A 57671-nucleotide genomic window follows, 5' to 3' on the forward strand; every position below is an offset into this window, starting at 1 on the left:
TGCGTTGAACTTTCTCCAACACCTGTCCGGAATCGCCACCTTGACGCAACGGTTCTGCCGGGCCGTGCGAGGTTACCCAGCCTGTATCCTGGATACCAGAAAAACGATTCCCGGCTGGCGCGCGCTTCAGAAGTGGGCCGTGTCGCTTGGCGGAGGGATCAACCACCGCCGATCACTGAGTGACGGCATTCTGATCAAAGATAACCATCTGGTCCTCCTCCAACGCAATCGACGACCGGTCGAACGGGCCTGCCGATTGGCACATGCTCGTCGCTCACGTCCGCTCCCCATTATCATCGAGGCGGAATCCCTCGCTGAGGTCCGGCAGGCGATCGCGGGAAAGCCTGATATTATCCTGCTCGACAATATGGCTCCGGACCTGGTCCGACGTGCCGTGGCATTGATCAAGAAGCAGGCGTTGGTGGAAGTGTCGGGCGGCATCACTCTGAAGAACGTTCGAGCCATGGCCATGGCCGGCGCCGATCGCATCTCCATTGGAGCGCTCACCCATTCCGCCCCGGCAGCGTCAGTCAGCCTGGTCATGACGCTGGCTCCGCCTTCACGACGCCGGCGCTCGTAGTCAATGTCGTCCTCCGCCCCACTCAGCCTCGATCGTATTCGCAGCACCCTTGCGACCGAGTCACTTGGGCATGTCTTGTATCTCCATCAGGATCTCCCCTCGACGAACGCCGAAGCGGGGTCTCTGGTTCGAACGGGCGCGCGGCACGGCACCGTCGTGCTTGCCGAAAGCCAGTCAAGCGGTTACGGTCGACATGGGCGTGCGTGGTTCTCTCCGCCGGGGCTGAACATTTATTGCTCCGTCATCATACGTGGGATGGGTGACAACCTATCGCTTTCACAATGGCTATCCTGGGTGCCGCTTGTCAGCGCGCTTGCCGTCAGCGAGGCCGTTCAACAGACTGCGGCCGTGTCCCTTTCGCTGAAGTGGCCGAACGACCTGCTTTTCCAGGAACGGAAAGTCGGCGGGATTCTCTGCGAGAGCAGTCTCACCCCCACGAATGATCCGGCCGTGGTGATTGGAATCGGGCTCAACGTGAATGTCCCCTCGCTGTCTTTTCCGGAAGAATTACGGCCGATTGCGGCTTCCTTGTTGGATGCTTCGCGACGACCGATCGACCGCAATCGGCTCATTGCGCAACTGCTCCTGGAGCTTGAACAATGTCTTGGCGAGCTTCGATCTTCCGGACCGGTCCGGCTGCGGCAGGCCTATACGGCTCGCTGTGCCACATTGGGACGCCATATTCGCGTCCTGTTCACGAATGATCCCCCGATCATCGGCATCGCAGAGGCGCTTTCTGCCGACGGCGCGCTGCAAGTGAGAACCGCGCCGACTCATCTTCGTTCACAGCCGATGCCCCTTGTCGATGTCCGTGCCGCCGATGTCATTCATCTGAGAGAGTAGCGAAAATACAGGTGGCCGGGTAGAATGGGTTCGATGCTTTTAGCGGTCGACATTGGGAACACCAACGTGGTCGCGGGAATCTTCGAGGGGTCGGTTCTGCTGACCCATTGGCGGTTGGCGACCGACCCTAAGACCACGGCGGATGAGTATGGTGTCCTGTGCCTCAGCCTCATGGCCCGAGACGGGCGACTCCCGGAACACATCACCGGCGCGATCATCTCCAGCGTCGTCCCCGCCCTCACGGAGACGTTTGAGTCGATGATTGAAACGTCCTTTGGCTCCACCCCGATCACCGTTTCTTCCGACATGGACACAGGCCTCACCCTGAAATACTCGAATCCGAAAGAGATCGGAAGCGACCGCATTGTGAATGCGGCGGCGGCTTATGAGAAGTTTCACCGTGATCTCATCATCGTCGATTTCGGCACCGCGACGACGTTTTGTGCCGTCAACCGAGATGGAGAGTATCTCGGAGGGGTGATTGCGCCGGGTCTGACCATTTCCGCTGAGGCCTTGTTTTCGCGGGCTGCGAAGTTGAGCAAGGTTGAACTCGCCCGGCCCAAGACCGTCATTGGAACCGATACCGCCGGGAGTATTCAATCGGGGCTCATCTTCGGCTATGCCGGTCTCGTCGACACTCTCGTTCAGCGGATGGAAAGGGAACTGGGACGCACGTCGTATGTGGTTGCCACGGGAGGATTAGCCTCGGTCATCGCGCCGGAGGCGCGGTCGATTCAACATCTGGAGCCGTTGTTGACTCTTCATGGGCTTGAACTCCTTTATCGCCGCGCCCGCGGCGCGAGTCTGACGCAGTGGGTCTAGTCCTCTTCGCCCCCACGTCATTTTATTTTTTCCGTACCCGTTGACTTCTTGGCTCCTATGGATATCTCCAGGCTTGTACAGGTATCAGGATGAGTGACGACCAAGAACAGAAAAAACCAAACGCCAGTACAATCGATAACTTAGAGGCGGCTTCTCCGGTCATGGAGGCGGCAGACTCCTCCGTGCAGGATGAACTGGCCGGTAAGACCGAAGAATGCAATGCGCTCAATGATAGGTATCTCCGGCTGGCTGCGGAATTTGAAAACTACAAGCGCCTGATACAACGCGACCAGCGTGAGCAGATTCGATTCGGGAATGAACAAATTCTCAAAGAGCTGTTGCCCGTCGTCGATAACATGGAACGGGCGATCAAATCGGCTCGAACAAGTGGCGGCGATTCGGCGCTCGTGCAGGGTGTGGAACTGACGCTCAAGCAACTCTCCGGGACCCTGATCAAGTTCGGCGTGCAGGCGATCGAAACAGCCGGCCGGGAGTTCGATCCAAGCGCCCATCAAGCCGTCTCGTACGGACCATCGAACGACGTGCCGGCCAACAGCGTATTGGAGGAGTTTCAAAAAGGGTATCGGTTGCACGACCGGATTTTACGAGCGGCCATGGTCAGTGTGTCGTCAGGGCCGGCCGATCCAAGCGAACATGACTCAACGACGCATTGACCTGATTCAGTCGTCGTTGTCGAGAAGGAAGGAGTCCACCAATGGGTAAAGTCATCGGCATCGATCTCGGGACCACCAATTCTTGCGTGGCGATTATGAGCGGCGGAGACCCCGTCGTGATCGCCAACGCCGAAGGGAGCCGGACCACTCCTTCCGTCGTCGCCATTACCGATAAAACCGAACGGCTGGTCGGACAGATTGCGAAACGGCAAGCGATCACCAACCCCGAGAACACCATTTATTCCGTGAAGCGCCTGATGGGCCGCAAGTTCAAAAGCCGCGAGGTTCAAGAAGCCATGAAGCGGCTTCCGTACAAGGTGGTTGAGGCCGATAACGGTGATGCGCATGTCGAGTTGCGCGGCAAACGCTATAGCCCACCGGAAGTCTCCGCCATGATTCTGCAGAAGATGCGGCAGACGGCCGAAGACTATCTGGGTGAAAAAGTCACCGAGGCCGTGGTGACCGTCCCCGCGTATTTTGACGACAGCCAGCGCCAGGCGACCAAAGATGCCGGCCAGATTGCCGGGCTGAACGTCCTGCGCATCATCAATGAGCCGACGGCAGCCTCCCTCGCCTACGGTCTGGACAAGAAGAAAGACGAGCGGATCGTCGTGTATGACTTGGGCGGCGGCACCTTCGACGTCTCTGTTCTTGAAATCGGCGAAGGCGTGTTCGAGGTGAAATCCACCAACGGCGATACGTATCTCGGCGGTGATGACTTCGATCTCCGCGTGATGGATTGGCTGGTCGACGAGTTCAAGAAAGACCAGGGCATCGATCTGCGGAAAGACCGGATGGCGCTCCAACGCCTGAAGGAATCGGCGGAACGGGCCAAGATCGAGCTCTCTTCGTCTCAAGAAACGGAGATCAATCTGCCGTTCATCACCGCCGATGCCAGCGGCCCCAAGCATATGGTCACGAAACTCACACGGGCCAAACTGGAACAGTTGGTCGACGATCTCATTCAACGCACGATTGAACCTTGCCGCAAGGCCTTGTCCGATGCGGGCGTCACCGCCAAGGATATCCAAGAAATCGTGTTGGTCGGCGGCATGACCCGCATGCCCAAAGTGATTCAGGTGGTGAAGGACTTCTTTGGAAAAGAACCACACCGCGGCGTGAATCCCGACGAAGTCGTCGCTATCGGAGCCGGCATTCAAGGCGGAGTCCTCAAGGGCGAAGTCAAAGATGTGCTGCTCCTCGATGTCACTCCATTATCGTTGGGCATTGAGACGCTGGGCGGCGTGTTCACTAAGCTCATCGAACGCAACACGACCGTTCCGACCAAAAAGAGCCAAGTGTTCTCGACGGCTGCCGACAACCAAACGGCCGTCACCATCCGCGTGTTTCAAGGTGAACGGGAAATGGCCAATGACAACAAACTGCTCGGGCAGTTCGACCTGGTCGGTATTCCTCCGGCTCCGCGCGGCATGCCGCAGATTGAAGTGACTTTCGATATCGATGCCAACGGCATCGTGCACGTATCGGCAAAAGATCTCGCCACACAGAAAGAACAATCCATCAAGATCACGGCGTCCAGTGGTCTGAGCAAGGATGAAGTCGAGAAATTCGTTCGAGACGCGCAGTCGCATACGGAAGACGATAAGAAACGCCGCAAGCTGGCGGAAGCCAAAAACCAGGCGGACAATCTCGTCTATCAAACCGAAAAGAACATCACGGAGTACGGCGACAAAGTTTCCGTCGAGGAAAAGACGAAAATCCAGGATGCCGTCGCAGCCGTCAAAAAGGCGCTCGAGGGCACCGATGCCGAGGCCATTGAATCGGCGACGCAGACACTCATGACGGCATCGCACAAGTTGGCCGAAGAGATGTACAAGAAAGCCGCCGCATCCCCGGGTCCGCAACCGGGCGCCTCGTCCTCCGACGGCGCCGGTGAGACCAAGACCGACGAGAAAGTCGTGGATGCAGAATTTGAAGAAGTGGACAAAGACAAAAAATAGCCTAGAATAACGCCTCAGACAATCCGAGTTCCCGACACCGTCGGGAACTCGGCTATTTCATAGCTCAATTCGCAATGGCACCTGTGTCAAAACGCGACTACTACGAAACTCTCGGCGTCGATAGAAACGTATCCGACGACGATCTGAAAAAAGCCTATCGCAAGCTCGCGCGCCAGCACCATCCGGACCTCCATACCGGCGATCAACAGAAAAAAACAGCCGAAGAAAAATTCAAAGAGATCAACGAAGCCTACGAAACGCTGAGCGATCAAGAAAAGCGGAAACGCTACGACATGTTCGGCCACGCCGGGGCGCAACAAGGTGGGCCGGGCTTTGACGGGTTCGATTTCAACCGCGGCGGATTCGGAGACGTCTTCAACGATATCTTCGAGGATTTTTTCGGCCAAGCGCGAGGCGGAGGGCCGACTCGGGCCGAACGGGGCAACGATCTCCAATACAACCTCGAGATTGAGTTCGAAGAGGCCGTGTACGGAAAAGAGGCCAAGCTCAAAATTCCGCGTTGGGAAATCTGCGTCGATTGCAAAGGAACGGGGGCCAAATCAGCGGCCTCCATCAAGACATGCGCCAGCTGCAAAGGCGCCGGTCAAATTCGATTCCAGCAAGGGTTCTTCAGCGTCAGCCGTCCATGCGGCCAATGTGAAGGCACCGGTCACTTCGTCACGGACCCCTGCTCGACCTGCCAAGGACGGCAACGTGTTTACAAAGAACGCACCATTGCCGTCCATATTCCAGCCGGTATTGAGACCGGCATGCGACTTCGTCTCTCCAATGAAGGAGAGCATGGCCCCAATGGTGGCCACCCCGGGGACCTCTATGTAGCCGTGACCGTCAGACCCCATCAAATCTTTCATCGCAAAGGACTCGACATCGTCTGTGATGTGCCGGTCAATCTCGTCACGGCCGTGCTCGGCGGGAAAGTGGAAGTCCCGACTCTCACGGGGGCGACCGTCATCAAGGTGCCGCCCGGCACGCAACATGACAAGGTTCTTCGGATTAAAGGGTTAGGGGTTCCCAGCCTGAAGGGGGGATCGACCGGCGATCAGGTCTATACGATCAAGGTTCAAATTCCCACCAAATTGACGGCCAAACAAAAAGAACTGCTGATGGAGTACGCGAAAGAATGCGGCATGACCATGGAAACCAACGGCGACGGTTTCTTCGATAAGATGAAGACCTTCTTCGAGTAGTCTTCCTACCCCACATCCGGATCAATTCCGTAGAGCCTCTCATGCCCGTGTTTGTTGTCTCCCCTGAGTGCATCGATCAACGGACAATATCGGTCACCGGCGACGTGTTGGTGCATATCAGAGACAGTTTGCGCATCACAGTCGGTGAGACTCTGTGGCTCGGCAACGGACAGGACGCCAGGTACCGCGTCGAAATCACCGAGGTGTCCAAACGAGCGGTCACCGCGCGCATTCTCGAAACGATCCAAGAACCACCCCGCCGGACACCTCGTCTGATCCTCGGTCAATCGCTGCTCAAGGGGGAGAAGATGGACTGGGTCATTCAAAAGGCAACGGAACTCGGCGTGAGCGAGATCGTGCCGATCGAAAGTCGGCACAGTGTCGTACAACTGAAAGCCGACCGCGTGGATCATCAGCTCGCCCGATGGCAACGGATCGCCTTAGAAGCCGCTCAGCAATCCGAACAGTGGCGCATCCCAACCATCGCGATGCCCCACTCCCTCTCAGCACTTCTGAGCAGCCGGGCGACAGACGCGCTCACACTCATGCTGGCCGAGCGACAAGAAGGGATAAGTTTGCAGAGTGTGGAATTACCCCACGATATGAATGGATCCTTGCGGATCTTGATCGGACCTGAGGGAGGCTGGAGCCAAGAAGAAGTGCAGATCACCGAGCAGGCAGGAGTCGTCTCTATTACCCTTGGTCAGCAGATCCTCCGATCTGAAACAGCCGCCATCGCCACCATCAGCATTCTTCAATCACGTCTCGGCGCACTGAGCTAAACGAGATCGAGGGCTTGGCCCATCGTCACATCTAATCCTCCTTTCCTTAGTTCTCATTCGACCTTGCACAAACAGCGTGGATTTAAAACTAAGAAGCCGCCTCTGTGATCGAGGCGTAGAAAGTTCTGTGTCTCCCGTCCGCTATAGGGCGGTTGATTTCGGAGCGAGTAGTCGGTGATTATGAGCCGAGAGCGTGCACGCTGTCGGCTGAGCGGACAGCCGTGAGGATGTGCCATCAGCGAGTAGACAAGCCTAGAGGAGCGGTATTCGATCACAGGGATCCGGTTGATTGCCGGAGAAGTGGATTTTCGCATGTTCGATTGGATGACTCAGTCAGAGATGTGGATTGCGCTGGGCACGCTGACGGCCCTTGAAATCGTGCTCGGGGTCGACAATATCATCTTCATTTCCGTCCTTGTGAGCCGGCTTCCACAGCATCAGCGAAACCTCGCGCGCCGTCTTGGGCTAGGTCTTGCCATGATCGCGCGACTGGGATTGCTATTCTCTATTTCGCTCGTGATGGAGCTGACGGCTCCCCTGTTCACGATGCTGAATCAAGCGATTTCAGGGCGAGATTTGATTCTCATCATCGGTGGACTGTTCCTCCTCGCCAAAGCCACCCACGAAATTCACGAAAGTTTAGAGGGCGCGGATGATCAAGCAGCCGCATCGGTTCCGACCGGTTTCGGGATGATGTTGTTTCAGATCACCGTGCTGGATCTGATTTTCTCCTTGGATTCCGTCATCACGGCCGTCGGTCTCGTGGATGAAGTCTCCGTCATGGCGATGGCGATCATCGGAGCTGTGCTCGTCATGCTGTTCGCCGCCCGTCCGATCGGGGAATTCGTCGATGCCCATCCGACGATCAAGATTCTCGCCCTGTCCTTCCTGATCCTTGTCGGCGTGACTCTGATGGTCGAGGGATTCGAGGTTCATGTCCCAAAGGGGTATATCTATTTTGCGATGGCATTTTCGGTTGCCGTGGAGATGATCAACCTACGAATCCGCGCGCGCGCCACCCCACCCCGTAAGCTCCACAGCCGATACTCGCCCAATAAAAGGGAAGCTTCGGTCCAAGAGCACTGACGTTACTATCGCGGCTGCCACCCGAACCACCGGACCGGTGCTCAGAACCGGCAGCCGGGAGTTGATCAAGCAGACCGGGCTGGATCGTCGGGAGCCTGTCGCGCTGACAAGGGTGTCGCCAATTGTTCGAGCGACTGGCCTTCGGCATTGATTCCCAACCAGAGTTCAATCGCCGCGCCGAGCAGCATCATGCCTCCGCCCAACAGATATCCGTAGAAGACGCTGGTCATCGACGTTTCGATGAGCTTTCCATAGAGCCACGGCGCCGCCACGCCGGCTCCTTGCGCCACGATGAAGAAAAAGGCGATCGCCATGGCGCGGATCTCCATTGGAAAGATTTCGCTCACCGTCAAATACGCGGCACTGGCCCCGGCCGATGCACAAAAGAAGATCAGCGACCACAACACCATATGCTGAGTGAGAGTCAAGGAACCTATCCAAAACAGATAACCCGCACACCCCAAGAGAAGGCCCGCCACACCGTAGGTAAGGCTGATCATGGGTTTGCGGCCGATCGTGTCGAAGAATCGTCCCAGCAACAGTGGGCCTAAGAAATTGCCGAGCGCAAACGGAAGGATGTACAGCCCGATGGCGGCGCTGGGTACGGCATAGTATTTTGTCAGCAGCAGCGGATACGTGAACGATACCGCGTTATACATGAACGATTGCGTGACCATGAGGCCGATGCCCAACACCGTCCGCCGTGGATACGAATGAAAAAGTTCTCGGGCCACCGTCGCGATTGTCGCGTGGGGGCGGGCATGTACCGTGATCGTGCCGTGGGGGTTCGCCAGCGATAGGCCTCGATCCTGCTCCACCTGTCGTTCGATCTGCGACACGATGGCTTCCGCATCTGAAACCCGACCGTGCGTCATGAGCCAGCGGGGGCTTTCCGGAATGACGCGGCGAACCATGATGATGGCGACTCCCAGCACGGCGCCGAAGACGAAACAGAGGCGCCAGCCGACTGATTCAGGGAATATCGCCGGATTCAGCAACAACAGCGTGAGTAACGCCCCCACTGCCGCCCCGAGCCACCAGGTTCCGTTGATCGCCAGATCGGTATGTCCACGATTCCGAGCGGGAATCAATTCATCGATGGCTGAATTGATGGCGGCGTACTCACCTCCGATGCCGGCGCCGGTCAGAAAACGGAAAAACATGAAACTCATGAGGTCCCATGAACACGCCGTCAGCACCGTCGCCGCGAGATAGAGCGCCAAGGTGATCATGAACCATTTCTTTCGCCCCTGCCGATCGGTGAGATATGAAAAGAGGAGCGCGCCGATGACGGAACCGGCCAAGTAGGCGGACGCCGTGAGCCCCACTTCCGATTGGGTGAGATGCAAGGTGTCCGGGTGAGTGAGCATCGGGCCGAGCGAGGCCACGACGGATACTTCAAGCCCGTCGAGCAGCCAGGTGATCCCCAACGCGCCGACAACCAGCCAATGCCAGCGTGCCCAGGGCAACCGATCCATGCGTTGTGGAATATCGGTGGTGATCGAACTGTCGGGCTCGGCAGGCATTCATCCTCGTGGCGTGACGACGCAGCGGAATACTCGCTGGAAAGGCCTACCAGCCCAACTGCCAGCTCAACCCGTTCCGTTCCACGAGCGCGTCGGCTTCTTGTGGCCCCCACGATCCAGCCGTGTAGACATGCACCTGTCGTGGACTGAGCAAGAGCGGGTCGTAGAGTCGCCAGGCCGTTTCTGTAAAGTCCGAGGTCACGAACAATGTTTGATCCCCGATCATGACGTCACGCAACAGAGTTTCATAGGCTTCCGGCAATTCCCCGCCGAAGGCATGGCCATAGTCGAACCTCAATGCGCGATCGGTGAATTTAAAAGGCCGCCCGGGTGTTTTCACGGAGAAGCAGAGAGAAAATCCTTCGCTTGGCTGCAACGTGATCAGCAACTTGTTGGGATTGAGACTGTCTGGCTCCAATGATCGAAAGACTTGGATGGGGGCCGAGCGGAAGGTGACCGCCACCTGGGTGATCTTGCGCGGAAGCCGTTTTCCGGTTCTCAGGTAAAAGGGCACGCCTTTCCAGCGCCAGTTGTGAATCGCCAACTTCAACGCCACGTAGGTTTCAGTCGTCGAGTCCGGCGGCACGCCTCGTTCTTCCAGATAGCCGGGAATCCGCTGGCCGGCGACATCCCATGCCGTATATTGGCCGAAGACGACGTTCTGAGAGTGAATGGGTGAAATAGAGCGCAAGACCTTCAGCTTTTCAGCTCGAATCTCGGCCGCTTCGAAGGAAGTCGGCACTTCCATGCCGACGACGGTCAGGAGTTGCGTCAAATGGTTCTGGACCATATCGCGTAACGCGCCGGCCCCCTGGTAATAGGCCCCGCGGTGTTCGACCCCGAGATCTTCGGCGACCGTGATTTCCACGCTTTCGACCGTATCGCGATTCCATAGTGATTCAAAAATGGGGTTTGCAAAGCGAAAGGCCAATAAATTTTGCACGGTCTCTTTGCCGAGATAATGATCGATGCGATAGATCTGGGATTCTTCGAGATACCGATGTAAGAGGGTATTGAGCGAGCGTGCCGAGTGGAAATCATGACCGAACGGCTTTTCAAAGACCACCCGCACCCATCCATGGCTCTTCAGCAATCCGGTTTGATCGAGGAGTTCCAGGGTCGCAGGCACAATCGTCGGCGGAAGCGCCAGGTAAAAGATTCGGTTTTGAGGCAGATTCCTCGCCACTTCGAATTGAGCGATGTACTTGGCTAGGGCTTCGTAGTCCGCCAATTTGCCTTCGCCCAAGGTGTGATAATACACATGATCGTCACACCATTGGCGCAGGTCGGTCGCATTCCGCGACCCGGAACTGCTCAAGCCCTCATACGCCCATAACCGGAAGGCTTCCGGACTGAGCTCCGGCAACGCAGCCCCGACAATGAGGGTGTTCTGTTTTTCCAGTTCGCCGTAGGTGCGCAAGTGAAAGAGCGCGGGCAGCAGTTTTCGCCGGGTCAGATCACCGGTTGCTCCGAGAATGATGAAGAGATGCGGCTCGACGGTTCGTTCTGTCATGTTCTCGTGTGAGACCTGGTCGCGTTACTCGTCCGGTTCCTCGATCGGGCCGGCCCATTCACCTTTGGCCAGAGGGACTTCCTGAAACCCTCCGTCCGGCCATTGGAACTGTCCGGCCTCATCGACCAGCACGATAAAGGGATCGGCCTCATGCGCTTGTCCGCGGAACCAATACCAGCCCGGCCGAGTGGGCGCATTCGTACTCCAACGATAGGTCGGCATCAGGTCCTCCGGAGCGCCCTGTGATCTCGGCATTCCTTCTTCCTGTCACTATTTGATACAGTCGCCTCCATCACGTTCACGAACCTATCATGTCATGTCTTTACTTCCAATAGAAGATGTCCTGCCGGCAATCCGCAGAGCGTTGAACGCCGGTCCCAACGCGCTGCTGACAGCCCCTCCCGGCGCCGGGAAGACCACCCAGGTTCCACTGGCGCTTCTCGAGTCACCGTGGGTAGCCGGCCGGAAACTCCTGTTGCTGGAGCCACGGCGGCTCGCGGCACGAGCCGCCGCTCACCGGATGGCCGACCAGCTGCGCGAGCCGGTCGGAGAAACCATCGGCTATCGGATGCGATTCGACACGAAGATCGGGCCGAGGACGAGGCTCGAGATCGTCACCGAGGGAGTGCTGACACGGCTGCTCCAAGAGGATCCGTCGTTGGCTGCCTACGGCATGGTGTTGTTCGACGAATTTCATGAACGAAGTCTGCAAGCCGACCTGGGACTTGCCCTCTGTCTGGAAGCTCAACGTCTCTTTCGCCCCGACCTTCGCCTCTTGGTGATGTCGGCGACTCTCGACTGCGGGCCGGTCAGCGAACTGATGGGGCATGCGCCGCTCATTACCTGCGAAGGTCGGCTGTTTCCCGTGGAAACCCGATACCTCGATCACCCTGTTTCCGGACGACTCGATCATGCCGTGGTCCAGCACATTCGACGATCATTGGCGAACGATAACGGCAGCGTGCTGGTCTTTCTTCCCGGAATGGCTGATATCCGCCGGGTCGAACGGACGTTGCTCGAGTCCGACCTCGGACCATCGGTACGGATCGCGCCGCTGCACGGTGAGCTTCCGCAAGACATGCAAGCGGCGGCGATTCGACCGGCCGCTCCCGGATCGCGAAAAATCGTGCTTGCCACGTCGATCGCCGAAACCAGCTTGACCATCGAAGGCGTGCGCGTGGTGATCGACGGAGGCTGGCTCCGCATTCCCCGGTTCGATCCTCGCTCCGGTCTGACTCGATTGGAGACCGTTCGCGTCACGAAAGATTCCGCTGAGCAACGCCGTGGCAGAGCCGGGCGTCTTGAACCAGGCATCTGTTACCGGCTGTGGACCGAAAAAGAGCAGGCCTCGCTCGCAGTTCATCGTCCGCCTGAAATTCTCGAGGCGGATTTAGCCCCACTGATGCTGGATCTCGCCCAGTGGGGCGCGCAGAGTCCGGACGACTTCTCCTGGCTTACCCCGCCGCCGTCCGGCGCGATCGCCCAAGCCAAAGACTTGCTCATCCGGCTCGGCGCCTTCTCAACTGGCGGGCGTCTTACGGACCATGGACGACAAATGGCCGAGCTTTCGCTGCATCCCCGCCTGGCCCATATGCTGATCCGCGCCGTCCCGTTGAAGCTCGCCGATCAGGCGTGCGAGGTGGCGGCCCTGTTGAGTGAACGTGACGTCCTGCACGGACCGTTGCCAGATCAGAATGCGGATGTGCGTGTCAGACTGGATGTTCTTCAAGGTGAGCTTGATTCAGGCAGCCAGGCGATCAATCGAGCTGCGGTCGAACGCGTGAGGCGAACGGCTCGACTCTGGCGACGGCAACTCAAGGGGCTGTCCGGGACGATCGCCGGCGACGAACGCCACCACCCGCATACGGCGGGCCTCTTGCTCGCGCTGGCCTATCCCGATCGGATCGCGCAGCGGCAATCGGGTGAGACCGCCGGCTACCGACTGGTGAATGGGCGAGGCGCTCGGTTCAGAAGACCCGATCCCATCGCCACGGAACCATTCCTTGTCATCGCGGACTTGGATGGAGGCGCCCAGTGGGCCGATATCAACCTGGCAGCTCCGATCACGCGCGAAGCCATTGAATCCCTGTACCATGACCAGGTGCTCAGCGAAGAGTTGGTCTACTGGGATGAACGGAGCAGTGCTGTTCGGGCCGTACGCCGTCAACGACTTGGAGCGATGATTCTTTTGGAGGAGGCGGTCTCCTCGCCGGATGCACATGCAATCACATCCATGCTTTTGCAAGGCATTCATACAGCGGGACTTGAGGTGCTGTCATTCAGTCATCCGCTCAGACGGTGGCGCGCTCGCGTGATGTGGGTGCGACGCATTGATGATCCTTCGACGGAATGGCCGGATCTTTCCGATGGGGCGTTGCTTCGGACATTGGACCAGTGGCTTGGTCCGTACGTGGCCAATATCACGACCCTCGAGCGGGTAAAACGGTTGGATCTCACCACGCCACTCCATGCCCTATTGACGTACGAACAACAGCGCCGCCTTGACCGTCTGGCCCCGACTCACATCACTGTTCCGAGTGGTTCCCGTCTCCCTATCGATTACGAGCAATCGGAATCTCCGGTGTTGGAGGTGCGTTTGCAAGAGCTGTTCGGGTGCAAGGACACGCCGCGTATAGCGGACGGAAAAATTCCGTTGATGTTGCATCTCCTGTCTCCTGCCAAACGGCCGGTGCAGGTGACGCAAGATCTCGCCGGCTTTTGGAAGAGGGCGTACCACGACGTCCGCAAAGAATTGCGTGGCCGATATCCGAAACACCCTTGGCCTGAGGATCCGCTGAGCGCCGCCCCCACCGCCAAGGCAAAACCAAGAAACCGGAGTTGATGGCATTCACCCATTGAGACCATCCGGATTTTGGAACGTGAAACCGCCAGGCCTTTTCCTAGTCCACGATCGCTTGATTGTTTGAGAGGATCATCCTGTGCTTGTCGGTACTCGCAACTAATAAGCAACTAATAAGAAGGAGGCGGCCATGAAAGGAATTCTGCTACTCATGATAATGGTAATCGGAGGACTATTGGGCTCAGGCATTTCAGCCCAGTCGGCCGATCCGACAATCCCAAGGGCCCAAAAAGAGACGGCGCCCGCAGGGCGTCTGAGCGATGGCACGATTAAGGGCACATTACTAAGAACCGAGGGTGAATATTACTTCATAAAGGACCCTGACGGTATCGAGCAAAAGATCCATGTCGACAAGACCACCAAATTAGACAAAGTGAAGCCCGGCGATATGGTCAGGGCCTACGTGACCGATGAGGCCCATACGACGGCTTTGACGGTTTTAAAGGGTGGAAACTAATCGGTTGGCTGCTGCCTTTGACCAAAAACGAACAGATGGGAGGAACGTATGGCACGATATGGAAAACGTGCTCGTAAAACAGTCGAAGGGGTGATGCGCAAGAAAAAGAAAGGATCGCTCAAAAGCGGAAAATCCGGGAAACCAGTGAAGAGCCGCAAACAAGCCATCGCTATCGGCCTGTCGGAAGCAAGGCGCAAAGGAGCCAAGGTTCCTAAAAAGAAGGCCGCCTAATTATCGCGCTATCATCGCGGAGATGGTCATCGAGATTGCGTCGTGTTATGACGTCCCCATTGGTTGGTTATTCCCCGGTAGGAATGTGTCGACTGTCGCCCTCGGTATGGCAAAGCAGGTCCAGGCAAAGGGATCGCAGAGCTGATCAGCTGCGGGATGGCCGCCAGTCGGTGGGTCCATGCGACTGGTGGTGGGGATTCGGATCGTGTAAGGCGTCACATTTTGACGCGATGTTGTTCCCAGACTCGAAACGTTGCAAGATCCTGTGCAATGCTGTGGAGTAAGAGCGCCAGCACTGCTGCATCGTCAATCAATCCAATTCCTGGAATAAAGTCCGGAATCATATCCACAGGGCTCAAGACATAGAGCAGGGCTATCGCCAGTGACGCAAGCGTGCGCACCGAGAGGCCTCGATAGCTCCCCTCTTTCCAGGCCCTGAGGAGGCGAACCAAAAGTGGAAGGTCGGACCACAGACGACCGATCATGCGCAGTGCCTCAAAGAATCTCATCGATGCTTTCATCTTTGCCTCCTTGATGACTGTTCTTGTCCCACGAACCAGCGGTCTCATCCAGCATACCAAGCGGCATCGAGTTTAGGAAGCCGTGCTCGGCGTGGCCAGCGGACAACGAGTTGCATGGGTGTGGCACCTACGCCATTAACGAAACAGTCGTACAGGTACTTTCCGGCCTTTGATCCGAGCGCGGCCGAGCTGGTCGATAATACGAGCGGCGAGGGATTCCGGGACATCGACGATGGAAAACCGATCTTCGATCTCGATCGCGCCGATGACGTTGGAGTTGACCTTCACCTCGTTGGCGATTGCGCCCACAAGGTCGCCAGGCCTGATCCCTGCCTCATGCCCAGCGCCGATATATACTCGGACCATGCCGGTCTCTCGCTGTCCGTCCTGACGGGGCGGCCCTGTCGGCCGACGTTCAGGTCGGGAGGATAGGCCGCGGGATCGGTCGTCATAGCGACCGGCCTGCCGGACCGGACGACCGAATTCCGGCTGCCTGGCAGGCAACCCGGGAATCTCTTGTTCCGGACGCTCTCCTCCCTGCGCCCGAACCAGCAGTTTGATCGCGGCTGCTGCCACATCAGTCGCTGAATGGGAGGCGGTCAGCCGATCGACAAGGGGTGTGAATCCATCCAACTTGCCGTCGCGCAAGACTTCCCCCATGGCCGCCTGGATCCGCTCCAACTGTTTGGCGCGAAGATCGGCGATGCTGGGCACCGGCAAGACGGTGACCTGAGCCTTCGTGTGCTGCTCAATCGTTCGCAGCAGACGTTGTTCTCGAGGATCGAGAATCGTGATAGCCACGCCTTCCCGACCAGCCCGGCCGGTCCGGCCGATCCGATGCACATACACCTCGGCGGAGGACGGAAGATCGTAGTTGATCACGTGTGATACTTGGGGTATATCCAGGCCGCGCGCAGCCACATCGGTCGCCACCAGCAACTCCGTTTGCCCGCTTTTGAATGCTTGCATCACGCGGTCCCGCTGTCCCTGGCTCATGCCGCCGTGAATGGCTTCGGCTCGATGACCGCGACCCGTCAGCATCGCCGTCACTTCATCGACTTCCAGCCTGGTTCGACAGAAGACCAATGCTGATTTCGCGCCGACCACATCAAGCACTCGGGCAAGCGCCGCCCCTCGATGCGCTCTCGTGACGACATAGGCCGCTTGCTGGACACGGGGGGCCGTGCCGGCTTTGACCGGTTCTTTGGCGATGGTAATCTCGACGGGGTTATGGAGATGCCGGTGGGCGATCGAGCGAATCCGTGGGGGCATGGTCGCGGAGAACAAGGCGGTTTGTTTAGTCTTGGGCGTGCCGGTCAGAATCGCGTCCAGGTCATCCGCAAACCCCATGTCGAGCATTTCATCCGCCTCGTCCAATACGACGATCTTCACCTCTTGTAGCTTGAGCGTGCCCCGGCGGATATGATCCAAGGCCCGACCCGGTGTGGCGACGACCACGTCGACTCCCCGCTTGAGCGCGTACAACTGCGGACCGATGGCCTGCCCGCCGTACACCGGCAACACAGTCATCCGTAATTCCTTGCCGTACCGTTGCATGGCCTCCCCGACTTGAATCGCCAACTCACGGGTCGGCACGAGTACAAGCGCCGATGGGCGAGCCCTCGTTGCATGACCGATCCGCTGCAACATCGGCAACGCGAATGCTGCGGTCTTGCCGGTGCCGGTCGCCGCCTGCCCGAGCAAATCTCGTCCTGCGAGAAGCGGTGGAATCGCTTCACGTTGGATGGGGGTGGGCTCTTCGTAGCCCAGTGTTTCCAGCGTCGTAAGGAGCGGCGCTTCAAGTCCCAAGGAAACGAACCCCGGTGAAAATCCCGTCGCGGTTGGGCCGGCGGACGCCGATGGGTGACTCTGTTTCGTCACGGAAACCGTTACCTTTCTGCCGTTGATGGTCGTGGAATCGTAGGGGGTAAGGAACGACGACTCACAGCAAGCTTGATGTTACGTTGGAATGGGACGTGAGCGCAAGACCAGGATCAGCCCTGTTCCCATAAATCGTCGCCGGGCAGGTCGCTGGACACCACGGGCTCGAACCGAGCGTTGGAACAGATCGATTCTCAGTCCATGGGATATGTATCACATTGTTTGAGGGGGATGCTGCCCACATGCCGGGCGGACAGGGTCATCAATACCTGTCCGCCATACGCAGTCACCGACTGATATCAGGTGTCTCCTGTACGGCGGAGCGAGCAGAGGGAAAGCCCGCTGCCTTATTGCTTCGACAGGGCCAACATACGCGCTGGAACCAACCGATCTTCTGTCGGGATCAGGAACATCATCTGTGCGAGCGCTCGGTACCGCGCTTCCAATTGGCGGCATCGCTGCACGAATCGGCCGGCGGACATCCGAGGGAAATAGCCACGGTGCCGTTCGTAAAAGAGGGCCCGGCGTCCCCAACGTTCCGCCTTGAAGAGGCACAAGCGGGTTACTAATTCGAGAAGGTGGTTCGGCGACAACCGCGTGGGTCCTCCTCTCGTTGGAGCCGGAATAACAGAGGTGGAGAGAGTCAGTCCTTTTGTCACATTCTTCATAGCGCGTCCTCCTTGTGCTATGTGCCTTATCGATTGGCTTCGAGCATCGCGACTGTCAGCGCCTCGCGCGCCCAGGGCCTCAGCTCATCGCGTATTACCTTATAATCCCGGAACATGAAGAGATCATTAGGAGAAGATGAAAACTTCTTCATAAATGGCGGAAATCCATGCCTCCATTCACAATTTCCCAGACTGGGGTGGAGGAACCGGCGAGACTCGTCGATTGGCTATTCGGCGCAGGTGCAGTGCGGGAGGATCTCGGTGGCAATGTAGCTTAGGTTATTGGTGTAGGAAACGAATCCCTTTCTGCGTCCATAGAGGGTCAGAACACAGTCTGCCCCTGTACGGTTGATAAAAAACCGGTAGTCGGTACCGGATGGGGCGGCAATCGTGAAGGGGCGTGGTCCGAGACGGTAGGTTGTGAGAGTGGAGAGGGTCTTGCCCGCAAGGGCATCCGCAATCTCAGGCTGTTCACCCTCCTGGGTGAGAACGACCGAGAGTCGGCGAGCAAACGAGATGCGGCAGGATTCCTCCGAGAGATTCGTTACCGCGGCTACCGAAGCGCAGCTCGATGCTGTCAGGACAACCGCCAGGGATAACGCCCACACACGGTTGGCCGGGCACATCAGCCCTGCCCTATGAAGCAGCCTGGCCATGGAGCGGGAGTGGAGCCTGCACCCGTCCGATCGCACAACATGATCCTTTCTTACTCTTACCGCTGAGGAGGTACGAAACTGACATCGGCGACGACAGTGGCTTGGACTGGTGGATAGACCCCGTCGAATCTCGCTGGAAACACGTATAGGCGATTGCCGGCTGAGAAGAGTAGCCGATACTCCTGTTCGGCATCATTGCGCAGATACACCGTGAGCAGCGAGGAGGTCGGCTGTCGATCGAGCCGCGCCCAATTCAGTCCAAGCTGCGCAGGGACCACATACAGACCGACGGCAATCATGGCGAATGCGACATATGCCATCGACAGATCAATGAGCCGACTCATTGTCGTAGTGAACCGCGCCACAACCAGCTCGAATGCCGAGGTAAGCAGGAGCAGCATCGCGACTAGGCCGATAATCGACAATACGATCGCCGACATGACATGGCCGAGCGTGCTCAGAAGCGGGGTTATCAGTAAGAGCGCGAGCAAGAACCAGGGCCCATGCTGAACCACGGCCACGGAAAACTTGAATTGAAAGCTGGCGGTCAGGTCGTCTTGACTCCCGATCGCCGCGAGATTCGTCGTGACCAGGTACCCGAAGTAGAGCATCAGTAACAGCGGCACCCAGCTTTGACTAAAATAGGTCGCTGCCGGAACCTCTTCCAAGATCCACGAGGCTCCGAATTCTGAAAAATAGGTTTTCGTATAAATCGATCCAGCGAGATACGCCACCCCGATCAGGGCGGCCAACCCGGCTAGTATCTTCGGCGTCTGCTCGATGAGTCGCCGAGCCTGGGCTCGAGACGATTCATTCTTCTTCGGGTCGTCGCGAGGCATGGGGGCACGAAGGAGAACGCTGAAACGGTTAACCCGTAAAGGCGGCGACCGCCTCTTCTTCCGTGTCGCACAATTGAATGCTTTCTCCGTACACCCGGTTCAGCAGGTCAAAGCCGCTTGCCTGCAGAGCTTCTTTGACCATCCCTTTCGCGGCGGCAATCTTCATCTGCCCCTGAACATTGTTGAGCTGCTTGCAGGCCAGTATCAGGACTCGAATGCCGCCGCTGCTGATATAGTCGACATCGGCCAGATTGAGGATGACCTTTTTCGCGCCGGCATCCACAATCTTTTTCATTTCCTGGTTTCCCTGATCCGCAGTGGTGGCGGAGAGGCTGCCCTGCATCTTCACGAATGTGATCCCGGCATTCTCGCGAGAGGTCACCGTCAATGTGTGTCTGGTCCCTTGATCCATGATGATATCCCTTTCCGTTTAGGAGAAGATCGCCATTCTATCCCAGCAGGCTCATGAAAAACCAATTCGACCGGTCGGTGTCGCCCGATACGATCAACGATACGTTTCTGCAATCGACGCCCTCCGCCCTTGAAGAATCAACCACTGTCTCACCCATGCTCCGTCAACGCGCCGCGTGGACCTTTGACAACGCCTCTTCCAGCGTGGAGGCATAGAGGCTCATCATCAGCGCTCCGCTTAATCGCAGCACCGTACGGACATGGTCGTTTCCCCCGCAGAGCACGATGTTCCCGTCTGTTCGGGTCATTGCCATCAACACTTTCAGGATCACCCGGAGCCCGATGGAGGAAATATACGAAATACGGGAGAGATCCAGCACGATCTGCCGTTCTCCCTGCCCAATGTGGTCCAGCAGAATGCGCTCGACCTCCGGCGCGCTGTTCGTGTCGAAGCGGGTCTGGGGAGTGACGATCATCACGGTCCCGCTCCGGCGCGAGTCGACACTCTTCTCGCCATTCCTTGGGCGTTCGCGCAAGGGGGACGGCAGCCGCTCGACCTCGAATGCGCGGATTCCGGTCTTGTCGGGAGGCTTCATGGCGGAGGATGGTCCGGAAGCCAACTTCTTTTTCACCGTCAAGACATTGCGTCCCACGTTGCGATGGTAGGACACTTCATCAAACATGGAGCGCACCAAGTGAATCCCCAGACCGCCGATTTCTCGCTCATGTAGCAGCAGCGACAGATCGGGAGGCGCGACCGTCAGAGGGTTGAAGGGAATGCCGTCATCCGTAATGGTGAAGATGACCCACGTATCACGCACTTCGCCTTCGACCTCGATATGATGCTCCGTCGGATCGTTGGGGAAGGCATACTGCACCACATTGTTGAGCAGATCATCCAGCGCCATGTTGAAGGTGGGAATGAGCGGCTTGGCCGCGTCCCATTGTGCCACATATTGCTCAAAAGCCATCTGGAGGTCCGGAATGACCGCCAATTGATTGGGCATCGTTCGGCGGAAGACTCGAGTCGCCACGCCGGACGGGGCGACCCCGTGATACCGCAGCCCCAACATGGTGATATCGTCCGCCTGCGGAGCGTCAACGGCAAAGGATCTTACCGCGTTCATAACCTCGCCAAGTCGATCGACGACCGAGACGGCTCGAGATTGGGTCAGGACTCTTTTCAACCGGTCGTTGCCGAACAGCTCGCGCCGCCGATTATCCGCTTCGGTGACCCCGTCTGTGTACAAGAAGAGCTCATCTCCCGGACCCAATTGGATGGTCGTCTCCTTGAAGGCGATGCCCGCCATGGGACCGACCATGGGGCCGTCGATGCCCGTCAGCCACTCGAACTGTCCATCCTGCCGTTTCAGCAGAGGAGGATTGTGTCCGGCGTTTGTCGCAAGGAGCGTCCCGTCACGGAGATTCAAAATGCCGAGATAGAGGGTCACGAACATACAGCTGTCGTTATCCGCGCTCAGCGCATCGTTCACATGGGTGACGATACTGGCCGGCGAGGGATCGGAGGTCGCCCTGGTCTTCACCATGATCTTGGTCATCGCCATGAACAGCGCGGCAGGGACTCCGTTGCCGGCCACATCGCCGATCACAAAACAGAGTCGATGGTCATCGACCATGAAAAAATCGTAGAGATCGCCGCCGATTTCAAGGGCCGGCTCGAGCACCGCGTAGAGCTCGATCTCCTTTCGGTCCGGGAAAGCCGGGAATACGCGCGGGAGCATACTCCGTTGAATATCCCGGCCGACATTCAGTTCTTCCTGCATGCGGGCCTTCGCAGCCTCCACGACCGCCAACGAATCCGCGAGCCGCGCATTGGCATCCTCGGCGGCCTGTTCGGCGTTTTTCAGAGCCGTAATGTCCGTAGCGATGGCGACAATTCCGCCGTCGTGAGTCCTCTTCTCGCTGATTTGGAGCCATTCTCCATTGGATCGATATTGAATGTACGGTCCTTGAGGATTATGGTGCATCTCCAGGCGCTGCTTCACCCACGATTCAACATTCACGAGCGCCGCGTCGATATCACCTCGTTCGGCAATCCGGCGAATAATCGACTCGAATGTGTCGCCTGGCTGCACCTCCGCGCCGACTCCTGACATCACCTCCCGATACTTGCGATTGCAGATGACCAGACGGTCCTCCGCGTCGAAAAGCGCAAACCATTGAGGAACACTTTCGATGGCTTCGATCAGCCGCGCGTGGCTGTCGCGCGCGAGGCTCGATGCCGCCGTCACTTGCCGATCGATGATGGCCAGGAGGGTCGAGAGCGAGACGGCGACCACCGCGAGGAGGTCAACCTCGATGCCCGGCGGCGGAGCGCCGGGCCTGATGGCGGAAAGGCCATATGTCGGAATCATCCCGATGAAGTGGGATCCGGAAAGAGCAATCCCCATGGCGCTCGCCTTTTCCGTGACCCGCCAGTTTCTGTATGTGGTGATATTCCACGCCCCGATCACGATGCCGATGACGCTCAATGCCACGATCCCGACCGTCGACAGCACAACGACCATGAGGTCATTCTCGAGATCGATCGGCTGATGAACCGCCATCATGCTGGCGAAATGGGTCAGGCTCATGCAGGCGCCCATCAGCATGCCCCCGGAGACGAGGCGCATTCGGCTGTTGATATGGCTGCTGATCAGGTACACGGCCACGGCTCCTGTTGCCCCGGCGGAGACAAGCGACAGCACGGCGAGCGCCGAGTCTTGCGCCGCCGAGACCTGAGGACAGAACGCCAAATTGCCGATGTAGTGAATCGCCCAGATTTCCAGGCCCGCGGCGACGGCGCCGATCGTCAGCCATCGGAACCTGACGGAACCTTGGTCGGGAGCGCGCATCCGTTCGGCGATGCTGAGGATGACATAGGCGGCCGCGCCACCCAACAGCATCGAGGAAATACCCAGCAAGGGATCGCACATTCCCAGCACAGTGACGCTCCGGTCAGGAGGTTCGTTCCATGCGCGGATCAACCGTCATGACACGCGCCTTCAAATCCTCGAATGTAGGGCCGGCTCGGCGTCGAACAAAGTCCGCCTGGCCGGCTTCACCTATGAGAAGCCTCGGCTCGCAAGCAGGAACGCGTCACGGCGCGTTCTTACACTGAGGTCTCGCCACTGCCGCTATCGCACCGGTTGATTGAGGCGGTCCCAGCGTGGAGTTTTCGTGCCGGGATCAACCGACCAGTAAATACATACCGCCCGCCCCACGATGTGCTCCTTGCTGATCGGTCCCAAGAATCGGCTGTCCAGGCTCTCCTCCCGATTGTCACCCAAGACGAAGTAGGCGTCGGGAGGCACGGTGACAGGCCCAAGGTTATCCCGGACGTTTCCGGACATACTGGATGGATCGGTATGTTGCGCATAGGGTTCGGTCAAGACTTCGTCGTTCACCGAAACCGCCTGATTATGAACTTCGATTCGATCGCCGGGAACCCCGATCACGCGGTGGAGAAAAAGCGTCCCATCCTTGTCCGGGTAGCGGTAGACGACGACTTCGCCGCGTCGAGGTTCTGCAGCATGATATGCAGCCTTGTGCGCGATCACATGGTCTCCCGGCAAGAGCGCCGGGACCATCGTCTCGGCCGAGATCTGGAGCAGATGGGACCGGGCCCGCACCGCCGGCAACAGGTCCGACAGACGGTCCGTCACGAAATTCCAACGGAGTTCTTGCACTCTGGACGTCGGGCTGAGAATTTCGTTGTCATACCCCTCGACCAATCGCCGGGCCTCCGATGCCGACACAGTTGCGGCATAGTAGAGCGCGAGATGGTGCTCCCAGAAGTACTCCGGGGCCAGATCGAACAACATGACTTTGAGCGAGCGCACAAAGGACTGCGCGATCTCTTCCATCTCGGATGGCGTGAACGGACGAGTCAGATCAGACTCGACCTCCAGTTGATGGCTGAACCCCGCCACGTCGGCGTGGTCCGCGATCGACTGGTACAAACGATTCGATGCCACCTCCAGGCCGGCCAGCTGATGAAACACAGCTTGGGACTCGTTCTCACCGTCACTGTGAGCCACCGGAGCGGTACTGCACGCAGTCCAGAGCCCACTCCATGCCATAAGCAGACAGAGGACAACATGATTCGAAGATCGTCCAAGGAGGTGGGATAGGTCGGAGAGCATTGGGAGGCTCAGTCAACGCTCCTCTCGTTCGTGAATCGCACGAGAATACCGCACTGGGGCCTGATAGGAAAGGGCATTCAGTCACAACCCAGGCGACATATCCGCGAGTGGGAGAAGCCAACCACATTTCCGGTTGAAGCGGGGGCGTCAGGCAATAGGCCTCGCCGGCTCGAGGCAAGCCGGGCACCGAATGATATTCGGCTATGTCCCGCCTTCGCCCAACCGACGGTGAAAGAGCTCCAACGTCATGTCGTAGCAGATCCGGGCCGCCGCCGGATCGTAGCGGGGACCTTCGTCGCGCATGAATGCGTGCGCGGCGTTGAACTCATGCCACTGGAAATGCGCGCCGGCATCGCTCAGCGCGTTGTAGATGAGCGCCCGCCCTTCGCGGGGAATGTGCGGGTCCTGTCGGCCCCAGATCATCAACAACTCTCCGGATATTTCGCCGATCCGGTCCAGACTGTCGTCATGCATACCCTGGCCCAGACTGCGTTTGTGAATGTCCGTGGCATAAAAACAGGCGGCGGCCAGCACATCGGGCTGCATCGCCGCGCGAAACGCCAGATGACCCCCGATGCAAATCCCCATCACGCCGAGCTTGCCCGTGCAGTGCGGTGATGAGGCCAGATAGTCCAGCGCCGCACGCGCATCGTTGTCGTAGCTCAACAGGGTTTTGGTGATCTTGTGCCGATTGCCACGTGCCGCGCCCGCTTCGTCATAGGCGAATACCGTGCCTGCCGGCTCCAGCTCGTGGAAGATTTCCGGTACTGCCACCACAAACCCATTGCTCGCCAGCATCGCCGCCATACGCCGGATCGGCCCGGTGATCTGGAAAATCTCGGAGTACAGGACCAACCCAGGATAGCGTCCCTTCGCCGCAGGGCGAAAGAGAGAGGTCCGCATCGGCTCGGTTGGGGTCGCGAGCTCGGTCGATTCCTGGTCGGTAATTGTCATGCGGTCCTCTGTGACCACGCAGCATTGCTCTGAAAAGACAACGGCTGACCGATCACTCATGGGTGCAGTCTAAAACAATAAGACCTGTTGGTACAGCGCAAACGGAAAGGACTTCCAATATCAAGTCCGTTCGTTCTCAGACCTGACCATCGTGTGACCGAGCAGGCCTGCATGCTGATCTCCGCAACTAGTTTGGCCTCAGCAGTCGGAATAGTGTGCGGGGTTTGAACCGTAGGTCTCGATAGGTCCGCGTTCCGGCCATCACATCCGTGACGGCTTCGGAGAGGCGCTGCCCATATTGAGAGAATGCGAACGATCTAACGCGAGGAAAGTCGTACAGCAGTCGGGCCAGCCATCGGCTTCTTCGCAGCTCCGGAAGAATCGTCTCCGCCAGCGCGCTGGCATATGTCTGCCGTGCGGACTCTTCTTCAAGATGCGCCTCAATCAAGGATTGCGCTGCCATCAGACCACTTCGAACGGCGAATGAAATCCCCTCCCCGGTCACAGGATCGGCGAAGCCCGCGGCATCGCCGACCAACAGAATGCGCTTCGCGACGAACGGTCCACGTCGCGGTCGAACGGGAATGACAAAGCCATGTCGCTCGACGTGAGTGAACGATCCACAATCGAGCAGGTCGAGATAGCGCGCCATCGCGCGTTTGAGATCAGCCCCCCGCTGCCTCGTCGACAGGACGCCGATCGAGAGGTGCCGTCGTTTGGGAAAGGCCCACGCATATCCATGGGGCAGCAGATCGAAATCAAATCTCGCTATGTTCTGAAACCCGTCCAACCGGTCATGAGGCACCGTCACTTCGTACTCGAGCGCCGGAATGAGGACGCGTCCATCGGCCATTCCCATGGTTCGGGCAACGGTGCTGAGCGCGCCGTCGGCTGCGATGACGAACTTGGCCTTCATCGAGCCTCCGTTGGTGGTGAGCGTGACGAAGTCGCCGTGGAACGACACATTCTCGACGGCGCGTTGTCGGTGAACAGCTGCTCCCGCTGCTTGGGCTGCGGAAAGAAGGGCATAGTCGAACTGATCGCGCATCGTCATGGAAACGATGGGAGTCGGTCGACGGGTGATGAAGGACAATCCGGCAGGCAGATTGAGCTGCGCGGTATGGCAGTCCTGCTCGACCACGTGGCGCATATCCAAGGGCAAGGCCTGCAGGGTCCGTCCCACGATCCCGCCACCGCATGTTTTGTACCGCGGAAGCGAGGCCTTCTCGATGACGGCGACCGCCACGCCGGCCTGAGCCAGGCGCCACGCGGCGCAAGACCCAGCCGGTCCACTGCCGACTACAATGACGTCATACATGGTAGACATCTCTCGCGCCTGAGTCTGTCGAAATGGGATGTCTGACCTGCCTCACCTGAGTCGACACACATGTGGCTGCGCGCTTCACGAAACACCCCTCTGTTCTTGGATCGCGGTAGGATACCCTATCGGGCGCCGATGGGAAAAGATCATCCGCGCACAATATAGATGGCAATTCATTCAGCGATGCGGGCGAGACCTGTCTAACGTTGCGCCTCGGTGAACGGTCATGTCCTGTTCCGTCGTCAAGTGTGGTAGCCTGTGGGGGGAGAAGGCCCTCCCACAACCGTGTGGGTCGGTAGCCTTGGCTGGGTCCCTCTGTTCAACAAGCGCGGTAGGGAAATCGGGATACCATGGTGCGTCTCATTCTGCTCTTGATCATCGTCGGTCTGGTCATGCTCGGGCCGCAGCTCTGGACCAGGCGGGTGTTTGCGAAGCATAGCGCGCCCCGTCCGGACTATCCGGGAACCGGAGCAGAATTGGCCCGGCACCTGCTCAATCGGTTTGACTTGCCACACATTAAAGTGGAACCGACCGAGACGGGCGACCACTACGATCCGGTCAGCAAAGCGGTCCGCCTCACTCCCGCGATCTTCGATGGAAAATCCCTCACGGCAATTACGGTCGCCGCTCACGAGGTCGGGCACGCTATTCAAGACCACCTGGGGTATCAGCCCTTGGCGGAACGCACGAAGCTCGTGCGGGTCGCGCAGGGCGCGGAGAAGGTCGGGGCGATTCTGATGATGGGGATTCCCATCGCGGCGGCGGTTGCCCGCACTCCGGTGGCGAGTGTCGTCGTTCTGATGGCCGGGATGGCCACGATGGGGATCTCCACGCTGGTCCACCTCGTCACGCTTCCCGTCGAGTGGGATGCCAGTTTCCGGCGTGCCCTTCCCGTCCTCCGACAAGGCCGGTACTTGTCGCCTGATGATGAGCGGGGGGCTCGAAGCATCCTCACCGCCGCCGCACTGACCTACGTGGCGGCCTCCCTCGCCAGTCTGCTGAACCTGTGGCGCTGGATCGCCTTCCTCCGACGATAGCCTTTACAGGCTCCCGCGCTCTCATTGCACCTGGTCCAACGTTATTTTGCGAGAGTCGGTGATGGCGGGTGGCGGGACCAGCTACCCGATCCTGTTATTCAGCCCGAGGCTGCTGTTGGGGATAGTATTTCGGTCGCGTGATGAGGAGATCCACACCTATCGCGCGAGCTTCTTTTTGATCATCGTCAGGTTCTCGGGGGTCGATCGCACCCGTATCGTGAATCCCTCGGCATCATAGTCTTCAGACAAGATCCGCATCCGAGCGCGAATCTCCGCAAGGACCGCTTGAGCCGTAAACGGCAGACGGAATTCCTCGTCGATCATCTCGTTCTCAAAGTGCCGCATGATCCGCTCACGTAGCGCGTTCAGATCGTCCGTGCTTCTCGTGGAAAGGAAGAAGGCCTGGGGATACTCCACCTTCAATGACGCGAGGGCATCCGGTCCGAGACGGTCTTGTTTATTCAAGACCAGGAGGCTGGGAATATCCGTGGCTCCCACTTCGGCTAATACCGTCCGCGTGACGTCGAGTTGGGACCGAAAAGACGGATCCGAGGCATCAACGACAAATAGTACCAGCGAGGCGCCGGCCGCTTCGTCAAGCGTCGACTTGAACGACGCCACCAGGTCATGCGGGAGCTTTTTGATGAATCCTACCGTATCGGTCATGAGCACTTTGGGACGTGTTTCAGGATGCAGCGGCCGGATCGTCGTATCGAGCGTGGCGAACAGCTTGTCGGCCACCAGCACGTCAATGCCCGTCATCGCCCGCATCAGCGATGATTTCCCGGCATTGGTGTACCCGACGAGCGCGACCGTCAATTCGTGTTCCCGCCTCGCGCGGCGCGTGTGATGCTCGTCTCCGATCGCCGCCAATTCCGCTCGGAGCGCCTTGATCCGATCGCGAATTCTGCGCTTATCGAGCTCAAGACTCGTCTCTCCCGCCCCCTTGCCGCCGATCCCTCCGCTCTGCCGCTCGCTGCCGCCGCCAGTTTCACGCAACCGTGGCGCCAGATAATTGAGCCTCGCAATCTCCACCTGGAGTCGGGCCGCTCGGGTCCGCGCATGTCGACTGAAAATTTCAATGATGACACCGGTCCGATCGAGCACCGGCACGCCGGCGGCACGTTCAAGATTCTTCAATTGTGACGGCGACAGATCACAGTCCACGATGACGATTTGCGCCTGTTGGCGAGGAACGGGTGACGTCTCGCTTGGTTCATCCGATTCCCCTTCTTCCGAGTCTTCCGCTTCGTCCGCTGCCGCGGCCGCGCGCTTCGAGGCCGCTTTGTGCATCGGCCTTTCAAACGATGCCGCGATAGTGCCGAGCCCACCGGTCCACCGCGCCAGTTCGGCGAGTTTGCCCTGGCCCAGGACCGTCGAAAATGTATCGGAACTCCGTTTTTGCATCACCCGGCCGACGACATGGTGCCCGAGGGTTTTCACCAGGCGGGTGAGCTCTTGCAGCGAGCTGTCCAGCTCTTCCCTGGAGACACGAGGGGTTTGAATCGCCACAAGAACGACACGGGATTGAGAGGGAGTCGACATGGCTTGGTTTTCCTTTGACGACATCATGAAGGATTTCATCTTAACAGGGAATTGAGGTTTCAAGGCAGCTCGCGCGCCATATTGAGCGCGCGACGAGGTTGTTCGTTGTGTCGGTGGCGTTGCCTCAGAGAGGTGTATACACGATTCAAGATTCCAATGCCTTGCCTGCGACGAAACGGAGCGGCGGAGCCGTCTGACTTAGGTGGCAGGCAAGAAATGAGAGGCGAGAATTTGAGGAATCTTGAGGAAGTGGGCAGCGCATTAACCGACTGTCAACGAGGAGGCGGCAGCGCATCAGAGCCTGGCTGTCTTTCCGACGTCGAGCAGGATGGCGACGAGCATGTCGCTCATGATGTTGACGCCGGAGCGGGCGCGGGCGATGATCCAGTCGACGGTCATGATGAGGGGGATGGCGGCGAGGATGACCTGGTCCGGCAAACCTGCAGCGGACAGGACGAGCGGCAGGACGATCATGCCGGCTTCGGGAATGCCGGCCACACCGGCGCCGGCGATGATGGAGGCAACGACGATCACGATCTGCTTCGATATCGGCAGGTCGTAGCCGAGCGCATGGGCGAGAAACAGCGCGGCCATCGCTTCGTAAAGGGTGATGCCGTCGTTGTTGAGATTTGTTCCGACACAGGCGGCGAGGCGCGCCGATTGCGCCGACACCTGCATCCGTTCGAGGCAGCGGAGCGTAACCGGTACCGTGGCCAGGCTGCTGTTACATGATATTCCCGTCAGAATGGCATCGGCCCCCTTCCCCAAGTAAACCCTTGGGGATTTCTTCCCCACCCACCAGGCAACGAGCGGATAGTAAACCAGCCCATGCACCGCCAGGCCGAGGAGCATGGCCACGAGAAAGATCCAGAGGGCAGAGAAGACTCCGACACCGGACTTGCCGACGATATTCGCCACGACACCGAACACCGCAAACGGAATGACCAGGATGACCCACCAGAGAATCGTGACAAGCCAGCCGTAGGTCCGCTCAATGGCCCAGGCGACCTGATCAAGCAATCCGCCGGCCTGACCGTCCTTCGTTCTAGCCCACCGCAATACGATCCCGATCCCGAGCGCCATGAGCACGACACCGATGATGTTATTGCTCCCAAACGGATCGGCGATCGTCCGAGGAATATAGGCCAGCAAGTCTTCCAGGGGATGCTCGGACGGCGTGACGGTGATCTTGAGACTCGTCCCTGGCACCACATGGAGCAGATCTTCGACGTGGCCCTGCCACGATTTCCCCGGCTGCCAGAGATTCATGATGGTCAGGCCGATGAGCATCGCCACGGAGACGTTAATAAGACAGATGGTCAGCAGCTTTGCTCCCTGGCGTAACGGAAGCGAGGTTCGGATCAACGAGTCGAGGATGGCCACAAAGATGAGTGGAACGGCGAGCGTTTTGAGGACCCAGACCACCCAGAGGCCAAGTTTTCCGAGCTGCTCGTTACGCAGGCCGCCCAGATAGGGCTCCTGGCCGAAGAAGACGCCCAGCGTCGTGCCGCCGATCACGGCGACGAGGACTTGGGCATACAGTGGGAACGGACTGCGGCGTGATGTGTCGTGCATCGTGATCGCGTGGGTCGCAGGACCTTAACTGATTCCGTTCAAAGAAACCACGTCCGTGATCGGGAAGCCGGAAGTCGTCGCCATCCAGTTCACTCATCTGTAAGCCACTCTTTGGAGCGGCGAGATGAAGAACCGGTCTGCGGAGTTGCCACTGATCAGGTGGGAATGTCTCTGGTGCCGTCATAAGACGTACGGGATTGGAACGACAGTTTGACGATGTCGCCGTCGCGAACCGGTGAATCCTCCGAGCCGATTTTCTTGTTGATGGTGATGAGCGCCTCACGGTTCTTTATATAGCGCAGCAACGGGCCCAGTTGTGCCGGGTGGGCTTCGATCAGTTGTTTCACGGTGGTCGGGCCGGTCACCGGCACCTCAAGTTCGCTCTCCTCGATGACCGCACGCAAAGTCTGGCCAAATACCTGGACCGATACCATCGAACCCCCAAGACGTTAATCGGATATCCCGTCGCTCGCAAAAACCTCCGCGTACTATACACGATGAGTGAGGGCGGACTCAGCTGTTCTCGCGCTCAGCCGCTTGATAGGCATCTTGCAGGAGCTGGGCGACATGTTTGACTTCGACGGCTTCGCCTAATCCATTTTTCAGCTGAATCATGCAGGCCGGACAACTGGTGGCGACTACGTTCGCCCCGGTTTGTGAGATGGCGCGGGCTTTCCGGTCGAAGATCTTCTGCGATGTGTCATAATCCTTGACGAGGTAGGTGCCTGCGCCTCCGGCGCAGCGATCGGCGCTCTGCATCTCGACGAAGTCGACGCCGGGCAATGACGATAGAACTTGTCTCGGCTCTTTTGTGACCCCCGCGGCCCTCAGGTGGCAGGATGAATGATAGGTGACGCGCTTCGTCGTCTCACCGGCTGTGGCCATCGGAGGGTGCTGGGTTGAGCGGGCGACGAACTCCGAAATATGCACCACCTTCCTGGCCAACGCTTCGGCTCTCTGCCGTTCCTCGCCCTCTGGGAAGAGCGCGGGGTAGTCTTTCAGCATCAGTGTGCAGGAAGCACAGCCGGTCACGATCGTTTCGTAGGGAATGAAAGACCGGACATTGAATCTGGCTCCGTCGCGCGCCAGATCGACATGGCCATAGGTTTGAATCGGGGTTCCTGAGCAGCGTTGCGGCGGCAGTGCCGGTTCGACTCCGTGTTTCTTCAACACTTCGATCACGGCATCTCCCACCCCATCATCGAAATAGTTTGCGGCACAGCCATGGAAATAGGCTACCCGACGTGTCGGCGGTGAGTCCGACTCATCGGGGATCAAATGTGTATACCGTTCACGCAAGTGCCGTTGGGCCAATTTGGGCAGCACGAGGTCATGCGGCAAGCGAGCGGTCGGAGCCAACCGCTTCATGATCGGCCTGGTGATCCGTTCGAGCAGCTTTCTGAAGAAGGGGCGATCCCAGACGGCCTGCGTACTCGCCAGAATGTGGAGCACCGCCTCAAAGTTCACCCTCTTCGCCTGGTGCCTGAAAATCCATCCCGCCAACCGGTTGGGATGCTCTGCCCGTTTCTGAAGAATCAGGTCGGACACATCCACGCCGGCGGGACAGATCGTACGGCACGATTTGCAGTTGAGGCACGCCTCCACCACGCGTTTGGAATTCAGATAGCTATAGTCCTTCGCCGTGACGATTTCGAACCAGCCGCGCGCGCTCATGTCCTCCGACTGAAAGACGTCGTACACGGGACATACCGAATTGCACTTGGCGCAGGTGGCGCAGGACTTGGAAAGCCTGGTGTAGTCGATATGGTCGGTAAACGAGGCGTCGCTCAGCTTGATGCCGGGGTTGAGTACGTTCTCAGGATCGAAGGCTTTCTTAACCTGCACAAAGAGGTCATAGAGTTCGTCGCCGAACATTCGCTTCACGAACTCGGCCCGAACGCGGCCGTCACCGTGTTCGCCACAAATCGATCCGCCGAACCGATTCAGCACAGTCGAATGGACGTCTTGATAGGCCTGCACCATCTTCTCGAAGTCGCCGCGGTCGTTGACATCCAACAGAGGGACGATGTGCGCATTCCCGTTTCCGATGTGGCCGAAGACGGCCACCGGGACGTGCTGGCCCTCAAAGAAGTCCTCCAGATAGCGGATCAATTCGCTGATGCGCTCAGCCGGCACGACGACATCATCGACGAAATTGATCGGCTTCTTCTTCGGGTCGAATCGATAGAGAGTCGGATACAAGGCCTTTCGCGCTTTCCAGAGCTGTTCCCGCCGTTCTGCATCGAACGCGAGCGTGGGTTCCGAGGCCAGCTTGTAGGGCCCACAGATTGCTGTTATGGCTTCAGCCCGCTCACGCAAGTCGATTTTGAGTGAATCGGCATCCAGCTCGAGCAACAGAGTGGCGGACGCCTCGGCCGGAATCCCATGTTTCCCTCGCCCGATGAGGTTGAGCGTGTTGGCATCCATGACTTCCAAGGCACTGGGCATGAGGGTCAGCAACCGAGGGACCGCCTCGCCGACCTCCTCCAGATTTCTGAAATGAATGAGAGCGGTCACGGTGGCCTCGGGCTTGTCGACCAGTGTGAGTGTGGCTTCGCTGACGATGCCGAGCGTCCCTTCGCTCCCCACGAATAACTTGGTCAGGTCGAAGCGTCCGCTCGCCAATCCGTCGGCGATGCCAAAGAGGTTGTAGCCGCAACTGTTCTTGCTGACGAGGGGCCGCTTCGCGGCAATGAGGTCGGCGTGGGTCTGCGTCAACACCAGGACATCACGCAGGGCCGGCACCATCGTCAACAACCGTTCAAGCGTTGGATCAGCCAGCGCATAGGATCGCGCCTCGATCCAGGAGGATGAGGCGAGGCACAACCGGAGGCTCTGCACATTGTCTTTGACCGAGCCGTAGCGGAGCGTATGGGGGCCTGAAGAATTGTTGGCGACCATGCCACCCAGTTTGCACATGTCGCCGCTTGAAGGATCCGGCCCGAACAGAAGCCCGTGGGCGCTGAGCTGTCTGTTCAATTCCGCCAGGACGATTCCCGGTTGCACTCGCGCCCATTTCTCCTCTCGATTCACCTCAAGGATTCGATTGAGACGCGAGACATCGAGGATAATTCCTGAACCGATCGCGGAACCGGTGAGATTGGTGCCGGCTGCCCGAGGGGTCAGCGGAATTCCTCGCGACCGGGCATAGCCGATGGTCGCGGCGATATCATCGTCGGATTCAACGAGGACCACTGCTTGCGGCGGCATGCGATAGATACTGGCGTCCACCGCATAGGCGGTGATCGTCGGCCCGTCATCTTTGACTTTGTCGGATCCCAACAGGGCGCGAAGATCATGAGCGATCGCATGAGATCTTGTCGGTCGGATCAATGGAGAAGAGGAGCTCATAAGGGGTCGCATGCACAAGCAGGATGTATTTTCCTAGGAGCCTGCCAGTCAGTCCATTCCTTGAGGAACCAAAATCGTTGTCCGTGGACTCCGATTTCTCCTACAATAGGCGGCACGATGGATCGTCCCATCTTATATATCACCCGCCTCTTGCCGCAGCCAGTGTTGGACGCCATTCCACGACACTATCTCAGGCTGACTGAACCAACCGATCGGACCCCGACTGCGGAGGAGTTGCGGCGCGGGTTCGCCGAGGCCGATGCCGTCATCAGTACGTTGACTGATCGTATTGATGCCTCGTTACTCGCTCATGCCAAGAACTTGAAAGTCATCGCCAACTACGCAGTTGGTTACAACAATATCGATGTGTCCGCCGCAACCCGGCGCAGCATCATCGTTACCAATACACCGGATGTGCTGACTAATGCCACTGCCGACTTGACGTGGGCCCTGTTGCTGGCTGTTTCCCGACGAGTGGTAGAGGGAGATTCCTGGATTCGAACCGGCGACTGGCCCGGATGGACGCCGACGCAACTGTTGGGTGCCGACGTCTCAGGCAAAACCCTGGGCATCGTCGGCATGGGACGCATCGGCCAGGCAGTCGCGCAACGAGCATCCGGATTTCGGATGTCGGTGATCTATGCCGGACGTCATCCCATTCCCACTTCATCGGGCCTCGCGTGGACATGGCAGCCGCTCGATGAAGTTCTTGTGAATTCCGATTTTCTTTCACTCCATGTCCCTCTCACCGACACGACCCGTCACCTGATCGGCCGCCGCGAGATCACTCTGATGAAACCAACCGCCTACTTGATCAACACATCTCGCGGACCGGTCATCGATGAGGCAGCATTGGTGTCGGCGCTTGAGGCAAAAACCATCGCAGGCGCTGGGCTGGATGTGTATGAACAGGAACCGATGGTCCCTGCCGGTTTGACGGCTTTGCCGAATGTGGTCCTTCTTCCTCACTTAGGATCGGCCACGCTCGAAGCGCGTGTGCGGATGGGACTCATGTGTCTCGACAATATTGCGGCCGTGTTGGGAGGCCGCCTAACGCCGAATCGAGTGAACTGAGCGGGATTGAGAACGAGGGTCGGTCCCTACGAGGCATATCGAAAACCGACGTCCCCTCCCCCTTGTTTCCCCTTCAAGGCGGCTAGTCGCTGCGGGACATCATGGAATGAGGGAATCGATTGGAATGCGTGAGCGGCTTTCTCCCACTGTTCCTCCGCTTCATAAAGCAACCCTAACTCATAGCGAATGGCTTGCCCCTTGGCCCCTTGGCAACGAAGATCAGCCAAGACCGTTTCCAATCCAAGAATCGCCTGACCGTGATGATGTTCTTCCTTGAGACAGACCGCGGTCATCAGCGCCGAATCAAGATAGTAAGAGTCGCTGTTCATGGACGCACGAAATTCTTCCTTGGCTTCCTCGTACAACCCCATATTCTTGTACGCGACACCTAACGCATAATGCGTCTCGTAATCAGGCACCGCCGTCGGTTCCTTTACGGTCGCCGGCGGAGCTGCGGCGGATTTGCCGGAAGCCGCTGAGTCCACCGATGCCTGAACCGAGACGGGGTTGATCGGGTGTGAAAGAGGTGGCGGAACATCGGCCTTTGGCACCTCGTTCTTTTGTAAAGCGACTGGTTTTTCGATCGCCGGCGCTCTTACCGGTTCATGCCGAGACGGATGCGAAGCCATGGGCGTTTCTGTCCGCACCGTGGCAGCCGGTAAAGAGGCAGAGATCGATGTATTCTTCACACCTTGCCCGTGAAGAGCCGCATTCGGCTCGACGTTGGCTTTCTGCAATCCACCGTCATCGGTAACAGGGTGGGCGTCGTCCGGTTCCGCCTCTGCCGGCGAAAATTGTTGGGTTTCCCTCATCCGACCGTTTGGATGGACCGCCTGCCCGTCATCTGAATCATCGCTTAGTAGTTCCCTATCGATCGGTAGGGAATCGACGCGGTTCAACGGCGCGTTCACGGCGGATACAGTCTGAGCGGATTCGCTTCGTTCGCCTGAGACCTCTCCCTTCATCCGTGCTGTCAGACGAGCCACTAACGCATCATCGCTGGATAGCGCTCGCACCTTTTCAAAGAGCTCCTCATGCAAGCTTTCCATGCCGGGCTCGGGATGTTCCAGCAAAAGTTCGATGGCCTTCGCATACTGGACGGCGGCTCCTCCGCTATCGCCTTGTTCTTCGAGGAGTTCTCCGTTCAGCTCCAACAGGGGAACGGAATTCGGGTCCGCTGCCAAGAACTCCTGAATCAACGATCCAGCAAGCAGGAGGTCATGAGCCCGCAACGCGGCCCCGGCCAAAAAGCGATATTCTCCCAGCGCCACTTGGACATCCCCGCGTTGCAAGTGCAACCGAGCCAGAAGTTGACAGACTTGAGGGTTCCCTGGCTCTCGTGTGAGCATTTGGTTCAGAATCGCTTCGGCGCCGGCATACTGCTTTTCGTCGATGCGACGAACGGCCTCGGCCAGAAGGTCGACCGGTTCGGACGATTTCTGTGCCGGCGCAGCAAACCCTGGTTTGACCGCCTTGATCGATCCGGTGCCACTTTTCTTCAGGCTCTCCACAAACTGAGTTGCCTCGTTGTTCGTCGGGTCGATCCTGAGAACGGCGAGATACGCGTCTTTCGCCTCATCGTATCGTCCTTGCGCCGATCGTTCACGGCCCAACTGAAGATACACGGTAGTCGCTTCATCCTGCTGGTTTTCCTGGACGCAGAGTTCGGCGACCTGCTGCTGTGCGTTGAGATTCGATGGATCGTGAAGGACGATCTTCTTATACACTTCGAGCGCGTCTTTTCCGCGGCGCTCTTTCAGGTAATGCTTCCCCAGCGTGAGGTAATCCTGGACCGCACTGCTGATGAGTCCGCGCTCAACATTCAGGTCTCCAAGGTGGCGATAGACCTCATAGCGAGAGGCATCGTATTTCAGGACTTTTTTAAATGCGGCAATGGCCTTGAGCGTCGCGCCTTCGGCTCGGAATGCCGAGGCCGCCTGCAAAAACGCGGAGGCGGCTTCCCCTGAAGCGTTTCGTTTCAATTGCAAATCACCGATCGTATTATGAATGGTACCGTCGGCGGGAGAATCTGCGGCCAGCTTCTTCCATTCGGCTATGGCCGCTTCGTACTGTCCGCGGGAAGCGAGGAGCTGCGCTTGTTGAAGAACTCGACTTCGATCCGGGGGCACAACAATACCTCCACGACCAGAACAACCAAACGCTAACAGTCCTAAGGATTTTTGTCTAGAAAATGGAAGAATCAGACAGCAAGCACTCTGGTAAAGGAGCCGGTCCTCCGATTGTGAGGACCAGCTCTTCTACCGAACCACACGGAAAGACGTGACGACTTACGACGCGGCGATCTCCCCCTTGAGCACATTGGCCGCTTGAGGACCCTTGGCTCCCTGCACGATCTCAAACTCGACGTTTTCCCCCTCCTTGAGGGTCTTGAACCCGTCTCCTTGTAATGCGGAGTAGTGGACAAAGACATCTTCTCCGCTATCCAGCCGGATAAATCCAAACCCTTTTCGATCGTTGAACCACTTGACCGTTCCTTTTGTCTTCACTGAACCCCCTCCTTTTGTCAACAACTACGACTGGCTACGTAGCAGCTCCACTCAATCGCCCTTATCGTCAAAACTGAAAATGGACCGGGCAAGAATCTGGCTGGTAGAAGGGACGGGCACCTGAAGGAGTGATACATCGCTCACGGAACCCATCGTGTGAGTGGAAAGTCGCGCTGCATTTAACATAGGCTTCACGCTCTGTCAAGCGAATCTTTATGGGGAAGATTTTCTCCTGTGTTTACAGGCGAGAAGGACTTCCCTATAGTGATCAGAATTTCTCCCATCCTGACATTCTGTGATCTTACGAACACTGCTCGATCGCTACATTTTCACGGAGCTGCTCTCTCCGTTTGGTCTCAGTCTCGGCGCGCTCTGCTTTGTCATGTTGACCAGGGAGCTGTTGCGTCTTGTCGAACTGCTGGTGTCCAAGGGGGTTGGCTTCTGGGCGGTCCTCAAAGTGATCGCCATGCTACTCCCCTCCGGTCTCGTGCTCACGCTTCCGATCGCCGGGCTGATTGCGTCGGTCACGGCATTTGGGCGGTTGTCTTACGACAAGGAACTGGTCGCCATGCGCGCGACAGGGCTCAGTCTGTTTCGACTCTCGCAGCCCGTCCTCCTGTTCTCCTTGTGTGTCTTTACGCTGACCTTGATCTTGTCTCAATGGGGACAGCCCTGGAGCTCTTTGAATCTCAAAAAGGTGGCTCTCAACCTGCTCAAGGATCAGCTCGTGCTGGCGTTGGAGCGAGGCACCTTCAACGAGCCGATTCCACGCATGATGATCTATGTTCCGGAAGGCGAGCCGGGCCGTCCGGCGGAGGGCATCTTTATCTCGGATGAACGCGTGCCCGAAGAACCTCGCGTCATCGTGGCCGAGCAATACCATGTTTTCATGGATGCCGCCCATGCGCAGGTCGCGCTCCAGCTGGTGAACGGAGTCATCCATAGCCGACCGCATCAGGTGGACCAGTATCAGCAGATTGCGTTCGCCCGTTATGATCTCAAGATCGATCTGAATCTCAGCAACTATTCGGCCACCGAAGAACGCCCGTCCTATGAACAGATCATGGCCCGGCTGGCCGAGTCCGGCGGAAAGGATGCCGGCTCTCTTCGGCGTCTGATGGAATACTATAAAGATTTAGCCTTTCCGACCGCGTCGCTTGTATTCTGTCTGCTCGGCGTGCCGGTCGGAATCGTCTCGAAGCGGTCCGGACGGGTCGGCGGGTTTGCCGTCGGCGTGGGCATCATCATCGCGTTTTATATTCTCAATGTCGGGTGCGACTTTTTGGTGACGGCCCTGATTCTGCATCCCTTTGCGGGGGCCTGGTTGCCCAATATTATTTTCGTCATCATCACCGTCGCACTTTTTTTACGGATGAGCAGGCACTAGCAACATGACGATTCTTTTTCGGTACATCCTTCGTGAATACTCGAAAATATTCGGGATGTGCTTTTCCGGATTGGTGACCATCTATCTCGTGATCGACTTTTTCGAGAAAGTCCGCCGGTTCTTGCGTTACGAATCGGGCATCGTTCCGATCCTCGCGTACTTCGCGTTGAAAATTCCCTCTATTTCCTTCCAAGTCGCTCCGTTCGCGATCTTGGTGGCGACCTTGTTGACGCTTGGTCTGTTCGCGCGCAGCAACGAAATCACCGCCATGCGCAGCTGCGGAATCAGTTTATTGTGGATGACCTCGCCCTTTCTCCTGTTTGCCGCCGGCGTGTCCATGATTCTCTTTCTCTTCAGTTCGACCGTCATTCCGCTCGCGTCCGAAAAAGCGGAGGAAATCCGGGCGGTCCAGATCGAACAACGACCGGCTCCGGTCACCGTCAAAGCCGTCCAGCCCTGGGCCCGCATCAGCTCGGACGGCCTGATGGAGGTCAATGAGATCGATGTCGCAGGGACCACCCTTCGGGGTATCCGGATCTTTCATTTTCGTCCGCCGTTTACGCTCGACCGGATTACGGAAGCGGCTGAAGCCCGGTATACGCCTCAAGGCTGGACCTTGCTGAACGGGACTCATCGCCGCTTTCAATCGGACGAGATCGTCGAGCTGGCGCTGTTCACGGAGCAAGCGATCAGCATTCCGTTGATTCCCGATGATTTCTCCTCCTCGCTGGTGGGGAACTCGGAAACCATGACGTTTCAAGAAATCCGAAACTACCTCGGACGCTTTCGGCACGAAGGTTTTTCGTTCGCCCGTCTCCTGACGGACTACTACGGTCGCGTCGCATTCCCTTTAGTGACGGTCGTGATGGTGCTCGTCGGAATTGCGTTGAGTTTGCGCCGAAGCGGAGTCCGTGGCGGCAACATGGCCGTCGGTATCGGCCAAGCGTTCATCGTCGGGTTCTGCTACTGGACGACACACTCCGTCGCCATCGCACTCGGACGAGGAGGAGTGTTGGCTCCCATGCTTGCCGGCTGGATGGCCAATATGCTGTTTCTCAGTTTCGGTCTCTATCTATTACTCAAAGTTAGGCACTAAAGAGAGGTTTCCTAGTTGACTGTACATCAGTCTTCCGGTAAGAAAGGCGCCGTGTGCGCCCATAAGGAGGGAGAAACATGGCCTCGCGCGTGGTAATTACCGGTCTCGGGGTGATTTCTCCCATCGGGATCGGCGTCAGTGAGTTCTGGAAGGCCGCCCTTGCGGGGCGCTCGGGGATTTCCGCGATCCCTTCCCTTGGATGGTTTCCGATGTCCGGCTATCGTTCGCGGGTCGCCGGACAGATCCACAATTTCTCACCGGAACAGTATTTGTCGACGATGCAGGCCAGTCGCGTGGACCGTTACGCGCAGTTCGCCTTGGTCTCCACGAAAGAAGCGCTCGCCGATGCCGATCTGAGCATGGCCAAGGAGGCTCCCCATCGCGTCGGCGTCATTGTCGGAGCCGGCATGGGCGGAATGGTGATGGGCGAGCGTGAAATCACACAGCTCTTTAAAACACAACGACCGCATCGTGTCCATCCGAATTTCATTCCGACGATCACGCTGAATTCCGCGTCGGGGATCGTCGCCATGGCACACGGTGCCAAAGGACCAAATCTCACGATTTCGACGGCCTGCTCCTCCAGCGCCCATGCCCTTGGCCAAGCCCTGCAATGCATTCGCAGCGGGCAGGCCGATGTTATTATCGCCGTCGGAGCCGACGCGAGCATTACTCCCTTGGTGTTTGCCGGGTTCTGTTCCTTACGCGCCCTCTCCAGCGAATTCAACGATGCGCCGGAGCGAGCGTCACGTCCCTTTGATCGGCTCAGGGATGGATTCGTCATGGGCGAGGGAGCTGCCGCATTAGTCGTGGAGTCATGGGCACATGCCAAGAAGCGCAAAGCGAGAGTCTATGCGGAACTTGCCGGCTATGCGGCCACCAGCGAAGCCTATCACATGGTCATTCCCCAGGAAGATGGCCAGGAGATCGCCACGACCATGAAGATCGGTTTAGACTCGGCCGGCATCGGACCGGATCAGGTCGACTACATCAACGCTCACGCAACCTCCACGACGATCGGCGATGCCGTTGAGACCAAAGCGATCAGGAGTCTGTTTAAGAATCGTGCGGACAAACTCGCCGTCAGTGCCACAAAATCGCTCATCGGCCATACCTTGGGGGCGGCCGGCGCGATCGGCGCTGTGGCCACGACCCTTTCGATCCATACCGGGCAAATCCACCCCACGGCAAACTACGAGGAACCGGACCCGGCCTGCCGTTTGGACGGGATCACACGTGCCGTCCAAGAACGAAAGGTTCGTTACGCCCTCTTGAACGCATTCGGATTCGGCAGTAACAATGCCACGGTCGTCTTCAAGAAATTTGTGGCATAACAACGGTTGAACGACATCGAGGGTCCCGTCGCGGTATTCACATGCGCGGAGCCTCATTCCACTTGGAGGAGTACCTATAATGACTGAACGGATCGATCCTGCGGTTGCCGCTAAAATCATTCAGGCCTTGGCCAGCTATCTCAAACGAGACCCAGCGTCGATTACCGAGGCCCATCATCTTCGTGATGACCTCGGCCTCGACTCGGTGGCTATCATCGAACTGCTGTTCGAGATCGAGGAACGGTTCAAGCTTCAAATTCCAGACCAAGACCTTCCAGGGTTGAGCACCGTTGGTACCGTAGCGGCCTATGTTCAACGACGGCTCGCTGAATCGAAAACGGAGTCCAAGCCTGAATCGCCCAAGCCCGTGACTGCTGCCAGCAAGCCGAAATCAGCCAAGTCGACAAAAACCAAGAGCAAGCCAACCTCAGCCAAGTCCCCGTCTCCCAAGAAAGCGGCCGCGGTAAAGTTCGCTTCGGCCGGTAAGCCGAAGAAAACATCCGCAGGTACGTCCAGGAAGAAGAAAGTTGCGGCCCGATGAGCAAACCACAACTGCCTTCTCCGATCACATTGGCACAAGTCCATGAAGTGGTCGGAGGGACGATTCACGGAGACGACCAGACACCCATCTCCAGCTTGACAAGCCTCGGCGAAGCTAATTCACATGCCCTGTCGTTTGTTGCTAACGACAAAATGTCGAAGGCCGCGGCCACTCTTCGCGTCGCGGCGCTCCTGGTCCATCGGCATGTGCCTGATCTCGCCGTGCCGCAAATCGTCGTCGACCATCCACTGTTGGCCTTCGCGCGCGTCGCACAGAAATTTTTCATTCCTGTTCCTACGCCCCGCGGCATTGCCGAGTCTGTCACCCAAGGATCGGATGTGCGGATCGGAAGCGATCCCTCTATCTGGCCATATGTCACCCTGGGCGACCGCGTGACAATCGGCAATCGCGTCACGCTCTATCCGGGGGTTTTTATCGGATCAGATTCAAGGGTTGGGGACGATTCCGTTCTGTATCCCAATGTCGTCGTGCGCGAAGGCTGCGCACTTGGGGCGCGAGTGGTCGTGCACAGTGGAACCGTGATTGGAGCCGATGGATTCGGATACGTGCAGCATCAAGGCCGCCATCATAAGATCCCCCAGCTCGGTGGTGTCGTCATTGAAGATGACGTTGAGTTGGGAGCCAATGTGACGGTCGACCGCGCGACATTAGGTCGAACCCTCGTCAAGCAAGGCACCAAAGTCGACAACCTCGTCCAAATTGCCCACAATGTCACGGTGGGAGAGCACTGTATCCTGGTTGCGCAGGTCGGCATCGCCGGCAGCACAACCATCGGCCGTCACGTGATGATCGGTGGCCAAGCCGGACTGTCCGACCACATTACCATTGGCGATCAGGTGATGATCGCGGCGCAATCAGGCGTCAATCGTAGCGTGGAATCGAACCAGATCGTCGGAGGAAGTCCCGCGATGGCGCGTGAAAAAGCCCTGAGGGTCCAGGGTGTTATCTTCCAATTGCCTGAGTTGAAACAACTCGTGCGAGACTTGGAACAGCGTGTCGTCACCCTTGAAAATCAAGCCAAAGAGCCAGTGCGTCGACCCGCGCGATCAAAGGCGAAGCAGTCCAGGAAAAAATAGGTTCTCATTTCTCTACCTTTCCGAGCTTGATCACTCTTCGCCATAAGAAGAGCCTCGCCCAATAGTATCCGGCCCAGGGCATCAAGAGCGCCGGCACGATGCTCACTCGTTCATAGGCAAATGTCGTAATGGTCCCTCCTACCAAAAGGATGACCCCAAGCAGATACGCGAATGGAACGAACTGGCGTCCTGGATGCTCGATCGTGGTCGCCTCCGACCTCTTCTTGAGCGTTCCTCTTTGCCGACTCAGGCCTTCCTTCATGCGAGCCGCCAGAACTTCGGGAAACTCCCGTAGGAGATACCGTTGGTAGAGCGTCTGCACCGCCCCCAAGCCGATGCCTGATATGAACAATGCTGAACTTTGATAGAAGGTTTCCCAGGAATAGCTGTCAGTGCCAAGCCATTGATATGCCAGACCTCCAACCGCCCCGATCACACAGACCAGTCCGAGCAGACCGGATGGCATGAGGATGTACGTCTTCACGTACTCCTGGGCTAGCTGCATCGTCTGCTGCGGATTATGAACATTGATGAGTTTCGGCACGTGATTCCCTCCGCAATAGTCACACGACTCAAAGACCGATGCATTATAACCATCTGGATCTTCACAGCAAAGGGGAGAACACGAGGGGCTCATAGCTTTCGATCTTATAGAGGATGGGTTGATTACTCCCTCTCTCAACGAAACCATGTGTTTTCTGGACATCCCTGTGGTCTACTCACGCATGGCCGACACAAGGCCATGCGAGCAACATGCTGTGATCGTGGATGGAGCTATGCAGAGGCAGGAAGAATCTGCTTGAATGTGAGGCCGCCGATCGCTCGGTAGTCGTAGCTCAATCAGGGGCAGGAGTTGGAGATTCTACGAAGCCCTCTTGGCGTTCACCGCGCCTTGCAGTGTCAATACAACTGCGTCAAGACTTTCCAGCAATGAGGTGAAGGAATCGGAAACAGCAGGCGGCGCAGCAGACGGTGCCGCCTGCGGAGAGGCTTCCGAAAATGTGATCCGCCCGACCATGGGCGGATGGAGAATCTCCGCGATCGACACCAATGGCGCGCGACTCAAATCAATTTCATGAGAGCGATCTCCCCCCTGTTCCTGTTGATCATCCAATCGCACGATCGGGCGAAGGGGATAACTGCTGTTCACTTTGGCCACCGCTCCCCTTTCACCGGTCGTCAATCGCACGGTAGTCCCAAGTGGATACACTGATAATTGCTCGACAAGCGCTTTCAGGATTTCTCGAGGAAAGGCCCTTCGTTCAGCGACGAGAAGTTCCTTGACCGCTTCGTGCGGGAGCAGGCGACGGCGATAGGGGCGTTCGCTCACCAATGCATCAAAAACATCGACTACTCCGACGATCATGGCCATTTCACTGATCTCCCTCCCCGTCAATCGATTGGGATATCCCTGCCCATTGAAGCGTTCGTGAGCCTGACGCGTCAATTGCGCCAACCAGTGATAGGGAGGTCCGCACTTCGCAACGACCTGATATCCGAGCTCAGGATGCCGCTCGACGAGTGCCCGCTCTTCCTGAGTCAAACGGCCGGATTTCGTGATCACGGATTTTGGCACGGCAAATAATCCAATGTCATGGACAAATCCAGCGAGCGCCAACTGGTGGAGTTCGTCTCCATAGTACCCGAGACCGATCCCGACTTTCGTTCCGAGTATGGCCACATTGATCAGGTTCGTGATGAGTGGCGGCCCGGGCGGTCCCGCGAGTGCTTCCACCACAAGCTCATCGTTATGCTGCAGCGAGGCAACGACGTCTCCTGCAAGATCTTCAAGGCGTGCTACTGATATTGAACGGTGTTCCTGAACGGCAGACGCGACCTCCCCCACCGCCTGCTCTGCCTCGTGATACCAGTTTGTCAAGACGTCACCTCTGTGCCGGCATGGGTTTGTCGACGGAATGCCTCAGTCGAGACATGTTTGACCAATATGTCTCTGATCTGAACGGATCCGATCCGAGTCGGAGCACAATGTCGCCACGCACTTAACTCGCCGTGACAGCCGCATCGGCAAGCGGCAGTAGGAAGTCATTCTCATGTCGGTAGCCGAGTCAGAACGAGGTTGTACGGGTGGCGTGCGTTCCATGCATCAAAACGCGTTGTATCGCCATGCGCTCCGTCCGTCCGTTTTCCACCCATTCCTCAATCCCTTTCACGCTCTGGTGCAGACGTGATTGGATCGCGTCATAGCGTGTAGTCCCCACGACCACACGTTGCTGAATCACAATAGTAAGAAAGCTATGCAGCCCCATGAAAAATACCATCGCGTGTGAGGCATTGACCTGCTGAGCTGCAGACCACAGTTGTGCGACACGTTCGACGGTATTCTGCAAGTCGGAGGACATTCCAGTTAGGGCGTCGCCCCCGGTCTTGAGGGTCCGAAAAACGGACGTCAGAATCGGAAGTTCTTGTCGAACAACTTCGAGAAAGCCGTGCTCTCCGTCTGCAGATCGGTCAAGAAACTCCTGGATGGACGAGACATTGCATTGTTCCATCCCGCGCCCCATCAGTCCTTCCGCCTGGGCCATCATCATCTGAACCAAATTGCGATGGAAGGCCTTGGACGCCGTGCCTTGATTTTGGAGCCCGCGAAGTAATGCCACAAACTCCTTTGTCGCGATCATCGTCGGCTGATTTTCGGTGGACGCCGGGACTTCCTCTTCCTCAAAAGTCACACCCGTTGCCCGCGTCAGAGCTCCATGAATATGCCCCAGCTGTTTGCACAACGCGATGAAGTCATCAGTGGAGATCTCCGCGGAGGGATCTTGAACGGCTTCCACAAAAGGAAGGGCTGAGAAACTGGCTCGCTCGACATCGCTCAGATTGAGTGTGGCCGCAGACCCACCGAGGTTCGTGATACCTACCGTGATCGTCTGAGCCAAGGCGCGATGGCGTTCGAGGGCCGGAGATTGCTGGAGTTCATCAAGGGCGACGTGAATTTGTTGAAGCCATTCCTGTGCCTCTTGAACGAACAGTTCAACTAGTTCTTTCTGGAACGCGTCTTCGGTGTCAACGGACATTGACTTTGGCCTTTTATCAAAAATACGATCATTCACCGACCCCGATTACGTGGATCCGGATTGTCCCCTTCCATTTCCAAGTTGAGAGGCCAAGCTCGCTATTTCCCCTAACTTGTGCGCCATTTCCTCAAGCCGTTTCGTGGCGCTCTCGGCCGCTTGTTCGGCGTCGGCTACTCGCCGAGTGAGCATCCCGTTTCGATCTCGTTCTGCGGCCAGCAGTCCCTCGATTTCAGGAATCTTTATCGCCACTCGCTCCAATTCTTGAAGATGTCCTGCTGCCTCTTCCCCTTTCCGCCGTTCGGTCGATAGCTCAGCTTCGAGCCCCTGGAGTTTTTGGTGAAGTTCGGCGGTCTGTTGTTCCGCATTCGCGAGTCCTGCCTCCATCTCTCGTGTCCTGGTCGATATTTGTTCCAATTCCGTCAGTTGTTGCACGAGTTGCTCTGCCGCCGTCCGTTCCGCATGCAAGGCAGACTCCAGTTCTGCAACTCGATCGGAAGCTTTTTGCCAGTGCACCACCTCTTGTTTGAAGACACCGACCGCATCCTGTTCCGCCTTCAGTGCCGCTTCGAGCTCGGGGATTCTTGCGACTTGTTGCTCGACCTTGGCGAGCGTTTCCTGAAGATCGTTGGCACGTGCGCGCTCGGCTACCAACTCCACTTCGCTTGTCTTGGCTCTGGCAACCTGCTCCAAGGACTCGGACAGCCGTTTGGTGAGCTCTTCGGAGCGAGTCCGTTCCACCTTCAGTGCCGCTTCGAGCTCGGGGATTCTTGCGACTTGTTGCTCGACCTTGGCGAGCGTTTCCTGAAGATCGTTGGCACGTGCGCGCTCGGCTACCAACTCCACTTCGCTTGTCTTGGCTCTGGCAATCTGCTCCAGGGACTCGGACAGCCGTTTGGTGAGCTCTTCGGAGCGAGTCCGTTCCATCCGTAATTCGTCTTCAACCTCTTTGGGTATGCGGACCTCCTGATGTAGCCCTTGTTGCTGTCGGTCCGCCATCTGTATCGTTGGTTCACCGACGGAGGCCTGAGAAACGGAGACATGCCCGGCGACGGCGCCCGGTGCTGCTCCCTGCCCTTTCGCTATGAGCTCGAGGACTCGATCCTTGAGGGACGTCCCTTGAAAGGGCTTCTTCAATACCCCATCTGCGCGGCAGGACTCCGCCTGTTTGATCACTTCATGGTTCACGATTCCAGAGATGAGGAGTACGGGCGTCGAAGCGAGGGTTACGTTCCCACGAACAAATGCGCATACTTCGTATCCACTCTTATCCGGCATAATGACGTCGGACACAACAACATCCGGCCGTTCCTTGGCTAAATACGCCAACGCTTCCTCCCCGTTTGCCGCAAGCGTGACGCCGAGGCCGGCCTCCGTCAATAGCCGTTCAGCCACTTTACGCACTGCGATGCTGTCATCGGCTACTAAAATCTTCGGCATGCCTACACCTTTCCTTCACCCGACACAGGAGAAATCATCACCCAGACAACCCGAGTTGTGATACTGAGAGAATCGGGATCTCATCCAGGCCGGTGGTATAACTGCCGTCGGCCGGCAAATCCTTGCCGTGGTATGGCTGAATCGTGGCAGAGTCCAACGCATGAAGAACGGGAATCTCGTCATCAATGCATATCGCCATTTCACCGAAGGGATGCTTGACCCTCAACCATAAGGGACTGTTTCCTTGCACGGTCAGATGAAGGGAGACGGCCAAATCAAATACCGGCAACACAGTCTGCTCCTGACGAATGACTGATGTGATAAAGGGAGTTTGTGCGGCGACCGGAATAGGCTCAGCCCACTGGACAATGCTCGATACATCCAAGCTCCTCACCGCTAGCCGCCTTCCTCCCACGGAAAACACCAACAGTTGACATGATCGACACTTCGTCTCCCGCTGATGCGTTTGAGCGGTCCTCAACATGCCCGGCCATCGCTCACTGAGACCTGCGGGGTCGCTCTGGGTCGAGCGATGCTTCCTTGTCCCTCACTACCTTCCACGTTCGATACCTGCTTATCGAGAACCCACGTTGTATCAAGCGCCACAGCGATGCTTTTTTCGAATAAGATCATGCCTCGATACCAGTGTCGTTCCGGTCCACGGAACTGCGGAGGAATCGGCAGGACTTGAGAGCGATGGAGTTCGAGCAACCCCTGTATCGTGGTGACTCGAATGCTCCCACGCGCGCCTCGTTCAGCAAGCAGCACGATGCGTGAATCCGCCGCATCTTGACTATTCGATATGCGCAAACGATCAGCCAGATTGATCGTTCTGTACACCATGCCGTGAATCGTGGGATCGTCACCATAGCCGGCCTCTTCCAGCGTGCAAACCCCCGCTATCGACTCGGCATCCAACGCCAGATACCGTCCGCCCAATGTCACGATCAGAAATCGTGCCGGAACAGCTAACGATGAAATTCCTGCCATCGGTTCTCGTGCACCCAAGCCAAAACCGTTTTATTCATTCTCTGTAACAAGCCTCATTTCGTCAATTGATACGAATATTTCCGCAAGGTTACCTGCGCAGCGTTGAAGCCTTTCCAAGCCATCGTGCCACCTCCTGCAACAACATCCGTTCTTCGACCGGCTTAGCGATGTAGGAATTAGCGCCAAGGTTGATCGCCATCTGTCGATGCTTGTCTCGTGCCCTGGTCGTCATGACGACCACCGGCGTTTGTCGAGTTTCCGGACGACTCCTCAGCGCTTGAATCACTTCGAATCCATTGAGCTTCGGCATTTCAAGGTCGGTGAGGATCATTCGATACTTGGTCGTCGATGCCTTGCGAAGTCCATCTTCTCCATCGACTGCCGTATCAAACGGATATCCGGCTTCCTCCAACATCCTTCCGACGAACTTTCGAATGCTCAATGAATCGTCTATTAAAAGTAGGCGCGCCTCTTCCGGCTTATTCGATGGTGGCTCTTGTGGTGCGGACTCTTCCTGCAGAGACGTGGCTTTGAAAAGGAGAGTCTGTGCAACTGACTCCTTCAGCTCTCTCGGCATCAACCGGTTTGGATCGACGACAAGAACGACTCGTCCTTCCGGATCAATGGTCGCGCCTCCAAAACACGAATGCTCCAACACCTTCAATGGTCCAAGCGGCTTAATGACGATTTCTTGGCGGCCCAACACTTCATCGACCGCTAATCCCACCGGAGCTCCGGCTGTCCGAACGATTACTACCGGCATGGTCCAATCGACGCGCCCTGGCTCTCGACGGAGGATATGATGGAGGGAGTGTAATTCAATGATGTGTTCGTTGATCTGTAAGAGTGTACGATGCCCCTCCTCGCGCACCGAGGAAGGTGTCGGCACCGTGACTTCCTGTATGCTCAAGAGCGGAATCGCATATTTTTCGGTGCCGACTCGCACGAGCAACGCTGTGGCGATCAGGAGAGTGAGAGGGAGATTCAAGGTAAATTTGGTGCCCCTGCCGGGTTCAGATTCCACCTCGATATGCCCGTTCATGCCTTCAACTACTCGTTTAACTACATCCAATCCTACGCCTCGACCCGCTTGATCCCCCACCTTGTCAGCTGTGGAAAAGCCGGGCATGAAAATCAATTGCCGGACGTCCCTATCCGACATGGCTTGGATCTGACGCAATTGGGCTGATCCCATCTTGCCGGCTTTGGCTCGGATTTTTCCCAAATCCAATCCTGCTCCATCATCTTCCACCTCGATGATGACCGAGTTCCCACGATGAGCCGCATGGAGGTAGACAGTTCCGAGGGCCGGTTTACCCTTCGCGATCCGATCTGCCACAGGCTCGATACCGTGATACACAGCGTTCCTGACCAAATGCACCAATGGATCCGCCAGTCGTTCCACGATTCCGGTATCCACTTCGGTCTGCTCGCCTGATGTGACCAACGATACCTCCTTGTTGGATGCTCTGGCGGTTTCTCTGACCGCTCGACGAAACCTGGTGAATGCCGTACCGATGGGAACCATGCGGGCATGGGCGATTTCGTCTCGCATCACCAGAGTCAACTGTTGCAGTTGACTCATCTCGTCATGGGCTTTTTGAATGGATCCGTCCAGCTGCGACATCGATTCGGTGATATCAGCGGTGACTTCCCCGATACGCCGAGCCAAAACATTGAAATCATCGTATTTGTCCAGCTCGAGGTTGCCGAAATCGCCGAACGCGGGAAGGCCTTGACCCGCAAGCGTGGTCGAAACACTCGGTACTTCCTGATAGGTAAAGGTGTGTTTGTCTGAAAAGGAGCGGATCGAGTCCACCAAGCGACTCTTGAATGTTAAGACCTGCTGTGACAGTTGCTCCAAGACTCGCAGCCGTTGTTCCAACCGGCCTCGTCCGATGACGAGTTCTCCTACGAGGTTCATCAGTCGCTCGAGCCGCACATAACTGACACGGATGACCTCACGTTCATCTGCTGATTTCTCGTTCGGAACGCCCTCATCATCCCGAGGAGACTCGTCTCTTCCGGACTGTCTGGCCGTCGCCGGACCAGCGCTGTCATCAGACGGACGTGCCGCCGCCGTCTCGTTTGTGTTTTCCTGATCCAATCGTCGCAGTTCGGTTCGCGCCGCATCAAAGCGATGCCTCGTGTCATCGACCTTCGTGAGATCTCTGCGCATGAGCACTCGCACGACATCGATGGCGCGAAGTATGAGATCGGTATGCCCCGGCATCACGTGGAGACGACCGTCTCGCACCGCTCCCATGAAGTCTTCGACATGATGGACGAGGTCGCCGATTGATCGAAACCCGACGGTATAGGCGGATCCCTTCAAGGTATGTGCGCTTCTGAACAGATGATCGATCAGTTCCCTATTGTACGGATCCTTGTCCAATCGTAAGAGATTAGCTTCCAATAGCTCCAGATACTCTTGTGCCTCAGGGATAAAGTAGGAAAGGATTTCCGGATCCAAATCCGGAATCACATACCGAGCGGATAAGCCGGCGGTCGGCTCTTCCATGGTAACGATGGGATCGTTCTGGACGGAATGAGAGCTAGGCGCGCGCGTATCGTCGGAGAGAGTCGTCGGTGGAGATGGGGCAGCGGTACCTGCGGACATCCGGGTGAAACGATTGAGAAGAAGCGGCAGGTCGTGCTGGAGTTTCGGCAGGCTCGCTGGCTCATGTCGGAGAATGAGCCGGATCAATTCGGCTGCCTTCGCCAGCGAATCAAGAATGTCAGGGCTGAGAGGAAGGCGGTTTTCATGAACCTCGACCAGGCAATCTTCCATTGGACGAGCGACATCTCCAATGACTTGGTATCCCACGGTGTAGGCTGACCCCTTCAAGGTATGCGCCGCGCGAAAGAGCCGATGAATCGAGTCGTCTGCATCCGGCTTGGCTCGAAGCGTAAGAATCAACCTGTCTATGGTGTCGAGATACTCTCCCGCTTCAGGGATGAAGTAAGAGAGGATTTCGGCATCGAGTTCGGGAAGCACGTAGGTCTCATCGGCTATCGACTCGGAGAAGATGGGCGCCGGCCCGCAGGTTATTCCTTTTTCTCGTTGTGTGATCGAAGCCCAACAGCGGGCTACGGCTTCTACATCCTCAACGCCCCCTTGCCCGATGACTCGAACGATTCCATGAAGACTGTGCGTAATATTTCTCATCGAGTCTACGGCGTGATCCCAGTGAGCCATCGGAGTCGGCGTCACCTGCTCAAGGAGTGTTTCCAGATGTTCAGCGAGCTGAGCCACTCCACTGAAGCCGTATAGGGCGGCAGCGCCGCAAATACGGTGGGCGGTAATGTATTGGTCTGTTAGTTCCTGAGGACCAGGAACTCTTCCATCGGGAGGATGCAAGGCTTTAGTCAGGGCATCCAACCCATCCGAGGCTTCGAGTACAAAGATGCTGATGAGGTTCTGCCGGTCGAACTCCGAACTCATCGGTCCCTCGTTACACCAGAAGGCTTTCCTCACTCAGCGGATGAGGGAGAGTCTCAGGTCAGCTTAAACTGCGACACTGACGTCGTCAGACCTTCAGCCAAGGTCACCATATCTTCTACCGTCGCGCGAGCCGAGTCGGTGGCCTTTTGCGTTGCCACGGCACCTCCGGTAAAGTCCTTGATCGAACGACCGACTTGATCGGTTGACGCCGTTTGCTCAGCTGCCGCCGCCGCAATGCTTTGCGCAAGTTCCGCCGACCGTTGCGCAATCGTCGAAATGTCCTTGAACACATCGCCTGTTCGCAAGGCCGAAGCCGACCCGGCTTCGACCGCCTGAGTTTCATGTTCCATGGCGACGACCGCATGTTGCGTTTCGCTCTGAATGACTTTCACCAGCTCCGCGATCTCGCGTGTTGCCTGTGTCGAGCTTTCCGCAAGCTTCCGCACTTGATCGGCGACGACCCCAAAGCGCGCTCCCGCCTCGCCGGCACCGGCGGCCTCGATCGCAGCATTGAGGGCTAGCAAATTTGTCTGATTGGCGATATCCCGAATAGTCGAGACGATTTGTGAAATTTCCAATGAGCGGTCGCCGAGCGCTTTGACCTGCTTGGACATCCGTTGGACCGCCAATTGAATGCGCTGCATATCGTGAACGGTTTCTTGCACCGCGAGCCGGCCGGCTTCAGTGGCCTTGAGCACTTGGCGGGCCGCTTCAGACGAGGCTCCCGCGGTCTCCGACACTTGGCGCATCGATGACGCCAGCTGTTCAACCGCGCCGAGCGCCTTGATGGATTCATCCGCTTGATGTCTGGCTGTTCCGGCCATCTGGCCCGCATTGTCCCGCAACTTGCCCGCCGAGCTATTGACACGTTCGGCTGCCTGGCGCACTTGTTTCATCAACTGTGAAAAACGCTGAATCATGAGATTGAATCCGTCCGCCAAATTTCCAAACATATCGGCCGTCACTTCACCGCGCTTGGTCAAATCTCCTTTCCCGACATCCGAGACCAATACGAGGAATTGCACGAGTTGCTTTTGCATCCTGTCCCGCTCTTCCTCTGTCGAGACCAGTGCCGTGATCCGATCCAACATGATGTTGAACGCCTTGGCCATATGTCCGACTTCATCCTCGCTCTCCAGACTGGCGCGCGCCTGCAAATTGCCCGCTGCAGCCTGTGTCGCAACGTCGGCGACATGGATGATGTCTTTCACGATGCTGCGGGCGAGGAAATATCCGATCGCAACGGCTATGAGGAGTGCCGAGGCCGCCGCGCCGAGCATGACTTTCGTCAGGTGGACGGCCAGGCTCTGCCCCGTATCGTTTAATTCGCCGGCCAAGTCTCGAATGAGCTGCGCCAGCCATTGGAAGCGCCATATCGACCGGCCGTGCCACAATGAGACCTCAGTCGACAACAGGGTAGCGGCCAGTTCCCTCATCGACTGTCTTTGCTCATCCGTGAGCGAGGAGTCAAAGCTATCGTTCAATGCTCCCACTGTGCTTTCAGCCGACGCAAAGTATTCTTTCAACGTAAATAGGAGGACATCCAACTCTTGTCCGTCGCGACGTCCATCCACCGTCTCGTGTGTTGCGGACGGGCGATACATCTCAAGCGGCGTCAGCGTTCGCCTCTTCAATTCAGCGAGTGGAATGATGGCCTCGTCAAAATCACTCTTTTGTCTTTGGTCCGCAACGCTCAATAACGCATTGTGATACAAACTGAGGTTGGTGCTGCTCACCGCGACATGAGAAACTCCCACTGTTGAATCGTCATAAATGGAGCTCAGCTGGCCCTGCAGCTGGCGGAGGCCCAACAAACCGATCAGACCAATGGCCATCATGCCGACAAGGATGACGAAAAACCCGATAAGGATCTTGTGCAGGGCCTTTAGGTTTTTAAACCATGTACGAGGCGACCATTTCCATGTCTTTCTAGAGTTCGACATGACGCTCCTCCTGCTCACGACTCAAGATAGGACGGACCTTTGTCGGCATCATCGTTCCTTACCATGATGGTGTGACCTCTGGTCATCGGCCGTTCCCTCTATGGAGGCCAATAGTCGAGACAATTCTAATATCGCGCTCAGTTTGTTCTCGGTTTTGAAGAACGCAGAAATCATGGGACGCCTTTCAGCCGCCGTGCGAGTCGAGGGAGCCACCAAATCATCCGACTGAATGGTGCGAATTTCAGGAACTTCTTGGACCAGGATGCCGACCTGTTGCATGCCCTGACGAATCACCACCGCGTATTTCGGCATGACGGATGCGGATATGCCTAATGCGTTTCTCAAATCGGTAAGGGGAATGATGGTGCCTCGTAGATTGGTGACACCGACCAGCGCCGCAGGCATTCCCGGCACAGGCGTGATCGACTTGGGTTCGAAGACCTCACGGACCTGACGGACATCAATGGCGAACGTTTCATCTCCCAATGCGACGAGACACACCCGCAATGATTCGGTGGATTTCGCCTGTCCCGGGACTGAATCGGAATGCAGTCGAGGCAATTCGTCTATGGGAATCATTCTGTCACGCCCCCGCGCAGTATCGGCTCTCTCAGCTCAGTGCGTGCTTCACGGCATGCAGAAGCTCCTCTGATTTGAAGGGTTTCACCACATGTCCGTTCGCCCCCTGTTGCTGCCCCCAGAACTTGTCGCTTTCCTGCCCTTTGGAGGTGCAGAGCACGATCGGAATGTTCTTGAAGCGAGCATCGCTTTTCAGATCCCTGCATGCCTGAAATCCATTTCGACCCGGCATCACCACATCCAAGACGATCAGGTCCGGTTTTTCAGAAACAATCTTATCCTCCAATCCATCGGCGCTGGAGAACGAGACAACGGTATGTTGGGCAGTCTTCAGATACGACTCGATCAATTGCAGTTCCGCGTACGAGTCATCGACAACCATGATTTTGCTCATACACCATTTCCTCTCTCTTTCAAGAACGTTTCATGCTGTTCTCAACGCGTCGTCATGACCGCCGGTTTCGTGTATCGCTATCCTGGGAAGCGAGAAGGAACGAGCATGCGCGAAGCACCTTCGCCTCAACGTCGTCAGGTTCGGCGTCTTCCATTCGATAATCTGGATATGCAAATGTGACCCGATCGTCAGTCTTGAAGACCCATGTGTCCCCGGTATGAATACCGCAATGAACCCTGTCGCATCGTCAGATTCTTCGGCCGTGGCATAGGACACATTTCCGAAGATTCCGGCACACAACCAGCCCTACGATCTGTGACGGCGCTCCCCTATCCTTCAAGACTGATTGGCACCGTTCCCCTGGAGTGTAGCGACTTGTAGTTGATTGGCAAGAAAACGTTGAATATCAACATCCTCGTTGGGTGTAGTGGAGGGCGATACGAAGGCGAGCAGCGGTATCGGGATGGAACGTGGCGAACACCGGAGAGGTGATGTCATCGGAGAAGACAAGACAGATTGATGTTCCTGGACAGATGATCCGCCCACCGATCAAGTTCATCCCGCAAATGAACAGTGACTGACATTGATGTGTGAATATCAAGAGGTGGAAGCCCTTTCTTCAGGCGAGCACGATTGAGCCAGGAACGACGAAAACCAGGCTCATCAAACACTCCATGAATGTACGTCCCCCACACAAGTCCGTCGTGCCGAATCGCTCCATCGAACTCATCTGTGTGCGTAGCCATCGAATGGGGGGCGTCCGCTTTCCGGGCGGAATGACGGCGAACTCTAAAGCAGGGACGTTCGTTCACGCGTCGCGTGACGCCCATATGAATCTGATACCCGCGCACCAAGCCCTGACCGGCCGGAAAGAAGTCCGTGGGGTAGGCCTCTATCTGTGCGGTATATTTCTTTTTCCCGAGTACTGTCTCCGTATCCAAGTAGCCCAAACCGCAACCGCTTCCGCCCTCTTCAACGCAATCAGGATCAGCAATCCGCCGACCAAGCATCTGGTAACCACCGCAAATACCGATCAGCTCGCGCCGACTCCGTAGATGATTATCAAGCAACGCCATAAACCCTCTTTCTTTCAGGTAGGATAAATCGGCCACCGTATTCTTACTTCCGGGAATGATCACACAGTCGGCATCGACAAGTGCGCTTGGTGTGCCGACGTACTTCAAGGCCACGTCTTTTTCCGCAGCCAATACGTTGAAATCGGTAAAGTTGCTCATGTAGGGCAACAGAATAACGGCAATGTTGATACGGTCAGGCGCAAAACTCGTCAAGTGCTGCCTGCCTAGGTCCAGACTATCTTCTTGGTCCAGCCTCAGATCACGAAGAAAGGGCACAATGCCCAATACAGGAATCCCAGTCCGAGACTCCAAGAAGCGCACCCCATCGGCAAACAATGTGGGATCGCCCCTGAATTTATTGATGACGACGCCGCAGACCCTGGCGCGTTCGTCCGGCTCCAGCAAGTCTAATGTTCCAATCACTTGAGCAAAGACGCCACCTCGATCGATATCGGCAACGAGCAGAACCTGAGCATTGGCATATTCCACGACCGGCCAATTCACCAGATCCCATTTTCGGAGATTGACCTCGGCGGCACTGCCCGCCCCCTCAATCACCATCATGTCGTACTGTTTCGATAGCCGCGCATAGCTGTCTTGCACGACCGACCAGAGTCTTGATCGCCCATCACAGTATGCCGAAGCTTCTTGCTTCGCGAACACCTTGCCGAGGATCACGACCTGGGAACATCTATCGGATTCCGGTTTGAGGAGGATCGGATTCATATCGACATGTGGAGAGAGTCCGCAGGCCTCGGCTTGCAGCGCTTGCGCCCGTCCGATCTCATGCCCATCCGGCGTGACGAATGAATTCAGAGACATATTTTGAGCTTTGAATGGGGCCACGCGAACACCTGTGCGGTGAAGCGATCGGCAAATCCCGGCCGCGATCAAACTTTTTCCTACGTCCGATCCCGTTCCAAGAACAGCAATCGCCCGCGCCGTCATTGACGCGACTCCCGCCAAGCCTTCGCTTTCGCTAAACCACGAGTCATGCAATTGGTCACTGCCCGCCCAACAAGCGCTCCGATCACCGTATGGGTTCCGCCGTAGATGTGCGACGGACCCTGTCCCTGTAGCCGACAAGCGATCACGACCGCATCCGTGCCGGTTCCGGTGGCCGCCATGCCACTGCAACTCGGCACCGCATGATCGTGCAAGACGCCGGTCTTGGCCTCCGTGGCAACTTGCACGACACCAACCATCGCGGCATGGGAGAGACTCCCGTTGGTGATGAGAATGAGATTGATCGTGCCGGGCTTGCCCGGTCTGTCGCGATGGGACCGTTGAGACGGCCATTCTCCAGCCCGAACGGCATTCGTCACGCCAACCGTCGCAAAACACTCCACCCAGATCCCATCCCAAGCAGCTCTCGCCACCACCAACTGTGTCATCGGGACAGCCGTCATGAGTCCGACGGTGCGTGCGCGGATGCCGAGTCGGAAAGCCACCTTTCGCAAGAAACGGGCGGGATCAGTGAAACGTTTAGGCAGACCCCCGATCGCCGAGGAATGTGCCTCGACCTGGTGATTGAGGACACAGGAAGCCAGCGTAAGCCCTCCCCCTTGTGGCGCAGAGGAAAGCACCCGTCTCCGACCTCCAAGATCGATGACCAGTGTCTGCTCAATTACTCGGTGGCTGGTGCGGACTCGTGTGGAAGCGCCCTTCATCACAAGACGCCTCGATGGAGCTGGCGAGCGATGGCCTGCACGATCCGGTCATTGTCTTGAACGGAACGCACGGCAAGTCGGATCGAACGTGAGTTCGCGCCAAGCACGGACGAACAATCACGAATCAACAGGCCTCGGCTTCGTAATCGTTCGGTCATGTCACTCGCATGCCAGCCGCGAGGCAATTCCACCAGGAAATAATTCGCGTATGTCGGCATCACGACGCAGCCGGGTAAGGCCGTCAGCAACGCTCTCAACCGTTCACGCTCTCGCGCCATGAATCGCAAACTCTTGCGCGCATGCGGCGCATCGTTCACCGCAGCGAGCGCGGCAACCTGCCCCATGGCGCTCACCGACCAGGGCGGCAGCTGCCGTTGTAGCCGTCGCGCGGTGATGCGGGTTGCCACTGCATAGCCTACTCGCAGTCCCGGCAAAGCATAGAATTTGGTCATGCTGCGCAAGATAACCACATGGGGCCAGGACGCCGCATGCGGCAAGACAGACCGATCCGGACAGTAATCCGCAAAGGCTTCGTCGATCACCAACCAAAGACCTTTTTGCCGAGCCGCCGTGGCTAAACGGGCGATGTCATCGGCAGAGCAGGCTTGTCCGGTCGGGC

50 protein-coding genes (2 of these 50 cut by a window edge) are annotated in these 57671 nt (G+C 57.4%); 18 read left to right on the plus strand and 32 right to left on the minus strand.

Annotated features, from left to right (window positions below; all coding sequences use genetic code 11):
• The 8 genes from nadC to COMA2_RS16825 form a co-directional block, all read left to right on the plus strand.
• Nucleotides 1-580 carry the 3' portion of a carboxylating nicotinate-nucleotide diphosphorylase gene (gene nadC, locus COMA2_RS16790; RefSeq protein WP_090901030.1) on the plus strand. Its footprint begins 302 nt before the window's first position, so the window shows 580 of its 882 coding nt (coding positions 303-882); its start codon lies off the left edge, out of view; its stop codon occupies nt 578-580.
• A 3-nt stretch (nt 581-583) separates the two neighbouring features.
• Nucleotides 584-1423: a biotin--[acetyl-CoA-carboxylase] ligase gene (locus COMA2_RS16795; RefSeq protein ID WP_090901033.1), complete on the plus strand. Its 840-nt coding sequence runs from the start codon at nt 584-586 to the stop codon at nt 1421-1423.
• A 24-nt stretch (nt 1424-1447) separates the two neighbouring features.
• On the plus strand, nt 1448-2245 hold the full coding sequence (locus tag COMA2_RS16800) for a type III pantothenate kinase (RefSeq protein WP_245631075.1): 798 nt from the start codon (nt 1448-1450) through the stop codon (nt 2243-2245).
• An 89-nt stretch (nt 2246-2334) separates the two neighbouring features.
• A complete protein-coding gene (gene grpE, locus COMA2_RS16805; protein ID WP_090901036.1) occupies nt 2335-2919 on the plus strand; it encodes a nucleotide exchange factor GrpE in 585 nt (194 codons plus the stop codon).
• Nucleotides 2920-2960: 41 nt separating this feature from the next.
• The gene (gene dnaK, locus COMA2_RS16810) at nt 2961-4880 is read left to right on the plus strand and encodes a molecular chaperone DnaK (protein ID WP_090901039.1); all 1920 of its coding nucleotides are present in this window, start codon (nt 2961-2963) and stop codon (nt 4878-4880) included.
• A 74-nt stretch (nt 4881-4954) separates the two neighbouring features.
• Entirely contained in the window at nt 4955-6088 is a 1134-nt protein-coding gene (gene dnaJ / locus COMA2_RS16815) for a molecular chaperone DnaJ (RefSeq protein ID WP_245631076.1), read from the plus strand.
• Between the two features lie 41 nt (nt 6089-6129).
• Nucleotides 6130-6870, plus strand: a complete 741-nt coding sequence (locus tag COMA2_RS16820) for a 16S rRNA (uracil(1498)-N(3))-methyltransferase (RefSeq protein ID WP_090901041.1) — start codon at nt 6130-6132, stop codon at nt 6868-6870.
• A 312-nt stretch (nt 6871-7182) separates the two neighbouring features.
• Nucleotides 7183-7956 carry a TerC family protein gene (locus COMA2_RS16825; protein WP_090901337.1) on the plus strand — a complete coding sequence of 258 codons (774 nt, stop codon included), beginning with the start codon at nt 7183-7185 and terminating at the stop codon, nt 7954-7956.
• 65 nt (nt 7957-8021) lie between these two features.
• On the opposite strand, the gene COMA2_RS16830 is transcribed toward COMA2_RS16825, so the two are convergent.
• Genes COMA2_RS16830 through COMA2_RS16840 form a run of 3 tightly spaced genes read right to left on the minus strand, consistent with a single transcriptional unit; the run spans nt 8022 to nt 11250 of the window.
• Nucleotides 8022-9482: an MFS transporter gene (locus tag COMA2_RS16830; RefSeq protein ID WP_217490803.1), complete on the minus strand. Its 1461-nt coding sequence runs from the start codon at nt 9480-9482 to the stop codon at nt 8022-8024.
• 46 nt (nt 9483-9528) lie between these two features.
• A complete protein-coding gene (zwf, locus tag COMA2_RS16835; protein ID WP_090901044.1) occupies nt 9529-10995 on the minus strand; it encodes a glucose-6-phosphate dehydrogenase in 1467 nt (488 codons plus the stop codon).
• A 24-nt stretch (nt 10996-11019) separates the two neighbouring features.
• Entirely contained in the window at nt 11020-11250 is a 231-nt protein-coding gene (locus tag COMA2_RS16840) for a hypothetical protein (RefSeq protein WP_090901047.1), read from the minus strand.
• A gap of 61 nt (nt 11251-11311) precedes the next feature.
• On the opposite strand from COMA2_RS16840, the gene hrpB reads away from it, so the two are divergent.
• The 3 genes from hrpB (at nt 11312) to COMA2_RS16855 (ending at nt 14543) form a co-directional block, all read left to right on the plus strand.
• Nucleotides 11312-13837, plus strand: coding sequence for an ATP-dependent helicase HrpB (hrpB, locus tag COMA2_RS16845; RefSeq protein WP_090901050.1), 2526 nt, complete (start codon nt 11312-11314; stop codon nt 13835-13837).
• 148 nt (nt 13838-13985) lie between these two features.
• Complete coding sequence (locus COMA2_RS16850; RefSeq protein WP_090901053.1) at nt 13986-14312, plus strand: hypothetical protein; 327 nt, start codon at nt 13986-13988, stop codon at nt 14310-14312.
• 48 nt (nt 14313-14360) lie between these two features.
• Nucleotides 14361-14543, plus strand: coding sequence for a DUF6496 domain-containing protein (locus COMA2_RS16855; RefSeq protein ID WP_090901056.1), 183 nt, complete (start codon nt 14361-14363; stop codon nt 14541-14543).
• A 215-nt stretch (nt 14544-14758) separates the two neighbouring features.
• Here the strand turns inward: COMA2_RS16855 and COMA2_RS16860 are convergent, their stop codons facing one another.
• The 10 genes from COMA2_RS16860 to COMA2_RS16905 all read right to left on the minus strand — a co-directional run bounded on the left by COMA2_RS16860 (nt 14759) and on the right by COMA2_RS16905 (nt 25945).
• Nucleotides 14759-15064, minus strand: a complete 306-nt coding sequence (locus COMA2_RS16860) for a YkvA family protein (RefSeq protein WP_175304681.1) — start codon at nt 15062-15064, stop codon at nt 14759-14761.
• Between the two features lie 135 nt (nt 15065-15199).
• Nucleotides 15200-16945 carry a DEAD/DEAH box helicase gene (locus COMA2_RS16865; protein WP_175304682.1) on the minus strand — a complete coding sequence of 582 codons (1746 nt, stop codon included), beginning with the start codon at nt 16943-16945 and terminating at the stop codon, nt 15200-15202.
• A gap of 347 nt (nt 16946-17292) precedes the next feature.
• On the minus strand, nt 17293-17613 hold the full coding sequence (locus tag COMA2_RS16870) for a hypothetical protein (RefSeq protein WP_090901065.1): 321 nt from the start codon (nt 17611-17613) through the stop codon (nt 17293-17295).
• Nucleotides 17614-17840: 227 nt separating this feature from the next.
• Nucleotides 17841-18305 (minus strand): hypothetical protein, encoded by a 465-nt coding sequence (locus COMA2_RS16875; RefSeq protein WP_090901068.1) that lies wholly within the window; start codon nt 18303-18305, stop codon nt 17841-17843.
• A gap of 20 nt (nt 18306-18325) precedes the next feature.
• A complete protein-coding gene (locus COMA2_RS16880) occupies nt 18326-19108 on the minus strand; it encodes a hypothetical protein (protein ID WP_090901071.1) in 783 nt (260 codons plus the stop codon).
• A gap of 28 nt (nt 19109-19136) precedes the next feature.
• Nucleotides 19137-19520: an STAS domain-containing protein gene (locus COMA2_RS16885; protein ID WP_090901073.1), complete on the minus strand. Its 384-nt coding sequence runs from the start codon at nt 19518-19520 to the stop codon at nt 19137-19139.
• Nucleotides 19521-19683: 163 nt separating this feature from the next.
• Nucleotides 19684-22455 (minus strand): anti-sigma factor antagonist, encoded by a 2772-nt coding sequence (locus COMA2_RS16890; RefSeq protein WP_090901076.1) that lies wholly within the window; start codon nt 22453-22455, stop codon nt 19684-19686.
• Between the two features lie 201 nt (nt 22456-22656).
• Entirely contained in the window at nt 22657-23523 is an 867-nt protein-coding gene (gene lepB / locus COMA2_RS16895) for a signal peptidase I (protein ID WP_175304683.1), read from the minus strand.
• A 342-nt stretch (nt 23524-23865) separates the two neighbouring features.
• Nucleotides 23866-24618 carry a dienelactone hydrolase family protein gene (locus tag COMA2_RS16900; RefSeq protein ID WP_090901083.1) on the minus strand — a complete coding sequence of 251 codons (753 nt, stop codon included), beginning with the start codon at nt 24616-24618 and terminating at the stop codon, nt 23866-23868.
• 187 nt (nt 24619-24805) lie between these two features.
• Nucleotides 24806-25945 carry a geranylgeranyl reductase family protein gene (locus tag COMA2_RS16905; protein ID WP_090901088.1) on the minus strand — a complete coding sequence of 380 codons (1140 nt, stop codon included), beginning with the start codon at nt 25943-25945 and terminating at the stop codon, nt 24806-24808.
• A 344-nt stretch (nt 25946-26289) separates the two neighbouring features.
• On the opposite strand from COMA2_RS16905, the gene COMA2_RS16910 reads away from it, so the two are divergent.
• Nucleotides 26290-26976: a zinc metallopeptidase gene (locus COMA2_RS16910; RefSeq protein WP_090901091.1), complete on the plus strand. Its 687-nt coding sequence runs from the start codon at nt 26290-26292 to the stop codon at nt 26974-26976.
• Between the two features lie 156 nt (nt 26977-27132).
• Here COMA2_RS16910 and hflX read toward each other — a convergent pair whose 3' ends face one another.
• From hflX to COMA2_RS16930, 4 genes are all read right to left on the minus strand, one after another.
• The gene (gene hflX, locus COMA2_RS16915; protein WP_090901344.1) at nt 27133-28521 is read right to left on the minus strand and encodes a GTPase HflX; all 1389 of its coding nucleotides are present in this window, start codon (nt 28519-28521) and stop codon (nt 27133-27135) included.
• 294 nt (nt 28522-28815) lie between these two features.
• Nucleotides 28816-30096 carry a dicarboxylate/amino acid:cation symporter gene (locus COMA2_RS16920; protein ID WP_090901095.1) on the minus strand — a complete coding sequence of 427 codons (1281 nt, stop codon included), beginning with the start codon at nt 30094-30096 and terminating at the stop codon, nt 28816-28818.
• Between the two features lie 155 nt (nt 30097-30251).
• Complete coding sequence (locus COMA2_RS16925) at nt 30252-30530, minus strand: MoaD/ThiS family protein (protein ID WP_090901098.1); 279 nt, start codon at nt 30528-30530, stop codon at nt 30252-30254.
• 79 nt (nt 30531-30609) lie between these two features.
• Complete coding sequence (locus COMA2_RS16930; protein ID WP_175304684.1) at nt 30610-33447, minus strand: FAD-binding and (Fe-S)-binding domain-containing protein; 2838 nt, start codon at nt 33445-33447, stop codon at nt 30610-30612.
• A gap of 117 nt (nt 33448-33564) precedes the next feature.
• Between COMA2_RS16930 and COMA2_RS16935 the strand changes: the two genes are divergently transcribed.
• Entirely contained in the window at nt 33565-34521 is a 957-nt protein-coding gene (locus tag COMA2_RS16935) for a 2-hydroxyacid dehydrogenase (protein WP_090901104.1), read from the plus strand.
• A gap of 26 nt (nt 34522-34547) precedes the next feature.
• Here the strand turns inward: COMA2_RS16935 and COMA2_RS16940 are convergent, their stop codons facing one another.
• On the minus strand, nt 34548-36650 hold the full coding sequence (locus COMA2_RS16940; RefSeq protein WP_090901107.1) for a tetratricopeptide repeat protein: 2103 nt from the start codon (nt 36648-36650) through the stop codon (nt 34548-34550).
• A gap of 159 nt (nt 36651-36809) precedes the next feature.
• Complete coding sequence (locus COMA2_RS16945) at nt 36810-37028, minus strand: cold shock domain-containing protein (RefSeq protein ID WP_090901110.1); 219 nt, start codon at nt 37026-37028, stop codon at nt 36810-36812.
• A 295-nt stretch (nt 37029-37323) separates the two neighbouring features.
• Between COMA2_RS16945 and COMA2_RS16950 the strand changes: the two genes are divergently transcribed.
• The 5 genes from COMA2_RS16950 (at nt 37324) to lpxD (ending at nt 42483) form a co-directional block, all read left to right on the plus strand.
• Nucleotides 37324-38415 carry an LptF/LptG family permease gene (locus tag COMA2_RS16950; RefSeq protein ID WP_090901112.1) on the plus strand — a complete coding sequence of 364 codons (1092 nt, stop codon included), beginning with the start codon at nt 37324-37326 and terminating at the stop codon, nt 38413-38415.
• A gap of 4 nt (nt 38416-38419) precedes the next feature.
• Entirely contained in the window at nt 38420-39511 is a 1092-nt protein-coding gene (gene lptG / locus COMA2_RS16955; RefSeq protein ID WP_090901114.1) for an LPS export ABC transporter permease LptG, read from the plus strand.
• Between the two features lie 77 nt (nt 39512-39588).
• Entirely contained in the window at nt 39589-40845 is a 1257-nt protein-coding gene (gene fabF / locus COMA2_RS16960) for a beta-ketoacyl-ACP synthase II (RefSeq protein ID WP_090901117.1), read from the plus strand.
• A gap of 79 nt (nt 40846-40924) precedes the next feature.
• Nucleotides 40925-41386 (plus strand): acyl carrier protein, encoded by a 462-nt coding sequence (locus tag COMA2_RS16965; RefSeq protein ID WP_090901120.1) that lies wholly within the window; start codon nt 40925-40927, stop codon nt 41384-41386.
• The gene (gene lpxD, locus COMA2_RS16970; protein ID WP_090901123.1) at nt 41383-42483 is read left to right on the plus strand and encodes a UDP-3-O-(3-hydroxymyristoyl)glucosamine N-acyltransferase; all 1101 of its coding nucleotides are present in this window, start codon (nt 41383-41385) and stop codon (nt 42481-42483) included. The genes COMA2_RS16965 and lpxD overlap by 4 nt, the downstream gene beginning before the upstream one ends.
• A 4-nt stretch (nt 42484-42487) precedes the next feature.
• Here the strand turns inward: lpxD and COMA2_RS16975 are convergent, their stop codons facing one another.
• The 13 genes from COMA2_RS16975 to cobD form a co-directional block, all read right to left on the minus strand.
• Nucleotides 42488-43027 (minus strand): hypothetical protein, encoded by a 540-nt coding sequence (locus tag COMA2_RS16975; RefSeq protein WP_090901126.1) that lies wholly within the window; start codon nt 43025-43027, stop codon nt 42488-42490.
• Nucleotides 43028-43345: 318 nt separating this feature from the next.
• Nucleotides 43346-44218 (minus strand): HD-GYP domain-containing protein, encoded by an 873-nt coding sequence (locus tag COMA2_RS16980; RefSeq protein WP_217490804.1) that lies wholly within the window; start codon nt 44216-44218, stop codon nt 43346-43348.
• Between the two features lie 331 nt (nt 44219-44549).
• Nucleotides 44550-45518 (minus strand): hypothetical protein, encoded by a 969-nt coding sequence (locus tag COMA2_RS16985; protein WP_090901132.1) that lies wholly within the window; start codon nt 45516-45518, stop codon nt 44550-44552.
• A 45-nt stretch (nt 45519-45563) separates the two neighbouring features.
• Complete coding sequence (locus tag COMA2_RS16990; RefSeq protein ID WP_090901135.1) at nt 45564-46955, minus strand: response regulator; 1392 nt, start codon at nt 46953-46955, stop codon at nt 45564-45566.
• A 37-nt stretch (nt 46956-46992) separates the two neighbouring features.
• Nucleotides 46993-47439, minus strand: coding sequence for a chemotaxis protein CheW (locus COMA2_RS16995; protein WP_090901138.1), 447 nt, complete (start codon nt 47437-47439; stop codon nt 46993-46995).
• Nucleotides 47433-47945 (minus strand): chemotaxis protein CheW, encoded by a 513-nt coding sequence (locus COMA2_RS17000; protein ID WP_090901141.1) that lies wholly within the window; start codon nt 47943-47945, stop codon nt 47433-47435. The genes COMA2_RS16995 and COMA2_RS17000 overlap by 7 nt, the downstream gene beginning before the upstream one ends.
• Before the next feature lie 88 nt (nt 47946-48033).
• Entirely contained in the window at nt 48034-51390 is a 3357-nt protein-coding gene (locus COMA2_RS17005; protein WP_090901143.1) for a hybrid sensor histidine kinase/response regulator, read from the minus strand.
• 53 nt (nt 51391-51443) lie between these two features.
• Nucleotides 51444-53333 carry a HAMP domain-containing methyl-accepting chemotaxis protein gene (locus COMA2_RS17010; protein ID WP_090901146.1) on the minus strand — a complete coding sequence of 630 codons (1890 nt, stop codon included), beginning with the start codon at nt 53331-53333 and terminating at the stop codon, nt 51444-51446.
• A gap of 48 nt (nt 53334-53381) precedes the next feature.
• Complete coding sequence (locus tag COMA2_RS17015; protein ID WP_090901149.1) at nt 53382-53912, minus strand: chemotaxis protein CheW; 531 nt, start codon at nt 53910-53912, stop codon at nt 53382-53384.
• Nucleotides 53913-53943: 31 nt separating this feature from the next.
• On the minus strand, nt 53944-54306 hold the full coding sequence (locus tag COMA2_RS17020; RefSeq protein ID WP_090901152.1) for a response regulator: 363 nt from the start codon (nt 54304-54306) through the stop codon (nt 53944-53946).
• A gap of 494 nt (nt 54307-54800) precedes the next feature.
• Entirely contained in the window at nt 54801-56330 is a 1530-nt protein-coding gene (locus COMA2_RS17025) for a cobyric acid synthase (RefSeq protein ID WP_090901155.1), read from the minus strand.
• Entirely contained in the window at nt 56327-57052 is a 726-nt protein-coding gene (locus COMA2_RS17030) for an adenosylcobinamide amidohydrolase (RefSeq protein ID WP_090901158.1), read from the minus strand. The genes COMA2_RS17025 and COMA2_RS17030 overlap by 4 nt, the downstream gene beginning before the upstream one ends.
• Nucleotides 57052-57671, minus strand: partial view of a threonine-phosphate decarboxylase CobD gene (gene cobD, locus COMA2_RS17035; protein WP_090901161.1) — the 3' portion only. 493 nt of this gene lie beyond the right edge of the window; only the last 620 of its 1113 coding nucleotides appear in the window; its start codon lies beyond the right edge, outside the window; it ends in the stop codon at nt 57052-57054. The genes COMA2_RS17030 and cobD overlap by 1 nt, the downstream gene beginning before the upstream one ends.

It is taken from the genome of Candidatus Nitrospira nitrificans, assembly GCF_001458775.1.
In the GTDB taxonomy this organism is placed as follows: domain Bacteria; phylum Nitrospirota; class Nitrospiria; order Nitrospirales; family Nitrospiraceae; genus Nitrospira_D; species Nitrospira_D nitrificans.

Excerpts from the sequence above, each read along its gene's own strand:
- COMA2_RS16795 (WP_090901033.1), top strand. The coding sequence starts at position 584 with ATGTCGTCCTCCGCCCCACTCAGCCTCGATCGTATTCGCAGCACCCTT.
- COMA2_RS16800 (WP_245631075.1), top strand. The coding sequence starts at position 1,448 with ATGGGTTCGATGCTTTTAGCGGTCGACATTGGGAACACCAACGTGGTC.
- grpE (WP_090901036.1), top strand. The coding sequence starts at position 2,335 with ATGAGTGACGACCAAGAACAGAAAAAACCAAACGCCAGTACAATCGAT.
- dnaK (WP_090901039.1), top strand. The coding sequence starts at position 2,961 with ATGGGTAAAGTCATCGGCATCGATCTCGGGACCACCAATTCTTGCGTG.
- dnaJ (WP_245631076.1), top strand. The coding sequence starts at position 4,955 with ATGGCACCTGTGTCAAAACGCGACTACTACGAAACTCTCGGCGTCGAT.
- COMA2_RS16820 (WP_090901041.1), top strand. The coding sequence starts at position 6,130 with ATGCCCGTGTTTGTTGTCTCCCCTGAGTGCATCGATCAACGGACAATA.
- COMA2_RS16825 (WP_090901337.1), top strand. The coding sequence starts at position 7,183 with ATGTTCGATTGGATGACTCAGTCAGAGATGTGGATTGCGCTGGGCACG.
- COMA2_RS16830 (WP_217490803.1), bottom strand. The coding sequence starts at position 9,482 with ATGCCTGCCGAGCCCGACAGTTCGATCACCACCGATATTCCACAACGC.
- zwf (WP_090901044.1), bottom strand. The coding sequence starts at position 10,995 with ATGACAGAACGAACCGTCGAGCCGCATCTCTTCATCATTCTCGGAGCA.
- COMA2_RS16840 (WP_090901047.1), bottom strand. The coding sequence starts at position 11,250 with ATGCCGAGATCACAGGGCGCTCCGGAGGACCTGATGCCGACCTATCGT.
- hrpB (WP_090901050.1), top strand. The coding sequence starts at position 11,312 with ATGTCTTTACTTCCAATAGAAGATGTCCTGCCGGCAATCCGCAGAGCG.
- COMA2_RS16850 (WP_090901053.1), top strand. The coding sequence starts at position 13,986 with ATGAAAGGAATTCTGCTACTCATGATAATGGTAATCGGAGGACTATTG.
- COMA2_RS16855 (WP_090901056.1), top strand. The coding sequence starts at position 14,361 with ATGGCACGATATGGAAAACGTGCTCGTAAAACAGTCGAAGGGGTGATG.
- COMA2_RS16860 (WP_175304681.1), bottom strand. The coding sequence starts at position 15,064 with ATGAAAGCATCGATGAGATTCTTTGAGGCACTGCGCATGATCGGTCGT.
- COMA2_RS16870 (WP_090901065.1), bottom strand. The coding sequence starts at position 17,613 with ATGAAGAATGTGACAAAAGGACTGACTCTCTCCACCTCTGTTATTCCG.
- COMA2_RS16880 (WP_090901071.1), bottom strand. The coding sequence starts at position 19,108 with ATGCCTCGCGACGACCCGAAGAAGAATGAATCGTCTCGAGCCCAGGCT.
- COMA2_RS16885 (WP_090901073.1), bottom strand. The coding sequence starts at position 19,520 with ATGGATCAAGGGACCAGACACACATTGACGGTGACCTCTCGCGAGAAT.
- COMA2_RS16890 (WP_090901076.1), bottom strand. The coding sequence starts at position 22,455 with ATGTGCGATCCCTTGCTGGGTATTTCCTCGATGCTGTTGGGTGGCGCG.
- COMA2_RS16900 (WP_090901083.1), bottom strand. The coding sequence starts at position 24,618 with ATGACAATTACCGACCAGGAATCGACCGAGCTCGCGACCCCAACCGAG.
- COMA2_RS16905 (WP_090901088.1), bottom strand. The coding sequence starts at position 25,945 with ATGTCTACCATGTATGACGTCATTGTAGTCGGCAGTGGACCGGCTGGG.
- COMA2_RS16910 (WP_090901091.1), top strand. The coding sequence starts at position 26,290 with ATGGTGCGTCTCATTCTGCTCTTGATCATCGTCGGTCTGGTCATGCTC.
- hflX (WP_090901344.1), bottom strand. The coding sequence starts at position 28,521 with ATGTCGACTCCCTCTCAATCCCGTGTCGTTCTTGTGGCGATTCAAACC.
- COMA2_RS16920 (WP_090901095.1), bottom strand. The coding sequence starts at position 30,096 with ATGCACGACACATCACGCCGCAGTCCGTTCCCACTGTATGCCCAAGTC.
- COMA2_RS16925 (WP_090901098.1), bottom strand. The coding sequence starts at position 30,530 with ATGGTATCGGTCCAGGTATTTGGCCAGACTTTGCGTGCGGTCATCGAG.
- COMA2_RS16930 (WP_175304684.1), bottom strand. The coding sequence starts at position 33,447 with ATGAGCTCCTCTTCTCCATTGATCCGACCGACAAGATCTCATGCGATC.
- COMA2_RS16935 (WP_090901104.1), top strand. The coding sequence starts at position 33,565 with ATGGATCGTCCCATCTTATATATCACCCGCCTCTTGCCGCAGCCAGTG.
- lptG (WP_090901114.1), top strand. The coding sequence starts at position 38,420 with ATGACGATTCTTTTTCGGTACATCCTTCGTGAATACTCGAAAATATTC.
- fabF (WP_090901117.1), top strand. The coding sequence starts at position 39,589 with ATGGCCTCGCGCGTGGTAATTACCGGTCTCGGGGTGATTTCTCCCATC.
- COMA2_RS16965 (WP_090901120.1), top strand. The coding sequence starts at position 40,925 with ATGACTGAACGGATCGATCCTGCGGTTGCCGCTAAAATCATTCAGGCC.
- lpxD (WP_090901123.1), top strand. The coding sequence starts at position 41,383 with ATGAGCAAACCACAACTGCCTTCTCCGATCACATTGGCACAAGTCCAT.
- COMA2_RS16985 (WP_090901132.1), bottom strand. The coding sequence starts at position 45,518 with ATGTCCGTTGACACCGAAGACGCGTTCCAGAAAGAACTAGTTGAACTG.
- COMA2_RS16990 (WP_090901135.1), bottom strand. The coding sequence starts at position 46,955 with ATGCCGAAGATTTTAGTAGCCGATGACAGCATCGCAGTGCGTAAAGTG.
- COMA2_RS16995 (WP_090901138.1), bottom strand. The coding sequence starts at position 47,439 with ATGTTGAGGACCGCTCAAACGCATCAGCGGGAGACGAAGTGTCGATCA.
- COMA2_RS17000 (WP_090901141.1), bottom strand. The coding sequence starts at position 47,945 with ATGGCAGGAATTTCATCGTTAGCTGTTCCGGCACGATTTCTGATCGTG.
- COMA2_RS17005 (WP_090901143.1), bottom strand. The coding sequence starts at position 51,390 with ATGAGTTCGGAGTTCGACCGGCAGAACCTCATCAGCATCTTTGTACTC.
- COMA2_RS17010 (WP_090901146.1), bottom strand. The coding sequence starts at position 53,333 with ATGTCGAACTCTAGAAAGACATGGAAATGGTCGCCTCGTACATGGTTT.
- COMA2_RS17015 (WP_090901149.1), bottom strand. The coding sequence starts at position 53,912 with ATGATTCCCATAGACGAATTGCCTCGACTGCATTCCGATTCAGTCCCG.
- COMA2_RS17020 (WP_090901152.1), bottom strand. The coding sequence starts at position 54,306 with ATGAGCAAAATCATGGTTGTCGATGACTCGTACGCGGAACTGCAATTG.
- COMA2_RS17025 (WP_090901155.1), bottom strand. The coding sequence starts at position 56,330 with ATGACGGCGCGGGCGATTGCTGTTCTTGGAACGGGATCGGACGTAGGA.
- COMA2_RS17030 (WP_090901158.1), bottom strand. The coding sequence starts at position 57,052 with ATGAAGGGCGCTTCCACACGAGTCCGCACCAGCCACCGAGTAATTGAG.